Annotated in this window: 49 protein-coding genes and 4 tRNA genes; all 53 read left to right on the top strand. The window is 50.8% G+C overall.

The genetic code is table 11. From position 1 onward, the window contains the following. Positions 1-84: 84 nt before the first annotated feature. The 53 genes from tnpA (QTL79_RS15865) to tnpA (QTL79_RS16125) all read left to right on the top strand — a co-directional run bounded on the left by tnpA (QTL79_RS15865) (position 85) and on the right by tnpA (QTL79_RS16125) (position 51220). Complete coding sequence (gene tnpA, locus QTL79_RS15865) at positions 85-540, top strand: IS200/IS605 family transposase (protein WP_346353623.1); 456 nt, start codon at positions 85-87, stop codon at positions 538-540. A gap of 307 nt (positions 541-847) precedes the next feature. Continuing rightward, positions 848-1759, top strand: a complete 912-nt coding sequence (locus QTL79_RS15870) for a hypothetical protein (protein ID WP_346355941.1) — start codon at positions 848-850, stop codon at positions 1757-1759. A gap of 80 nt (positions 1760-1839) precedes the next feature. Continuing rightward, a complete protein-coding gene (locus QTL79_RS15875; RefSeq protein WP_346355942.1) occupies positions 1840-2355 on the top strand; it encodes a chemotaxis protein CheW in 516 nt (171 codons plus the stop codon). Continuing rightward, on the top strand, positions 2355-2744 hold the full coding sequence (locus tag QTL79_RS15880; protein ID WP_346355943.1) for a hypothetical protein: 390 nt from the start codon (positions 2355-2357) through the stop codon (positions 2742-2744). Before QTL79_RS15875 ends, QTL79_RS15880 begins: the two co-directional genes overlap by 1 nt. A 17-nt stretch (positions 2745-2761) precedes the next feature. Continuing rightward, complete coding sequence (locus QTL79_RS15885; RefSeq protein WP_346355944.1) at positions 2762-4294, top strand: methyl-accepting chemotaxis protein; 1533 nt, start codon at positions 2762-2764, stop codon at positions 4292-4294. 11 nt (positions 4295-4305) lie between these two features. Then, entirely contained in the window at positions 4306-5325 is a 1020-nt protein-coding gene (locus QTL79_RS15890; RefSeq protein WP_346355945.1) for a chemotaxis protein CheB, read from the top strand. Next, positions 5319-6803 (top strand): CheR family methyltransferase, encoded by a 1485-nt coding sequence (locus QTL79_RS15895; RefSeq protein ID WP_346355946.1) that lies wholly within the window; start codon positions 5319-5321, stop codon positions 6801-6803. The genes QTL79_RS15890 and QTL79_RS15895 overlap by 7 nt, the downstream gene beginning before the upstream one ends. A 41-nt stretch (positions 6804-6844) precedes the next feature. Continuing rightward, positions 6845-9004: a hybrid sensor histidine kinase/response regulator gene (locus QTL79_RS15900; protein ID WP_346355986.1), complete on the top strand. Its 2160-nt coding sequence runs from the start codon at positions 6845-6847 to the stop codon at positions 9002-9004. Between the two features lie 26 nt (positions 9005-9030). Further along, the gene (locus QTL79_RS15905) at positions 9031-9372 is read left to right on the top strand and encodes a response regulator (protein WP_346355947.1); all 342 of its coding nucleotides are present in this window, start codon (positions 9031-9033) and stop codon (positions 9370-9372) included. 36 nt (positions 9373-9408) lie between these two features. Further along, a complete protein-coding gene (locus QTL79_RS15910; RefSeq protein ID WP_346355948.1) occupies positions 9409-9609 on the top strand; it encodes a hypothetical protein in 201 nt (66 codons plus the stop codon). Positions 9610-9654: 45 nt separating this feature from the next. Then, on the top strand, positions 9655-11130 hold the full coding sequence (locus QTL79_RS15915; RefSeq protein ID WP_346355949.1) for a sigma-54-dependent transcriptional regulator: 1476 nt from the start codon (positions 9655-9657) through the stop codon (positions 11128-11130). Between the two features lie 249 nt (positions 11131-11379). After that, entirely contained in the window at positions 11380-12336 is a 957-nt protein-coding gene (locus tag QTL79_RS15920; RefSeq protein WP_346355950.1) for a GGDEF domain-containing protein, read from the top strand. 38 nt (positions 12337-12374) lie between these two features. Next, positions 12375-13580 (top strand): EAL and HDOD domain-containing protein, encoded by a 1206-nt coding sequence (locus tag QTL79_RS15925; protein ID WP_346355951.1) that lies wholly within the window; start codon positions 12375-12377, stop codon positions 13578-13580. Between the two features lie 96 nt (positions 13581-13676). After that, positions 13677-15368 (top strand): methyl-accepting chemotaxis protein, encoded by a 1692-nt coding sequence (locus QTL79_RS15930; protein WP_346355952.1) that lies wholly within the window; start codon positions 13677-13679, stop codon positions 15366-15368. 123 nt (positions 15369-15491) lie between these two features. Next, the gene (locus QTL79_RS15935) at positions 15492-16085 is read left to right on the top strand and encodes a TetR/AcrR family transcriptional regulator (protein ID WP_346355953.1); all 594 of its coding nucleotides are present in this window, start codon (positions 15492-15494) and stop codon (positions 16083-16085) included. Between the two features lie 10 nt (positions 16086-16095). After that, the gene (locus tag QTL79_RS15940; RefSeq protein WP_346355954.1) at positions 16096-17283 is read left to right on the top strand and encodes a multidrug efflux MFS transporter; all 1188 of its coding nucleotides are present in this window, start codon (positions 16096-16098) and stop codon (positions 17281-17283) included. A gap of 164 nt (positions 17284-17447) precedes the next feature. After that, positions 17448-17885, top strand: coding sequence for an acyl-CoA thioesterase (locus QTL79_RS15945; RefSeq protein ID WP_428845487.1), 438 nt, complete (start codon positions 17448-17450; stop codon positions 17883-17885). Next, complete coding sequence (gene murI / locus QTL79_RS15950; RefSeq protein ID WP_346355955.1) at positions 17872-18675, top strand: glutamate racemase; 804 nt, start codon at positions 17872-17874, stop codon at positions 18673-18675. Before QTL79_RS15945 ends, murI begins: the two co-directional genes overlap by 14 nt. A 51-nt stretch (positions 18676-18726) precedes the next feature. Next, the gene (locus tag QTL79_RS15955; protein WP_346355956.1) at positions 18727-19275 is read left to right on the top strand and encodes a hypothetical protein; all 549 of its coding nucleotides are present in this window, start codon (positions 18727-18729) and stop codon (positions 19273-19275) included. 2 nt (positions 19276-19277) lie between these two features. Continuing rightward, complete coding sequence (locus tag QTL79_RS15960; protein ID WP_346355957.1) at positions 19278-19934, top strand: coenzyme F420-0:L-glutamate ligase; 657 nt, start codon at positions 19278-19280, stop codon at positions 19932-19934. Between the two features lie 172 nt (positions 19935-20106). Then, the gene (locus tag QTL79_RS15965; RefSeq protein ID WP_346355958.1) at positions 20107-21084 is read left to right on the top strand and encodes a 2-hydroxyacyl-CoA dehydratase family protein; all 978 of its coding nucleotides are present in this window, start codon (positions 20107-20109) and stop codon (positions 21082-21084) included. 10 nt (positions 21085-21094) lie between these two features. Next, positions 21095-21859 (top strand): acyl-CoA dehydratase activase, encoded by a 765-nt coding sequence (locus QTL79_RS15970; RefSeq protein WP_346355959.1) that lies wholly within the window; start codon positions 21095-21097, stop codon positions 21857-21859. A 2-nt stretch (positions 21860-21861) separates the two neighbouring features. Further along, positions 21862-23511, top strand: coding sequence for a hydantoinase/oxoprolinase family protein (locus QTL79_RS15975; RefSeq protein WP_346355960.1), 1650 nt, complete (start codon positions 21862-21864; stop codon positions 23509-23511). A gap of 2 nt (positions 23512-23513) precedes the next feature. Next, positions 23514-24842 carry a histone deacetylase family protein gene (locus tag QTL79_RS15980; protein ID WP_346355961.1) on the top strand — a complete coding sequence of 443 codons (1329 nt, stop codon included), beginning with the start codon at positions 23514-23516 and terminating at the stop codon, positions 24840-24842. Next, positions 24839-25579, top strand: coding sequence for a ribonuclease PH (rph, locus tag QTL79_RS15985; RefSeq protein ID WP_346355962.1), 741 nt, complete (start codon positions 24839-24841; stop codon positions 25577-25579). Before QTL79_RS15980 ends, rph begins: the two co-directional genes overlap by 4 nt. Further along, positions 25576-26172, top strand: coding sequence for an XTP/dITP diphosphatase (locus QTL79_RS15990; protein ID WP_346355963.1), 597 nt, complete (start codon positions 25576-25578; stop codon positions 26170-26172). The genes rph and QTL79_RS15990 overlap by 4 nt, the downstream gene beginning before the upstream one ends. After that, positions 26169-26642 (top strand): metallophosphoesterase, encoded by a 474-nt coding sequence (locus tag QTL79_RS15995; protein WP_346355964.1) that lies wholly within the window; start codon positions 26169-26171, stop codon positions 26640-26642. The genes QTL79_RS15990 and QTL79_RS15995 overlap by 4 nt, the downstream gene beginning before the upstream one ends. Before the next feature lie 163 nt (positions 26643-26805). Then, positions 26806-27486, top strand: a complete 681-nt coding sequence (locus QTL79_RS16000; RefSeq protein ID WP_346355965.1) for an RDD family protein — start codon at positions 26806-26808, stop codon at positions 27484-27486. A gap of 259 nt (positions 27487-27745) precedes the next feature. Next, positions 27746-28690: a GntR family transcriptional regulator gene (locus tag QTL79_RS16005; RefSeq protein ID WP_346355966.1), complete on the top strand. Its 945-nt coding sequence runs from the start codon at positions 27746-27748 to the stop codon at positions 28688-28690. Between the two features lie 52 nt (positions 28691-28742). Beyond that, positions 28743-29168 carry a methylaspartate mutase subunit S gene (gene glmS, locus QTL79_RS16010; RefSeq protein ID WP_346355967.1) on the top strand — a complete coding sequence of 142 codons (426 nt, stop codon included), beginning with the start codon at positions 28743-28745 and terminating at the stop codon, positions 29166-29168. A 2-nt stretch (positions 29169-29170) separates the two neighbouring features. Then, positions 29171-30559, top strand: a complete 1389-nt coding sequence (gene glmL, locus QTL79_RS16015; RefSeq protein ID WP_346355968.1) for a methylaspartate mutase accessory protein GlmL — start codon at positions 29171-29173, stop codon at positions 30557-30559. After that, on the top strand, positions 30559-32010 hold the full coding sequence (locus QTL79_RS16020) for a methylaspartate mutase subunit E (RefSeq protein WP_346355969.1): 1452 nt from the start codon (positions 30559-30561) through the stop codon (positions 32008-32010). Before glmL ends, QTL79_RS16020 begins: the two co-directional genes overlap by 1 nt. 119 nt (positions 32011-32129) lie before the next feature. Continuing rightward, positions 32130-33380 (top strand): methylaspartate ammonia-lyase, encoded by a 1251-nt coding sequence (locus QTL79_RS16025; protein WP_346355970.1) that lies wholly within the window; start codon positions 32130-32132, stop codon positions 33378-33380. Positions 33381-33389: 9 nt separating this feature from the next. After that, positions 33390-34322 carry an alanine-tRNA synthetase second additional domain-containing protein gene (locus QTL79_RS16030; protein ID WP_346355971.1) on the top strand — a complete coding sequence of 311 codons (933 nt, stop codon included), beginning with the start codon at positions 33390-33392 and terminating at the stop codon, positions 34320-34322. Positions 34323-34364: 42 nt separating this feature from the next. Beyond that, positions 34365-34661, top strand: coding sequence for a citrate lyase acyl carrier protein (gene citD, locus QTL79_RS16035; protein WP_346355972.1), 297 nt, complete (start codon positions 34365-34367; stop codon positions 34659-34661). Then, entirely contained in the window at positions 34655-35536 is an 882-nt protein-coding gene (locus QTL79_RS16040) for an HpcH/HpaI aldolase/citrate lyase family protein (RefSeq protein WP_346355973.1), read from the top strand. The genes citD and QTL79_RS16040 overlap by 7 nt, the downstream gene beginning before the upstream one ends. Then, the gene (gene citF / locus QTL79_RS16045; RefSeq protein ID WP_346355974.1) at positions 35533-37074 is read left to right on the top strand and encodes a citrate lyase subunit alpha; all 1542 of its coding nucleotides are present in this window, start codon (positions 35533-35535) and stop codon (positions 37072-37074) included. Before QTL79_RS16040 ends, citF begins: the two co-directional genes overlap by 4 nt. 2 nt (positions 37075-37076) lie before the next feature. Further along, positions 37077-38126 (top strand): [citrate (pro-3S)-lyase] ligase, encoded by a 1050-nt coding sequence (gene citC / locus QTL79_RS16050; RefSeq protein ID WP_346355975.1) that lies wholly within the window; start codon positions 37077-37079, stop codon positions 38124-38126. A 98-nt stretch (positions 38127-38224) separates the two neighbouring features. Further along, the gene (locus tag QTL79_RS16055) at positions 38225-39646 is read left to right on the top strand and encodes an aspartate ammonia-lyase (protein ID WP_346355976.1); all 1422 of its coding nucleotides are present in this window, start codon (positions 38225-38227) and stop codon (positions 39644-39646) included. Between the two features lie 51 nt (positions 39647-39697). After that, a complete protein-coding gene (locus tag QTL79_RS16060) occupies positions 39698-40939 on the top strand; it encodes an NAD(P)-dependent malic enzyme (protein ID WP_346355977.1) in 1242 nt (413 codons plus the stop codon). 189 nt (positions 40940-41128) lie between these two features. Then, on the top strand, positions 41129-41974 hold the full coding sequence (locus QTL79_RS16065) for a fumarate hydratase (protein ID WP_346355978.1): 846 nt from the start codon (positions 41129-41131) through the stop codon (positions 41972-41974). 14 nt (positions 41975-41988) lie between these two features. After that, entirely contained in the window at positions 41989-42546 is a 558-nt protein-coding gene (locus QTL79_RS16070; RefSeq protein WP_346355979.1) for a Fe-S-containing hydro-lyase, read from the top strand. A 178-nt stretch (positions 42547-42724) separates the two neighbouring features. Beyond that, the gene (locus tag QTL79_RS16075) at positions 42725-43339 is read left to right on the top strand and encodes a succinate dehydrogenase/fumarate reductase transmembrane subunit (protein ID WP_346355980.1); all 615 of its coding nucleotides are present in this window, start codon (positions 42725-42727) and stop codon (positions 43337-43339) included. A gap of 25 nt (positions 43340-43364) precedes the next feature. Next, positions 43365-45122, top strand: a complete 1758-nt coding sequence (gene sdhA / locus QTL79_RS16080) for a succinate dehydrogenase flavoprotein subunit (protein ID WP_346355981.1) — start codon at positions 43365-43367, stop codon at positions 45120-45122. A 3-nt stretch (positions 45123-45125) separates the two neighbouring features. Then, positions 45126-45878: a succinate dehydrogenase iron-sulfur subunit gene (gene sdhB / locus QTL79_RS16085; protein ID WP_346355982.1), complete on the top strand. Its 753-nt coding sequence runs from the start codon at positions 45126-45128 to the stop codon at positions 45876-45878. A 176-nt stretch (positions 45879-46054) separates the two neighbouring features. After that, positions 46055-46131: transfer RNA gene (locus tag QTL79_RS16090), tRNA-Pro, on the top strand. A 14-nt stretch (positions 46132-46145) separates the two neighbouring features. Next, positions 46146-46219, top strand: a tRNA-Gly gene (locus QTL79_RS16095). A gap of 5 nt (positions 46220-46224) precedes the next feature. Continuing rightward, positions 46225-46301 (top strand) — tRNA-Arg (locus tag QTL79_RS16100). A gap of 153 nt (positions 46302-46454) precedes the next feature. Further along, complete coding sequence (kapD, locus tag QTL79_RS16105; protein ID WP_346355983.1) at positions 46455-47054, top strand: 3'-5' exonuclease KapD; 600 nt, start codon at positions 46455-46457, stop codon at positions 47052-47054. A 172-nt stretch (positions 47055-47226) separates the two neighbouring features. Continuing rightward, entirely contained in the window at positions 47227-48162 is a 936-nt protein-coding gene (cysK, locus tag QTL79_RS16110) for a cysteine synthase A (RefSeq protein WP_346355984.1), read from the top strand. 78 nt (positions 48163-48240) lie between these two features. After that, a tRNA-Arg gene (locus tag QTL79_RS16115) sits at positions 48241-48317 on the top strand. Positions 48318-48610: 293 nt separating this feature from the next. Beyond that, complete coding sequence (locus QTL79_RS16120; RefSeq protein WP_346355985.1) at positions 48611-50575, top strand: methyl-accepting chemotaxis protein; 1965 nt, start codon at positions 48611-48613, stop codon at positions 50573-50575. A gap of 174 nt (positions 50576-50749) precedes the next feature. Then, a complete protein-coding gene (tnpA, locus tag QTL79_RS16125; protein ID WP_346353254.1) occupies positions 50750-51220 on the top strand; it encodes an IS200/IS605 family transposase in 471 nt (156 codons plus the stop codon). Positions 51221-51261: the final 41 nt, after the last annotated feature.

Consider the following 51261-nt stretch of genomic DNA (forward strand, 5'->3'; position numbering starts at 1 on the left):
TGACAACTGTTATACAAAAACTCACCACTTTCTTATAATAGAGGGTGTTCAGGCCACTATACAAAGAAAGGACTGGTGAGTTTTATGGGACAAAGTTTAGCACATACAAAATGGCAGTGCAAGTACCACATAGTATTTACGCCGAAGTTTAGACGGAAAATAATCTATGGTCAATATCGTGAAAGCATAGGAGAAATATTACGAAGGCTATGCAGTTATAAGGACGTAAAAATCATAGAAGGTCATCTAATGATCGATCATGTGCATATGTTAGTATCGATACCGCCAAAATTCAGTGTTTCTGCATTTATGGGGTATCTAAAAGGAAAAAGTGCGCTAATGATATTTGAACAGCATGGTAATTTGAAATACAAATATGGGAATAGGCACTTTTGGGCAGAAGGATATTATGTTAGTACAGTAGGGCTAAATGAAGCGACGATCAAGAAGTACATTCAAGAACAAGAAAAACATGATCAAGCAATAGATAAACTGAATGTACGAGAGTACGATGACCCTTTTAAGGGTAACGTGAAGTAGTACAAACATCCCTTTAGGGATAGCAAAAGTGATTAGACCGTAGTGGCTTGAACAAAGTGAAAGCCAGCGTCTTGAGACGCCGGCTAGTAATAGAGGCTTATAGCCTCAGTGCAAACCACCCGTTAGACGGGTGGTTCTGATTTTAGTAAGTTTTTAAAGGTCACGCGATTTTTGTTTAAGTTTTTTAAGTGAGGAACCGGCAGGAGTGCTAAAACTTGTACAGAAGTGAAGGGAAGTCAAGGGACGAGTCTAAGCACGGGAAGGGGTCATATTGATGAGAAGATGTGAATGGAGTATAGGGGTAGTAATGATTGCTCTGCTAATGAGTGTAGCGGCAGGGAGTGCGGCGGCGCAGGTGCAGGATCAAGGAGAATACTATTGCAGTAACCCGCGCGCCGCGTCGAATGATAAATACAAAAACGTCGCGGAGAATTGGTGGCCTGCATTTGTCTTGAAAGAGTTTGACAAGGTTGCCGCAGCGCCTGGCGTCGACTGGACGCAGGAGATGAAAACGCCGGGAGTCGTCGATGAATGGATCGATAAGGCGGCGGCCAAAGGCTGGGTCGTCAAGCGGGGGCCGAAAGATGCGGCGGTCGGCGCCATCTTGATTGTGTCGGATTTTCAAAATCATATGGCAAGGTTGGCGATTATTAAAGAGGTTTATGCGTGGGGAGCCGTTGCGGAATCGGTCGAACCGGAACGCGGCGATACCGGGCATGTCTTTGAACAGGAATATAAATGGCTAGACTTGTATCGCAATCCGAAGCAGTCTTTCATCGGTTACATTTGGCCGGTGAAACAGGCGGATTACGACAAAGCGCCGCAGGAGTTTGAGGCAAAACGTTTTACGCTGAAAGGCGAACATGTCTATAAAGGCTGGCGGGAATCTTGGGGGCCGGTGTGGGTAATCAAGGAGTTTGACAAACTTGCTCCGGGCGGCGGCATGGATTGGAGCGGAAAAGTGGATGCTTGGCTGACGAATGCGGCAAAAAAAGGCTGGAAGGTATCGTATGATGCTTCAGGTGCTAAGCCGGGGGCGATATTATTGCGCATCGAAAATAAAAATGAAATGTGGCTTCAGATTGTACGCGAAGTCAAGAGCGACCGTGTCGTCTTGGAGATGCTGGGCTATCCGGTGCATCGGGTCGTTCGCGAGGAAATCAAGTTCTCTGATTTGCCGCAAAAGAATTTCACCGGGTATATCTTGCCGGAAAAATGATCGGCTCGATGAAAATCGATTTGAAAGGTATGTTATAGTAAAAAGACAAGCTTTCGTTTAAAGGAGGTTCGGCAAAAGAAGTGACGGATGATGTGTTGAAAAGTGATTTGATTCTTAAACAAATCGAACAGAGCGGCTTTGCGGAAAAGGTCGTCGAAGTGGATGAGGAAACGATGGGTCTGTTGATTGTCCAATTGGGAGAGCGATTATTTGCTCTCCCGGGCAGTGAAGCGCGGGAAATTATGCCATTTAGCGCAAGCACATGGATTCCGGGGGCAACAGCGATATTGCCCGGGGTAATGAATATTCGGGGCGATGTGGCTGCCGTGATTGACGTCAAGAAAGTCCTAACGGTGCCTGAAGCCGGAAGCGGCGCAGGCTGTTTTTTTGTATTGCTGCGTCACGGAGACGGTCGCAGCGGACTTCTCGTGGATGATATCGTGGATGTTATCGAACTGTCTGTCGCTGAAAATATGCCGCTTCTCTCCAGTTTAGATGTCGGCTGGCAGCGTTTTGCCGCCAGCCAGTTTGATTATCAGGGACGGATCGTTACGGTGTTAAAGGTAGAACAATTGATTGAAGCGGTACGGCTTTGATGGATCAGGATGCTTTGGAGGTGCTGGTTTTCTTCAGCGGCGAAAGTTGTTACGGCATTGATATTGAACAAATCGCATATCTGGCGGATCCGTCACCAACGCAGGAGGCCGTTTCTTTTGAAGAATTGATGAGGTCAAATGTTTCGCAGCAAGAGGGGCGACGAAAACGGATCAGCGTTAAGGGCCATGAAGAGATACTGGTTTTGATTCCTGAACCGGAGACGGTGAGCAATCTTTCGCTGCGCGATATCCGTCCGTTACCTGCGGTTTTTAAAGCGGCGCAGCCGCTGGGCGTCTGGGGCTTGGCGCAAAAGGAAGGTCGGTTAATCATATTGCTTGATCTGTATAAAAATCTGCAGTTTAAAGAGCTTGTGCGGCAAGCGCAATGAAAAAAAGCAAGGAGGATATGATGAATAGCAGTTTAAAAGTTAAAATCATCGGGATCATGGCATTATTTATGTGTTGTCTGGTCGCGCTATTATCGTATATTTCGATTTCCGCGACGCTGCAGCGAGGCGAAACCCGTCTGCATGAATATCAGGAAACGCTGTACAAACAAAAGACGGATAATATGAAGAATTTGGTGGAGGCCGTTTCTAGCACGACAAACTCGATGTCGGAGGCGGAGGCGAAGAATTTTGTGCGTAACGCTCGTTACGGCAGTGACGGTTATTTTTTGGTGATTAATAGCAGCGGCAATGTCGTGGTTCATATCGACCCTCTGTTGGAAGGCAAAGAGCTGTCGGCTGTGCGTGATGCCAATAATAACGCGTTTTTGTTGAAATTGCTTGAGCAGTGCAGAGATAAAGGCGAAGGCAATGTCGAATACATGTGGATGAAGCCTGGCGCGGCAAAAGCCGAAGCGAAATCGTCCTACGGCAAGTCCATCGGCAAGTGGAATTGGATTGTTATCACAGGAATTTACCTGGATGATGTGGAGGCGGCTGTTCAGAAAGAAGAGAATTTGATTCACCAGGAAATTTGGAGTACGGTACAGCGATATTTGTTGATTTCGGCGTTGGCGCTATTGCTGATTGTGGCGCTGGCCACTTTCTTTATCAACCGCTACATCACTCAGCCGCTGGCGGGTGCGATTACCAAGGTGAACAATTATGCGGCGAAGATGGAAGATACGGTGACAACCCAAGCCAGTTTCTCGTTGGAACTCTCTTCTTCGGTCAGTGAAATATCCGCGACGATGGAAGAATTCTCTTCTTCGGCCGTTCTAATCGCCAATCACAGTCAGGGTGTAGCCGACAGTGCAGCACAGACGCTGCAGAGGACGCGGGAAGGCGTCGCAGAGGTAGAAGGCCTGATGGGAAAAATGAAAGAAATATACAATGATAACCAGGTGAACATTCAGGAAATTGTTGCTTTGGGGCATAAGTCGAACGAAGTTAGCAAGATCATGGAGTTCATCAATAATATTGCGAGCCAGACACGCTTGATCGCGTTCAATGCAGCCTTGGAAGCGGCCAGCGCGGGAGAAGCGGGGAAACGTTTTGGCGTGGTTGCTCTTGAAATCCGCCGTCTGGCCGATAGCGTGATGGAATCGACTAAGGAAATTGAGGGGAAGATTACGGAAATTGTCGCAGCCGTGAGTCGCCAAGTTGTTGCTTCGGAAAAAAACACGAAGGGAATTGAAGAGGGCATGGCGTATTCGGAGCGAACTGTGTCGATTATTTATGACATTGAGAATGCTGCCGATCAGACGACGGATGCCGTCAGCCAGATCGTCCTGTCGATCCAACAACAACAGACTGCAGGAGAACAAGTGCTGACCGCGCTGCGTCAAATCAAACAAGGGACAAATGAAAATACGACAATGATCCAACAAACCAAGACGATCAGCAAGGAATTGAGCGATTTGGCGGAAGAGCTGGAACAAGTTGTCAAGCGTGGCAGTGAAACTGCGGCAAGAAAAGGAACCGACGCCTAGGAGGAGCTGTCATGAATGAGGAAAAACCATTTGTCAGGGTTTTAATCGTCGGCGAACTTGTGATTGCAGAAAGTGAAATGGCGGCAGCCGGCATTCGGGTGATTGGCGTGACCGGCAGTGGGAAAGAGGGCGTGAATCTGACGCGTCGTTTGTGCCCGGATGTAATCATGATTGTGGTTGAAACGCCGCAAAGTGATGATTTGGAAGCGATTGAAGTCATCATGAAAAATCAGCCTACGCCGATCCTGCTGCTTGTCGGCTGCCTCGACGAACGTCTCGCGCGTGAAGCAGTAAGCCGGGGCGCGCTCGAAGTGTTTCAAAAAGAAGAATTCGATTCGCGCTGCCGCCGGCAATTGCTGCATAAGCTGCGCGTATTGGCGGGGGTGAAGGTAATCCGCCACATCAGCGGCAGGGAAGAAGGACGCGCCAATAGCGATGCGATGTCTGCCAAAATGAAAAAAGAGCATTTGAAGGCGGTGATTATCGCCTCTTCGCTGGGCGGCGCGGCAATCCTGGAAATAATATTATCGCAATTGGCGGCCGATTTTCCGGCACCGATTGTGGTGGCACAACACATTTCGGAAGGGTTTTCCGAAGAACTGGCGGATTGGCTGGATCATAAGACGTCGCTGACGGTACGCGTCGCGACGCACGGTGCGCGGCTTTTGCCTGGACTCGTTTTGATCGCACCGCCGGAATATGACGTCAGGATTGCAGCGCAGGGAACGGTAGCGTTGTCGCCTTGCCTACCCGGCGTAATTTATCATCCCTGTTGCGACAGTCTGCTCTCTTCGGCGGCGGACGTATATCAAGAAGCTGTGGTTGGCGTCATCCTCACTGGAATGGGGGCGGACGGCGTGGAAGGAATCGCGGCGATTAAACGGGCAGGCGGGTTTACGATGGCTCAAGATGAAGAGTCCTCTTTGATTTATAATATGCCGCGTCTGGCAATTGAACGCGGTTTGATCGATCTTGTCGTCTCCGCAGATGCGATTGCTGCGGAGATTAAGAAGGCGGTTTTCGTATGCTGAATCAAGAAACGATGTTGCAACGTCTGGATTTGGAGCGGATAGGACAATGCATCAATCAGCGTTATGGTTTGGAGTTTTGTCACCGACAGCTGGACTTGTTGGGAGAAGCGGTAGAGAAACGCTGCAAAGCGAACGGCTCTTGTACTCTGGCACAGTATCAAGATTTACTGCAGCGGGAAGAGGAGTCGCTGCAGTTAATCCAATTGTTGGCAGTGCACGAGACTTACTTTTTTCGTGAGGCGGCTCAATTCGACGTCATGCGCCAACACGTGATGCAGCGAATAGCGCAAGAGAAGGAGCGCCCGTTGCTTCGCTTTTTAAGTGCGGGTTGCTCGACCGGCGAAGAAGCGTACTCGATCGCGATGGCGCTTCTTGACATAGCGGGGGTGGGAGCTGAATGGGACTTTGAAGTGATTGGCGTCGATGTGGATCCGGCAGCGATACGAAAAGCGCAGCTTGGAAATTACGGCCCCTATTCCTTCCGCGGCTGTTCGATGGCGCTACGCAGTCGTTATTTCAAACCGCTCGGTTCGGATCGTTTTGTAATCAATGAAACGATAAAAGAAAAAGTGCGTTTTGAAGTGTTGAACTTATTTGAACCTGACTATCCGGAGTGGCTAAAAAAAATTGACGTTGTCTTTTATCGCAATGTATCCATTTATTTTTCAAAACTCCAACGTGCGCAACTCTTCAACCGTTTATCGGGATTGCTTGCTTCTGCCGGATGCCTGTTTGTCAGTTGTACGGAAACGCTGTATCATGATACGCAACAGATGGAACTGGTAAACAGCGGTGACGTTTTTTATTATCGAAAGAAGGATGCAACGAAACTTTCCCCGGCAAAGGAAAAAGAGGCTCTCAGGGCGAGGCCCTGTCGGACGCGGCCAAAAAGGCCGGAAGAAAGTGTAAAATGGATCAGCAAGCCGTTATTGCCGGAGCGGCATGAAGCGGTGAAAAGGATAGAACGATTGCACGCCGATCCACTGGCGACGGTGCTTGAAATGCTGAAGGACAAGCAATATGACGAGGCCATTGCTTCTTTAGATCGGTGGATTTCCTGTGAACCGTTATGCACAAAGGCGTATACGCTAAAAGCCAATGTGCTGTTGAATCGGCAGTGTATAGAAGAAGCCGAGGAACTCTGTCATACGGTGCTTGTGATGGATGTTTTTTGTCTGGAAGCCTATTTGCTATTGGGCATGGCGGCGAAAATCGCCGGAAAGTGCGAAGAGGCCATACAACGATTTAAAAAAGCGGTTTATGTATCGCCGGAGTGCTGGCTGGCGCATTTTTTTCTCGCGCAGCTGTATCAACTACGCAAGGAGGATGCGTATGCGAGACGTGAATATCAAGTGGTGATGCGTATTTTGGAGCAGGGCGGTTTTGCAGAACATGGTTTGAGTTTTTTTCTGCTGGCGGTTCAATTGGACGATCTGATTCGCTTGTGTCGGCATCAGATTGATGGTCTAAGAGAGTAGGTTGCTGCTCTTCGAATAAGGAAGGGGATACGCTTTTGGATGTGAAGGTTTTTTTAACGCGCTTTGCTGTTGAGTCGGCTAAACATTGCGATCAGATGGAAAAAGAATTGCTTTCATTAGAGAAAGACGGCGTTTCCCGACAGAAATTCGATTCGATTTTTCGCATTGCCCACACGATAAAAGGCGCATCCAGGATGCTGAAATTGACGCCGATTTCTGAAGTGGCGCATAGGATAGAAGATGTGTTGGAAGAATTGCGCAGCGAGCAACGCTCCTTGTCACAGACGGTGATGGACCAGTTGCTGTTGGCCGTCGATGGAATCCGGGAAATGATCGCCAATGTTGCAGAGGGAAAGGAACTGCCGGAAACCTTGCCTCCGGCCTGTGAGGCGCTGAAAACCTGGTTGGCTGCAGAGCGCGAGTCGGATCGGATGCCTCCTCTTACTGCAGCTGTTTTCCAAGGAGAACGCATGACAGAGCAAGAGGAAGCAAGTACGGAGAGCGTGCAGACAACGGATTTCGTTCAAATCCGTTCGGACCAATTAGATGAATTAATCCAATTAATGGGCGAGCTGGTTTCTTTTCAGTATCGGAAAAAAACGCAACTGGATAAAATGCGGGAACTCTTGCAACTTTCGACGGCTTCTTTATCGTTACTGGAAGGCAAGGGGAGAGCGCTTGCGCAAGAAGGAAAAGATGCTGTAACCGCTATCCAGCGTCAGGTTCGGCAGGTACATGATTTGCTGCGGGATGACATGGTCGTCGAAAATCTTTTGACCTGCGATTTACAGGAACGTACGTTAAAGATTCGCATGCTGCCTATTTCTACGCTGTTTGGCAGGATTAACCGTGGCGTCCGTGATTTTGCACGGGCAAATGGAAAAGAAGTCGAATTTTACGGTGAAGGCGGCGACACGGAACTGGATCGCAAAATCATTGAACAGTTGGGGGACTGCTTGATCCATATGATTCGCAATGCCATTGACCATGGAATCGAAACTTCTGAGGAACGGATCAGGCAGGGGAAAAATCCCCGTGGTCAGATCCGTTTAACGGCTTTTTATGATGGCGGCGGCGTTACCTTGGTCATTCATGATGATGGTGCCGGGATCAATTTGCCGGAGGTCAAAGCGACGGCGCTGAAGAAGGATTTAATCAGCGAAGCGGCGGCGGATACGATGACGGAAATGGAATTGCTGGATTTGCTTTTTCTGCCCGGATTCAGTACGAGTCCGATTATTACGGATATATCGGGGCGCGGCGTCGGCATGAACGTTGTCAAAGAGACGATTGTCGAAACTTTGAAAGGCTCTGTCCGGATTCAAAGCGTCCAGGGCAAAGGAACCTCTTTTTTTCTTAAGGTGCCGATTACGCTGGCGTTGTCGAGGATGCTGATCGTGGCGACGGGGAAACATCGTTTTGCACTTCCGTCATATTCGGTGCAAGAAGTGCTGACTGTGGCGAAGGATCAGATCATTGAGGTCATTAATAAGCGTGCTGTGCGTGTTCGCGAACAAATTCTTCCGTTGGAGGAACTGCAGACGCTGCTCGATTATCCGCAACCTGTGCCGCGTGAAGGAGCGGAAATGGTGGTGGTCTTGCTGTCTTCAGGCCCGGATCGCTTAGGGCTGATCGTTGATTCTGTGGTCAGCGAAGCCGATATGGTGATAAAATCGCTGCCGGAATCGATGGAGAAATGGCCATTGCTTGCCGGATTTACTGTAGGCGGACAGGATGAGGTGATCAGCGTGTTAAGCGTCGCGGCTTTGCTGCAGCAAAGCAGAAAAAGTAAAAATGCACAGGTAGGGACGGTTGGCGGCGACGTTGCCTTACAAGGCAAAAAAATCCTGGTCGTTGATGATTCTGGCAATACGCGCGAGATTGTAAAAAGCATTCTGGAATCTTATGGATATCAGGTTGACTTGGCGGAGGATGGGCTGGAGGCGCTGGAAAAAACCGGCCGAAAATTGTATGATGCGGTGATTACTGACGTTGAAATGCCGCAACTGGATGGCTTTAGTCTGACCGCTCATTTGCGGCAGGATGAGCGATATCGCCAAACTCCGGTGATCATCGTGACGTCGCGGGAAAAGCCGGAAGACAAACGGCGCGGGATTCAAGTCGGCGCCAATGCCTATATCGTCAAGGGCGCCTTCGATCAGAACAATCTGATTGAAACGCTGCAAAACTTGATTGGCTAAATGAAACGCAAAGGAGAAGGCGGCAGATGAAGATATTATTGATTGAAGATGATGAGTTGATGCGCGATATGATCACGATGGTTCTTGCCATGGAAGGGCACGAAGTGAGCGGCGCGGCGACGGGCGAAGTTGCACGCGCGCTATTCAACGCAGGCGGCTATGCTGCGGTGATTTCCGATATGTATTTGCCGGATACCGATGGCTTTGAACTGTTTGCCGAACTGAAGGCGGTGCAACCGGAGTTGCTTTTTTTGCTGCTGAGCGGCGAAACAGATGAAGCGGTGCTGCGCAAAGCGGCCGCGCTCGGAATTCCTTATATTGAAAAAGATGAGAACTTTGCGGAACGGATAGCGGCGGCGTTGAAATAAAGCGCGGCAGCTAAGTGGATAAAGGGAGCTGGAACGATGGAAGAAGAGAAGATGTCGGCAAAAATGTTTCACGATTTGAATCAGCCGCTTAATTCGATCAAGATGATTTCGGGAGGAATCTTATATATGCTGAACCAAGGCAAAAAGTTGCCGGAAGAAGAATTGGCCCAGTGCATGAAGGAAATAGCGGCGCAGACGGATCGCATCGCCGCGATGCTGGTTCGTCTGAAAGAATAAGCGGCTGCGCCTGCCTGTGGAGGGCTGACAAGGAGAGGCTAGCAAATGAAGATATTGCTTGTAGATGATGAGCAGCATAGTTGTCAGGCTATGCTATGGTTCTTAAAACATCAAAATCATGAGGTGACCGAATGCGCCAGCGGCGAAGAAGCGTTGACGAAGTTTGCCGAAGGGCAGTATCCGTTGGTGTTGTCGGATATCCAAATGCCCGGCATGTCGGGTGTTGATCTGGCGGCTGCCATCAAAAAGCGACCGGAGAGCTGGCAAACCGATGTGGTTTTGTTTACCGGGCATGCTGACATCAACGCGGTGATTGCCGCGCTGCGGGTCGGCGTCTATGATTATTTGAAAAAGCCGGTCAATCCTGAAGAATTGGCTTCGGTTATTGAGCGCGTCGCCGAACATCAAGCGTTGTTGCGGGAAAACAAGCGTTTGACCGAACGCTTTCAGGATGAGGTGCACGCTGCGACTGCAGAGACGCGCCAGGAACTGGTTCAGATGAAGCAGTTGGTTGCCGAATCGACGATTGGCGCCATCGGCTTATTTTCCGATTGCATGCGCAAAATTGCAAAGCAGGCCGAGCAATTGCACGCGGATCGCTCGATTCCGGTTTTGATTGAAGGCGAAACCGGAACCGGCAAAGAAGTGGTTGCAAAGCTAATCCATTACGGCAGCCGTTTTGACCAACTGAGCGCGGCCTCGTTTGTTGACATCAATTGTGCGGCGCTGGCGCCGACTTTGTTTGAGAGCGAACTGTTCGGCTATGAGGCGGGTTCGTTTACCGGCAGCATGGCAAGAGGCGCGAAAGGAAAATTCGATCTGGCTTACGGAGGAACGCTACTGCTCGATGAAATCGGCGAGATTCCGCTGGAACTGCAGGGGAAATTGCTGCGCGTCCTGCAGGAAAAAGAGTTTTACCGGGTTGGCGGATTGAAAAAGATCAAAACCGATATCCGTTCGATCTGCGCTACGAATATTCCGCTGGCCAAACGTGTCGAAGAAGGCACATTTCGCAAAGATTTGTATTTTCGCCTCAAAGTGGCTCATATTGTTATACCGCCGCTGCGCGAACGAAAAGAGGAAATTTTGCCGATGGCCAAATTGTTCATGCAAAAATTTGCACAGCAGAAGAAGAAAAAGTTTACACAGTTTGATAGTGAAGCAGTACGGATGCTGGAAACATATGACTGGCCGGGGAATATCAGAGAACTGCAAAATGTGATCGAATATGCAGTGTTTGCCTATGATGCAGAAACTTTGCAAGCGGAGCACATCAGCGGTTTGCTGCGCCAGAGAGTAACGTCATTGCCGGAAGCGGCGTCACAGGACAACCTCTTGGCGATACCGATTCCGGCGAATGGCTATTCATTGAAACAGTATACGGCAGATGTTATTCTAAAAGTGTTAGCGGCGCATGAGGGAAATCAGTCGGCGGCGGCGAATTATTTAGGCATTTCGCGCCGGGCGTTATCGTACCGCTTAGAAGAAATGCGCAAGAAAAAAGAAGACGGCAAAATGTGACAAAAACTTCTCACAAAAACTTCCCAACCGGGAAGTTTTTGTGAGAAGTTTTCTTTTTTTACTTACCCCAGTAATTAATAAACAAGCGTTGACTTAAAATCAGGCCGCGAAGGATAAGGGGTGTGCAGAAGAAAAAAAGAAACAGAAGAAAACATTTTTTTGGCATGAATCTTGCAATGACAGTGGTACTGTCTGAAGAAAAGACGAAATTAAAAAAAAGTGCAGGGGTAAACAGTAAGGAGTGAACGGGTGTTGACAGGAAATATGCTGGCTGCGGATTTAGATACATTGAAAAAGTATTATGACGTTGCAAGAATCGTCGAACCGGCGCTGGGGTGTGCGGACGGTTCACGTATATATGCGAATGAGCCGATAAAACAGCAAGGAGAAGAAGTTTGCCGTCATTTCGGCCATAAAGGGCGACAGTGCAATTCATGTCTTTGTTTGCAAGCGATAGAAAACAATGAGACATTCGTGAAAACCGAAGTATTGGACGGCAACATTTATATGGTTACAGCGATGCCGTTGAAGAAAGAAGGCCGCATGGTGGCGCTGGAATTGATCAAATTGATCAGTGAACGGACGATCGGGCTTTTGACCGAGTTGCCGCAGGAGAATACGCGTTTGTATCACTCCATTGCCAAATTGCATGACTGGGCGACCAAGGATGCGCTGACCGATATTTACAATCGCCGCTTTATTGACGAAAGATTGCCTAAGGCGATGAAAAAAGCCAAACAACAGTGCGAGCCGTTTTCCATTGTGATGGCTGACATCGACTGGTTCAAATTGATCAATGACCGATATGGACACGGGGTCGGGGATGAAATATTAAAGAGCTTTGCCGCAACGATTGAAAATAATATCCGAAGCGACAACGGCGACTGGGTCGCGCGTTACGGCGGGGAAGAATTTTTGATTTTTTTGGATAACTGTTCAGATAAGGGCGCCTATAAGGTTACGGAAAAGCTGCGGCGCATCATCGAGCAGACGCAATTATTTACCAAAGCAGGCGTGCTGCACATTACCGCCAGCTTTGGCATCCATACTTTCGGCAAGCGGGATGAAACGTTGCAGCAGTTAATGGAACGGGCGGATCGAAACCTTTATCAGGCCAAGCAATCGGGACGCAATTGCACGATAGCCGAATATGTTCCGACACGAAGTGAAGTTTCCTGCCGTGAAAACTGCAAATATGCAAAATGATGCTTTGCTAAATGGAGTGAAAAAAGGAGATCGCGTTTGTGAAAGTTTTTGTTGCCCGTCAACCAATTTTTGAACAAGGCTTCCGCGTTTTTGCCTATGAGATGCTGTTTCGTCAAAGCGAGGTCAATGCATATAATGCGGCGGACGGTGAACAGGCAACCGCCAGCGTTATCACCAACAGCCTTTGGGTCATGGGACTCGATTATCTTACCAACGGAAAAAGAATATTTATTAATGTGACGGAAAGAATGCTGAAAGAGAATGCATTGAGTCTGCTGCCGCCGGATCAGGTTGTGCTCGAAATACTGGAAACGGTCGAACCGGATGCGGAAGTAATTGAAAGCTGTCGTAAATTAAAGCGCCAGGGATTTATGTTGGTGCTGGACGATTTTGTCTTTCAGCCTCGTTTTCAGCCTTTAGTTGAAATTGCCGATATTATTAAGGTCGATTTTTTAACGACGGGGCTGCTCGAACAAGAGCGGCTGATCCGGCGCTGTGAACATTTACCGGTGCGATTTTTAGCGGAAAAAGTGGAAACGAATGAACAATATGAGCAGGCGCTTCGCTTGGGCTATGACTATTTTCAAGGTTATTTTTTCAGCAAACCGGTGATTTTGTCGGCGAAAGACATCCCGGCGAATAAGCTCAGCATAGTTAAAGTGTTACAGGAAATTCGGCGGCCGGAATTGCAACTGGATAAGCTGCGCAACGCGATTCAAAAAGATGTGTCGTTGGCGTATAAGCTGCTTGCTTTTATCAACTCGGCCCATTTCGGTTTTAAAAGCCAGATCGGTTCGATCCAGCAGGCGTTAGCCTTGCTCGGTAAAAAAGAAATTGTCAAGTGGATGTCGTTGGTCGCGCTGAAAGAAATTGCCGAGGGTAAAAGCGATGAATTGTTGATGAACTCGCTGGTGCGCGGGCGGCTGTGCGAACTTGTGGCGGTCGAAATCGGCCTGGTGCGGCATCGGGATGAAGCCTTCACGATGGGCTTATTTTCCTTGGTGGATGCGCTCTTGAATAAACCGTTGGCGGACATTTTAAAACTGCTGCCGCTGCCGGAAGCCGTCCAAGAGGCGCTCTTGGGACGGGAAAATGCATTCTTTCGTTTGTTGGAGCTGGCTCGGGCTTGCGAACGCGGCGATTGGCCGATAATTCAATCTTACGCGAAGCGAATGGATATCGAATTGGCTAAGTTGTGGGAATTGGTGCTGCTGTCGATCAAATGGAGCAAAGAAAATGAATAAGTTTCTGCCGCGTCACAGTGACGCGAGATGAAAAGATATTTATGCAACATAAATATAAAAATGCGCAATTACAAAAAGAAGTAGGAGGAATTTTCAATGAAGCAACGTATGCCGATTGGCGCTCAATTAGGTATTCTGATGGGAATCGCTCTGACCTTGATGGTCGTATTGCTGAGCGTGATCCTCTATGAATTCAAAGAAACCAGCGCGGCTTATCAAAACATGCTCTCCGGCGCGGTGCAGCGTACGATGGCCCTGCAGGAGGCGCAGGATGATTTCCATGAAGGGATCAGCGAACTGCGTGGCTATATCGCGTACAGCGATGCCAAATATGCGGCGGATACAATGACCTTGTTCAAGCAAAGCGACAACGCGGTAAAAGAATTCAGCGCCGCAGTGCCGACAGCCGCAACGAGAGCGTTGGGCGAAAAACTGCATGAAGCAATGACTTCATACATGGCGGATATTCAAGAAGTGCTGCGTCTGAAACAGGCCAATGACCCGGCTTATCTGACGGTCTTGGCTGGCGCGCGCGGCAAGACGGAGCTTGTCAACAAAGCGTTCGAAGAAGTGATGGCTTCGCAGGATGCGACATTAAAGCAACGGGTCAAAGAACTCAATGATCGACAGGCGATGCTGTTTACTACCGTTATTGTCACAAGTTTGGCGGGCATTGCGCTGATTATCGGCTTGCTGATCTGGTACAGCCGTCAACTGGCGCGCCGAATCGGCAATTTGCGCGGCGATATCGTCGCGCTGAGCGAACTCGATTTATCGCGGCCAGATGTATACCCCAGCCGCAACGATGAGATTGGCGATATGGCGGAAGCAATGATTAAAATGAAACAGGCACTGCAGGAAATTGTCCGTCTGCTCCGTCGCAACGCTGAAACGTTGGCGGCTTCCAGCGAAGAACTGTCCTCTGCGGTGGAAGAACAGTTGCAGGTGTCGGAAAATATCGCCAGAACGATAACCGATGTGGCTGGCGGAGCCGATCGGAACACGAATCACATCGGCGAAATTAGCGGCGTAATTCAGGAAGTCGGCGCACGGGCCGAAGAGATAAGCGCCAGCGCGGTTCAAGTCAATCATGTCACGCAGGATGCGGTCGGCGATGCGGATCAGGGGATGAAACTGATTCATCGCCTGGTGGCGCAAAATGAAACAATCGGGACGTCGATGGTCGATATTACCAGAGTGTCTGAAGCGCTGGTCAAGGGTTCCGATGACATTCAAGACATTGTAATCACAATCCGAAACATTGCGGGGCAGACCAATCTCTTGGCGCTTAATGCGGCGATTGAAGCAGCCAGAGCTGGAGAAGCCGGACGCGGTTTTGCCGTAGTGGCGGAAGAAGTTCGCAAACTGGCCGAGCAAAGCGCCGGAGCTACCAACCATATTGAAGAGATCATCAGTAAAATGACGACCGATATTCAGTTTTCCGTCGATGCAGTCGCGAAAGCCAACGGCGAAGTCGTTGCGGGAAAAACGGCAACCGATGAAACGCAGCAGGGATTCCAGGCGATTCTTGGCAAACTGGGAAAAGTAAAAGAAGGCATTGAACAGATCGGCCGTGCAGTCGAGGAGACGGCACACGGCATGCAATCGGTGGTCAGCAATGTGCAAAATATCGGTTCAGTGGCGGAAGAAACAAGCGTCAGTGCGCAGACGGTAGCAGCCGCGGCCGAAGAACAAAGCGCGAGTTTCCATGAAGTAAGTTCGAATTCTGATTCGTTGGCGCAAATGGCAACCGAACTGAACGGAATTACGGCGCGCTTTAAAATGTAACGCAGACAGCCCGGTCGAAAAAAATCGACCGGGCTGTTTTTAGATTGACAAACTAATGCGATTAGCCTTATTATTAATGTAATTAGTTAAGCGAAAATAGAATTGAGCAAAAGAGGGAAAGAAATGGCGACACGCGTAGGTTTGGATCGCAAGGAAATCATAATGGCGGCGGCTGAAATTGCCGATCAGGAGGGCCTGAGTAAATTGACGCTCAAGCTCGTTGCACAGCGACTCGGCGTAAAGACGCCGTCGCTTTACAATCATATGGAAGGCTTGCCGGAATTAAAACGGGCGATGGCGGTATGGGGCACGCAGCTTTTAAAGGAAACGATCAGTGAAGCCGCAATCGGCAAGGCAAAAGCGGAAGCCGTATTGGCGATTGCGGTCGCTTACCGTTCCTTTGCGCATCAACGGCCGGGATTATACCGGGCGATCATTGCCGCGCCGGATCGTGAATGCGTCGAGCAGAAGGAAGCGATTGCCAGTTTGATGGCGGTCATTAAGAGGGTACTGAAAGCATACGCTCTGCCAGAAGATAAACATATTCATGCGGTGCGCGGTCTGCGCAGCATGATGCATGGCTTTGTGACGCTGGAGATGGCGGGCTGGTTTGTCGGCGCAGTTGAAAAAGAGGAAAGTTATCTTCAATTGATTGCAACGTTCGTCAACGGCATTACGCTACAGTCTAGCGCGCAAACGATTGATGCAGGCAAGTGAGGTGGTTTAGATGGAAATTTGGCGAAGAAACTTATTGGTATGCTGGTTTGGCGTGTTTGTTACATCGGCTGGATTGAGTCAGGTTATCCCGATCATGCCGTTATATATCGCGCATTTGGGCGTGGAGAATACGGCGGAGATCGAACGCTGGTCAGGCATTGCGTTTGGCATCACGACGCTAGTCATGGCGCTCGTCTCGCCGATCTGGGGCAAGGCGGCTGACAAGTACGGCCGCAAGCCGATGCTGCTCAGAGCCAGTTTGGGCATGGCTGTCGTGGTCACGGCAATGGGGTTCGTGCATAATGTTTACCAATTGATTGGTTTACGTTTATTGCAGGGCACGATTTCCGGCTTCTATGCCGGATCGATCACGCTGATCGCGACGCAGACGCCGAAAAATCATACGGGTTGGGCGCTGGGGACGTTAGCTACCGGTTCGATGGCCGGTATGTTGATCGGACCGCTGGTCGGAGGTTTTTTGTCAGAGCATGTAGGTATGCAAAGTGTGTTTTTGTCGACCGGAGTGTTGCTGCTGGTCGCATTCTTCTTATCGCTGTTTTTTGTTAAAGAGCAGTTTACCCGTTCCGAAGAAGAGGCATTGGGCTTTCAAGAGGTCTGGCGGCAACTGCCGAATCAGGGCTTGGTCATCACGCTGATCATCACGACGTTTGTCTTGCAGGCTGCGTTGTATTCGATTGAACCGATCATTACCGTATATATAGCGGAGCTGTCGCACGACACGACGCATGTGGCGCTGCTTTCGGGCCTGGTTTTCGCTTCATCCGGATTGGCCAGCTTTATCGCTGCCCCAAGGCTTGGGAAGCTGTCGGATAAAATTGGATCGGAAAAAGTCATGCTGACCGCGCTGATCGTCGCCGGAATCGTTTTTATTCCGCAGGCGTTGGTGGAAAATCCCTGGCAACTGATGGCGTTGCGTTTTATCCTTGGCCTTGCTACCGCGGGATTACTGCCTTCAATTAACACGTTGGTGCGGCGCAGCGTACCGGATGCGGTAGCCGGACGTGCGTTCGGCTATAACCAGTCGGCGCAGTTTCTCGGTACGTTCAGCGGTGCGGTGGCCGGAGGGCAGATCGCGGCGCTGTTCGGCATCCATTATGTGTTTTTTATTACCAGTTTTTTGTTGCTGGCGAATGCAGCGTGGTTTTATCAGGGCATTTATCGCAAAGCTGCGCTGTGAGGCATGCGGCAAAGCCTGCGTCCTGTCATCTTTCTGACAAACCAGACACGAATGCGCAGAGGGTTTTGACAAGGTATTTTGATTAGAGTACAATAAATAACGGCAATAACGATGACGGCATGCCCTGGGCGTGCCGTCTTTCATTCAATAGAAGTGAGGCTGTAATGATGGTAAGCGTAACAGATAAGGTTCGATTTGTAGAAACCGATATGATGGGTGTCGTCCATCATTCCAATTATTTTCGCTGGTTTGAGATGGCGCGCGTGGCGTTTCTTGCCAAAGCCGGCCTTACACTGGGCGATTTTTTAACCGCTGGCTTTCTTTTTCCGATTGGCGAAGTCAGCTGCTCCTATAAAGCGCCGGCGCGTTTTGATGACGCCATACGCATCGAGGCGACGCTGGAAGAGTTCAGTCGGGTTAAGATGGCGTTCAGTTACCGGGTGGTGCGCAGCGCGGATGAAGTGCTGTTGGCTGAAGGCCGCACACGCAATGTCTTCACCGACCAATCCGGCAAGATTTGTCGTTTGCCGGACGAGTACTACCTGCCATTGGCGGCGCTAAAAGAAAAGGAAAGACAGGAGGCCGGTCATGACGGACGATAAAAAGAATTTGCCGATCGGCGTTTTTGATTCCGGTATCGGCGGCTTGACCGTGGTAAAGGAGCTGCGTGCATTGCTGCCGGGCGAAGACATCATTTATTTCGGCGACACAGCCAGGGTTCCTTATGGACCACGGCCGCCGCAGCAGATTCTAACATTTATGCAGCAGATTCTACGCTTTTTTGCCGCTCAACCGGTTAAGCTGGCTGTTGTGGCTTGCAACACGATGACGGCGCTCGGCGTGGAGGCAAATCAGGGACGTTTTGCATTTCCGCTGGTCGGCGTGGATACCGGCATGGCGGCTGCGCTCAATTACGGGACAAAGGTCGGCCTGTTGGCGACCCAGGCGACGGTTACCAGCGGCAAGCATGCCGAGAAGGCGCGGCTTTTTAACGCACGCGCCGAAGTGACGGGTGTTCCCTGTCATGATTTTGTACCGTTGATTGAAGGCGGCCAGCTAAGCGGTCCAGCGGTGGAGGCGGCTGTTGCCAGTTATCTTGCGCCGCTTTGTCAGGCCGGTGTTTCTTCGCTGGTGCTGGGCTGCACGCATTATCCGCTCTTGACGCCGCTGATTCGCGAAAAGGTCGGCGATGCGATGGCAATTATCAATCCGGCGCTGGAGACGGCAACTGCGGCGCAGGAAGTATTGCGACAGCAGGCACTGTTGGCCGGACCCGCGCGAAAGGGCGCGACTCGCTTGTGCTTTTCCGCACTAACGGAGCAGGTGCGAATGATGGCAACGCAAATTTTAGATGGAGAGTGCAGTCTGGAAGAGGTGGAATTGCCGGACTGAATTTGCTATACTAAATGAATGTGATTAAAACAATGGGATGGGGGCCTGAGCGTGAACGTAGTATTTCTAATCATTGGCTTACTAGTCTTGGTGGCGGCAGCCGTGCGGCTGTATATTGCCGGCCAGGGCGATGCGGAATTCGAATTCCTGGTGAAAGAGCGGACGCAATTTGCCGTAAGTGAAGAAACGGAAAGCTATATGGAATTGACCTGCCGTGTGCCGTTTGTCAACAAAGGCAGTCAGGATGGAACGATCATGGATGCGTATCCGCGTACGCTGCTGCCGTATGAACAGTTTGACAAACTGGAAGCTGTGGGACGTTTGGAACTGGAAGATGCGCCGCGCGTCGATAATTATTTTGAAGCGGTGATCATTCCTAAAGGCACGGGGCAGGCGGTGAATGTAACGCTGCGTCTGACGGATCGCAAGAGCATGGGTTTGCGCAGTGCGCTTGATGCCATGGTGGGGAATCGCGTGGATCTGCCGGTTGATATTGTTTATCAGGTGGTGGCGCGCAGCGACTGGTACATCAACAAGAAACGCTTGGTGCTGACCTCGGAAGAACTTGCGGCGGCCTTGGCTGCAAAAGGAGGAGAATGAGCATGGCGGAATTGGAACTGGTGCCGGTAAAGACGCGAATTCTTACCGATAAAGATGATATTGTCGATATGATTGAAAAATACGCAAAGGATCTGATTGGGCCGGATGACGTCATTTCAGTGGCGGAAAGCGTGGTTGCAATCACGCAGGGCGAATTTACGCGCCCGGAGGATTTGAATCCCGGCTGGCTGGCGCGCATCATGTGCCGCTTTGTGCCGCAAAAAGGCAGCCTGTCCAGTGTCTACGGCATGCAGGCCGCGATGAATTATGAGGGAGAATGGCGTATGGCTTTCGCGATGCTGGTTGGCATGGCGGCCAAATGCATCGGCAAGAGCGGCGTCTTTTATCAGATGGCGGGACGTCAGGCGGCGCTGATCGATGATGTCACAGGCACGATGCCTCCGTTTGATAAGTGCCTGGTGTTCGGACCGAAAAAGCCGGTTGAAGTCGCAGAAGCGATTCGCGAACGCCTTGGCTGCTACGGCGCGGCCGTTGCCGACGTTAATGATCTGAAACGGGCCTTGATTGTCGGCGTATCGCCCGGTGTTGATCCGAAAGAGCTGTCACGGATCCTGATCGATAATCCGTTTGGTAACGCGTCGCAGAGAACGCCGGTCGTTATTATAAAAAATTATGCCAAGGTATTGGCGGGGAAATAAGAAGCGGTTGAAAAAACAATGATTTCGTATTACACTTACAACTAACTATAAGGCTGGAGCGTTATAGGACGTTTCTTGCCGGCGGATGCTTGCAGGGAGGATAGGGAAGTGCACTATCCTCTTTGTTGCGTCCGCCAGTCGGTTGCTATCAGAAAGGCAAGGGGGCGGGCATATGGCGCGCATCGGTGTTACGACCACCGTTCCGGTGGAAATTATTCTGGCGGCGGGACATGTTCCCGTGGATTTGAACAATATATTTATTACGCATCCCGAGGCGAACCGGATGATTGATATGGCGGAAGATGCCGGTTATCCTCGCAATCTATGCGGTTGGATCAAAGGACTGTACGGCGTTGTGGTGGGGCAAAAGGACATCGATACCGTCATTGCCGTTACGCAGGGAGATTGCAGCAACACACATGCATTGATGGAGACTTTTACGCTGGCGGGGATTGATACGATACCGTTTGCCTATCCGTACGACCGGGACTATGATTTGCTGAAACTGCAAATGGAAAAGCTGATGAGTTCGCTGGGCACCGACTGGGAACAGGTGATGACGGTGAAACGTCGGCTGGACGGATTGCGCGGTAAAATTGCCGAACTCGACCGCATGACCTGGCAGGACAATGTCGTCAGCGGTGCGGAGAATCATTTGTATCAGGTGTGCTGCAGTGATTTTAACGGCGACGCGACCTTGTTCGAAACGCAGTTGGATGCATTTATGGCGGAGGCGGCCAAGCGCAACGAATTTACCGAGGATTTGCGCATCGGCTATATTGGCGTGCCGCCGATTTTCACCGATTTGTATGACTATATGGAAAGTATGGGCGCGCGCGTCGTCTTTAATGAAGTGCAGCGACAATTTGCGATGCCGTTTGGTATCGAGGACCTGGTTGAGCAATATCGTCATTACACGTATCCATATGGCGTGTTTGATCGAATTGAAGACATTCAGGCGGAAATTGAGCGGCGCAATCTGGATGGCATCATCCATTATGTGCAAAGTTTTTGTTTTCGTCAGATTGAAGATATGATTTTTCGCCAAAAATTGGATGTTCCGGTTTTGACGGTCGAAGGAGACCGGCCCGGAAAACTGGATGCCCGGACACGACTACGGCTTGATAGTTTTTTAGAAATGCTGCGATGAGGTGTAAGATATGTTTTGCGGATTGGATTTAGGCAGCCGCAGTGTGAAACTGGTGTTGCTTGATGAAACGGGAGTTAAAGAAAGCCGGGTGTTTGCTACGGTCGATTTTTATCGTCAGTATGGGCGACGTACCGAGGAAGGTCTGGTAGTGGATTTTGCCGCAATCGGAGCCGGTGGTGTGGAAAAAGTCGTGGCGACCGGTTACGGCAGAAATACGCTGGATCTGGCTGGCGTTGAAGTGATTGCCGAATTGAAGGCGCATACCAAAGGCGCGGTTTGGCAAACCGGGCTAAGCGACTTTACGTTGCTGGATCTGGGCGGGCAGGACAGCAAGGTCATCAAAGTTAAAAAAGGCCGCATGGTCGATTTTGCCACGAATGATAAATGCGCTGCCAGTACCGGACGTTATCTGGAGAATATGGCGGCGGTTCTTGGCGTAAGTCTTGAAGAACTAAGCAGTCATAGCGAGAATCCGGTAGAGTTGTCGGCAACCTGTGCAATTTTCGGCGAATCGGAATTGATCGGCCGGATTATTGAAGGACACAGCGTTCCGACTTTGTCGGCGGGCGTCAATTATACGATTTTTAAACGAATCAAACCGATGCTGAATTCTTTGCACAGCGAAGTACTGGTCTTTACCGGGGGCGTGGCCTTGGGACAAGGCGTGCGAAAACTCTTGGCCGCAGAACTTAACAGCGAAGTTGTCGTGCCGCCGCAGCCGCAATTGAACGGTGCGATCGGCTGCGCCGCATATGCCATGGAAAAGAGGGGATAGAGATGCTGCTGGGAATTGATGTAGGGGGAACGTTCACCGATGCGGTGGCGGTCGCGGATGGCCGTGTGCTTGAAACGGTCAAGGTACCGACGACGCATGATGATTTGCTGGTCGGCATCTTAGCCGCGCTGGATCACATCGTATCGCGCTGCCCACGTCAGATCAGCCGGGTTGCCTTGTCGACCACCTGGGTTACGAATGCGGTGGTGGAAGGCAAGCTCGATCCGGTTGAACTGCTTGTCATGGCGGGGCCGGGTTTGAACCTTAGCGGTTTATTGCCGGTGACGCCGCGCTTTTTGACAGGCTATGTGGATCACCGCGGTATTCAGGTCCAAGCGCCTGATGACGGTGAATTGCAGCAGCGCATTCCGAAGACGGCGGATTCCGTGTACGCGGTGTCCGGCAAGTTTTCCGTGCGCAATCCCGACGCAGAACAGCAGCTGAATGCTTGGCTGAAAGAGCATCGCCAAGCCGAACATGTGACGCTGGGCGGAAAATTATCCGGCTCGCTTAATTTTTTGCGCCGTACGAACGGCGCTTATTTCAATGCCGCCGTTTGGCGGCGCTTTAAAGATTTTGAAGCCGCGATCAATCAGGCGCTTGCTGCGCGTGACATCATAGCGCCGCTCGTGATCTTGAAAGCGGATGGCGGAACGATGCCGCTGACGGCGGCCGGAGAAATGCCGGTGGAAGCGATTTTTACCGGGCCGGCGGCCAGCGTTATGGGAATACAGGCATTGACCGACTGTCGCGGAACGATGGTTTCGCTCGATGTGGGCGGCACGACGACCGATCTGGCGTTATGGCAGGATGGACAACCTCTTTTGGCGGCGGGCGGTGCGTTTGTCGAGCGCTATCCGACTGCGGTACGCGCATTTCAGTTGTTGTCTGTCGGCGTTGGCGGCGATAGTGAAGTCCGTTTGGCAGGCGAAGAGGTAGTCGTTGGTCCGCTGCGCCGCGGCCCGGCGATGGCGAATGGCGGAACTGTGCCGACGCTGTCGGATGCGATGATCGTGCTTGAGGAAGCTTCGTTCGGCTCGCGAAAATTAGCGGAAGCGGCGATGGATCAATTGGCTCTTCCTGGCTTGACGGTACGGGAAAAGGCGGAAACCGTGCTGCAGGCGGCGGCACGGCAAGTCGTCGTCGCGATTCGACAGATGCTGCTGCGCGAAGAAACGAAACCGGTTTATCGGGTGGCGGAGATTACGCAGCCTGTGATTCTTGATTTGCAAGGAGTCATTGGCGTCGGCGGTGCGGCCGCTCCGATTGCGAAACGGGCGGCGGCTTTGCTTGGTGCGGCTTGCGTTTTGCCGGAACATGGCGAGGTTGCCAATGCGATTGGTGCGGCGGTTAGCCGCCCGACGCTTGAAATTAATCTGCGCGCCGACACCGTGGCCGGCCGTTATTCAGTTGGCGAACTCGGCCTTGAGGCGGCGCTGCCGGTTGGTGTGCGGACGGTTGCCGCAGTGACGGATTTTGCGAAGCAGCTTCTTTGTCAGCGTGCGACTGAATTGAAAATGGAGCAAGGTGAGAGCGAAGTGGTTTCCTTGGAATCATTTCCTGTTGTCAAAGGTTTCAATCGCAGCGGTTGGATTTATCAGTGTCGTATGCAATTGACGCCGGGCGTTTTAATGCGGCTTGAGGAGGCGTGAATATGGAACGCAAAGAATTGGGCTTGGTTTTTTTTCCGGCATTTGACTGGGCGATATCGCAGACGCATCCGGAACGGCAGGAACGATTGCTTTATACACGTGATCAACTTCTTGAAGAAGGGGTGCTGGATCTGCCGCAGATCAGAGAATATCGTCCCGGCATGGCCGAGTGGGCCGACTTGGAACGCGTGCATATCGGCGTGCCGGGGCTTGAAAGTTTGGTTAAGGATGCACATCGCGTCGCAGCCGGCGGTGCTATCGAAGCGGGGAAAGCGGTGTGCAGCGGTGAAACGGCGCGTGCTTTTGCTTTGGTGCGTCCCCCGGGGCATCATGCGATGCGGGTGGTGCATGGCACGCGAGGATTTTGCACGGTTAATATGGAAGCGATCATGATTGAACATCTCAGACGGCATCATGGCATTGGACGGGTGGCGATCGTCGATACTGACGTGCATCATGGCGACGGTACACAAGACATTTATTATCATGATCCGGACACGCTTTTTATTTCCTTTCATCAAGATGGCCGCACCCTCTATCCGGGCAGCGGTTTTGTCGAAGAGCAGGGCGGTCCGGCAGCGTTCGGCACGACGTTTAATATTCCGCTGCCGGTCGGAACCGGCGATGCGGGTTTGCACCGCGTGCTTGACGAATTAGTTCTGCCGGTTTTAGCTGACTTTAAGCCGGATTTGATCATTAATTCAGCCGGACAGGACAACCATTACAGTGATCCGCTGGCTAACATGTCGGTCACGGCGCAAGGCTACGGACGATTGGCAGAAAAACTTCGCGCCGATGTTGCAGTGCTGGAAGGCGGCTATTCGATTGAAGGCGCGCTGCCTTACGTCAATCTGGGAATCCTGCTGGCAATGGCGGGACTTGATTACAGTCGCGTAATCGAACCGGATAGAGAACGTTGTCCGGCGCAATCGGCGGATGTTACCGCATATATTGAAAAATTGATACAGGAACGACGCCAGACTTGGCGGGAGCGCGAAAATTTGAAGCGACGCGAAATAGCACGTTGGGGCGATGAGTGGCAACGGCGGCGCAGCGTTTATTATGATGACAGCGGTATCGAGGAGGAACAGCGGGAAACGGCGCGGCTTTGTCATCATTGTTATGGCTGGCAGGGTATCGATACCAGTTCACGCGGCAGTTTTGGCCGCAAAAGCGCCTATGCGGCGATCATTCCGCGAAATGCCTGCAAACGTTGCCTTCAGGAGGCGCAGGATGCCGTATGGTCGGCTAAACAGGCTGGGCGGCATCAATATTATTATATACAGAACCGTCAGACGGATTGTCTGGAACGGATAGGAGGAAAAAAATGAAGCGAATAGACGGCCGAGAGGCTGATGAAATACGACGGGTAAAGATCATTCGTAACTATTTGAAATATGCTGAGGGCTCGGTGTTAATCGAACTCGGCAACACCAAGGTCATTTGCGCGGCGACGGTGGAAGAGCGAGTGCCGCACTTTTTAAAGGGGACTGGCAGTGGTTGGGTAACGGCGGAGTATTCGCTCCTGCCGCGCTCGACGCATACTCGCAACCAGCGGGAAGCTGCCAAAGGCAAAGTGACGGGACGTACGCAGGAAATTCAGCGTCTGATTGGTCGTGCTCTGCGTAGTGTCGTCGATCTCAAGGCGCTTGGTGAACGGAGCATCACGGTGGATTGCGACGTTATTCAGGCCGACGGCGGTACGCGGACCGCGGCGATTACCGGCGCTTTCGTCGCACTGGTTGACGCGATGGACAGCTTTTATGACGCGAACCGGACTTTTCCGGTCAAGGATTTTTTGGCGGCGACTAGCGTCGGCATCATAAATGGCGCAGCGGTGGTCGATCTTTGCTATGAGGAAGATTCCAACGCGATTGTCGATATGAACGTCGTTATGACCGGTAGCGGCGAATTTGTTGAAGTGCAGGGTACTGGCGAACAACGTCCGTTTTCGCGTCAGGAAATGAATGACATGCTTGCGCTGGGCGAAACAGCTATTGAGGGGCTGATCGACTATCAAAAGGATATCTTGGGCGCGCTGACCTGGAAAGTGGGGCGTGAAGCATGAAAGAAATCGTAGTGGCGACCAAGAATGCGAAGAAGATCGTCGAATTGAAGGCGGCATTGGCTGGATTGCCGGTGCGTTTATTGTCATTGGCTGAAGTTGCGGATGTCGAAGAAGCGGTGGAAGACGGCGTTACTTTTGAAGAAAATGCGCTGAAAAAGGCGCAACATTATCTGGCCGCGACCGGGCGGGCTTGTCTGGCGGACGATTCGGGGCTCGAGGTAGATGCTCTGGGCGGTGCGCCGGGCGTTTATTCCGCCCGGTATGGCGGAGAAGCGGCCAATGATGCCGCGAATAACGCGAAATTACTTAGCGAATTGGCTACTGTGCCGCAGGAAAAACGGACGGCTCGTTTTCGTTGTGTACTGGTTTTTCTTGATCTTGACGGTCGCAAGATCATCAGTGAAGGCGCTTGTGAAGGAAGTATCGGCTATGAGGCAAAAGGGGAGCATGGGTTCGGTTATGATCCGCTCTTTCGTTTGGCCGACGGCAATCGCGCGATGGCGGAACTGACGATGGCGGAAAAGAATGCGATCAGCCATCGCGGTAATGCGGTGCGGGTGATGGCTGAAAAACTCAAGGGGGTTCTGGGGTGAAAATTGGCGTCGTTAGCGATTCGCATGGTCAGCGCGCGGCACTGAAGGTGGCGGCGCAGGCGTTGGGTGAAGTCGATCTTTGGCTTCATGCGGGCGATTGCAGTCAGGATGCGAGTGCGCTGGCTGAAGTCTCGATCGCGCCGATCATTGCGGTAAAGGGAAATTGCGACGGTTCGGTACAAACGAAAGCAGATGAATTTATTACGCTGTCTGGCTGCCGCCTTTGGCTTACGCATGGACACCGACATGGCGTGAAATGGAATTGCGACGAACTTGTGTGGTGGGCGAAGGAATACCAGGTTCAAGGCGTGATCTACGGACACAGTCATTTGCCGGATTGTCATTGGGAAGACGGAGTGCTGCTGCTTAATCCCGGCAGCGTCGCATTACCGCGCCAGGGAAGAGCGAGCTGCGCTCTGCTTGAAGTGACGGATGAAGGTGTTTTGACTGCGCGAATAATTGAACTATAAAGGAAGAGGCTGAATGCGAAGCAAGGATGCATGCAAACAGCCTCTTCTTTTTCTATATAAAAGGTAAAAAAAGGAAAAAAAGGCGGCTGTGTAGAATATAATCTTCACGAGTAACAAGCCATCGGGGGTTACTGATAAAAGGATAAAGAAAGGGATGGTTGTTATGAAATGTCCTTCTTGCCAGATTGAAGTGCCGATGGAAAGCAAATTTTGCCAAGCGTGCGGCGCCAGGATGGAAGCTACGTTAAATACGACGAGTTGCCCACTGTGCGGTGAACGGATGACGCAGGAGGCGAAATTCTGTAGCGCGTGCGGTGCGCTAAAAGATGCACCACAGCCGGGCCCGCCGCCGCTCAAGGTTTTTGCCGGACGTCCCGACTTTCATGGCAAAGGCGTTGGCGTCGGAATGCGTGCAGTCGCGACTGTACTCGACTTGATGATTTTATTTGCGCTATCCTTCGTTTTGGCGATCTTTTCCGGCGGCAGTAGCGCTACGGGTTTTTCTTTAGAAGGGGGACCGTTTTTTCTAATGAGTTTTACCGGTTTTGCTTATTATACTTTTTTCGAATGGAAGCTGGCGGGCACGCCCGGGAAATTAGCGCTGGGACTGCAAGTGGTAAAGGTTGACGGAACGGCTTGCGATTTGCAGGCTGCCTTGATCAGAACCGTATCGCGCATTGCGGATGGATTGTTCTTCTATCTGGTTGCCGCGGTGGCCGTCTGGAGCAGTGAATCGAACCAGCGTCTCGGCGATCGCATTGCCGGGACACTCGTGGTGCGACGCGAAGTCCGACAAACTTGGAAACAAATGAAAGATGAGGCTTTTAATAGCGATGACGAATGATCGGACGGCATAACAGTGTTGTGCGCAGCGAAAGAAATAAAACAAGCCTGTCGACGTTGTCGATAGGTTTGTTTTTGAATGGTGAGAAAAAGCATCAAGTGCGGCAAGGGTGATGCGAGGGAGGGAAGAGGTGACGGAAAAAATAAGAATGTTTAATCAGAAAATTGTTGCCAGAGCCAGAACTCTGTGGCATAATAATAATAGATTCGCAGATTGGACTGATCCATTAGTCCAATGGCCCAATCTTGGAGGGTAGCATATGGTTTTGCAACGAATGGGCGTTCCGATTTATCTTCAAGTAAAAAATCATATCCTGGAAAAAATTCGTAGCGGTTTTTATCAACCTGGCTCTAAACTTCCGACGGAAAGGGATTTGGCAACGGAACTCGGCATTAGTCGTAATACCGTCAGCGCTGCGTACAAGGAATTGCTTCTGGAAGGTGCGCTGGAGGCTAGACAAGGCAGAGGAACGTTTGTTAAAGGTGCGAATACTGGCGAGGAGACGGGAGGACGACGGGAACGGCTGCTGAGAATCATCGATGATGCGATGGGAAAAGTCGTTGAACTCGGTTTCTCGGTGGAACAGTTTGCCGCGTTTGTGACTATCCGGGCCAAAGAGAAAGCGGAAGCGGTACGTGAACTTCGGGTCGCAGTAGTGGATGTGACGCACGAATACATTCAGCGTTATATTTCGCAAATCGGCCAAATGGCGCATCTACGCTTTGAACCGTTGCTCTTGTCGGAGCTCGGGGCAGAACAGTCGGCGGAACTGTTGAAGGTATGCCAGTTGGTTGTCACGCCGCTTGAGCATCAGGCTGCGGTGGCGGCGATCACGGATAATCCTGCAAAAGTAGTGCCGGTTGCTACGATGGCTTGTTTGGAAGCGGTGGTGAAAATCGCTCGCCTGCCGGCAGAAACGCGTGTGGCCGTTGTTGCCGATCATCGCGAATTTATGGACAGTCTGACCGCTTTTTTGACGAAAATGGGTTTGCAGCAAATCAAGATGGAGTTTGTCCCAAGTGAAGGTCGGGCTGCGCTGCGTGATTCGCTGGCGCCGTACCAAGTCATTGTGGCCAGTGAGGCTGGGGAACGCTTGGTTGGCCCGTTAGTCACAGCGAATCAGAATATCATCGTCTTTTACTATGAAATCGACCGTGGATCATTGAATCAGTTGCTGACGCGACTGCTCAACTTTACGGTTTGAATAAAAATTCCCGGTACCATAGCAAAAATGCAGAGAAAAGGAGACATTAGGGATGGAAAAGGAAAAAGTAAAGGTTATCTTGGGCGTAATCGGCGCCGATTGTCATGCAGTGGGGAACAAAATTTTGAACCATGCGCTGACTGCTGCTGGGTATGAGGTTGTTAATCTTGGGGTTCTCGTACCTCAAAATGAATTTGTAAGCGCAGCAATCGAAACCAATGCGAAGGCAATCCTGGTCGCTTCCCTTTATGGTCATGGAGAAATTGACTGCCGCGGCCTGCGGGACCGTTGCAAAGAAGCCGGTATCGGCGACACGCTGCTTTATGTCGGCGGCAATCTGGTTGTCGGAAAAACCGACTTTACCGAAGTTAAAAACAAGTTTCTGGCGATGGGGTATGACCGGGTATATGAACCGGGAATTCTTCCAGACCAGGTCATTGAAGACCTGAATAAGGATATGGCCTCCCGGGGGGCATAAGCATGCATAACGTTCTGCTGATTGATTTCGGCAGTACCTATACTAAAATCACCGCAGTGGACTTGTTGAAAGAAGAGATTCTGGGTACTGCAAGAGGAATCACGACAGTGACCACCGATATCATGGATGGTCTTAACCAAGCCTTGGAGGATTTATTTTCGCGCACGGGCAAGCTTGAATTTTCTAAAGTGCTGGCTTGTTCCAGTGCTGCCGGTGGGCTCAAAATGGTCGCCATTGGCTTGGTGCCCGAATTGACAGCCGAAGCTGCCAAACGGGCGGCGCTTGGCGCAGGAGCCAAGGTGCTGGGGGTGTTTTGCCACGAACTCAGCGAGTATGAAATCGAAGAAATTGCCGCGTTGGAACCGGATATTTTACTTTTGGCAGGCGGAACTGATGGCGGGAATAAAGATGTTATTTTGCATAATGCGCAAATGCTTACGCAGCTAGGTAAAGACGTGCCAACCGTTGTGGCCGGCAACAAGTCGGTTGCGCCGCGTGTCGTCAAACTCTTGTCGACGGTGATGAGTGAAGTCGAGCATACGGAGAATGTCATGCCGCGCTTGAATGAACTCAATATTGAACCGGCAAGAAATACGATTCGCAATGTATTTTTGAAAAAGATTGTCGAGGCCAAAGGGTTGAACAAGGCGAACAGCTTTGTCGACCGTATGGTGATGCCGACGCCGGCTGCGGTATTGAAAGCGGCGGAACTCCTCAGCGCCGGCACCGCGCATGAAAAAGGTTGGGGCGATTTGATGGTGGTAGATATCGGCGGTGCGACCACGGATATTTATTCCATTGCCAAAGGGAATCCCAGTAAATCCAACGTAGCCTTGCATGGTTTGCCCGAACCGTTCGCGAAACGTACGGTCGAAGGCGACCTAGGCATGCGTTACAGTGCGACGGCTCTTTTAAAGGCTGCAGGGGCGCCTTTGATCGCCGGGTATGCCGATGAAAGCGAAGAGGCGGCGATTGACTACATTCATAAGGTGGAGAACCAGGTCGATCATCTGCCGGAAACAACGGCGGAAAAAAGACTGGAGATTGCGATGGGCAAGGCGTGCACCCGCTTAGGGGCCGATCGCCATGTCGGACAGCTGGAAACGATGTTCACGGTACATGGCCCGGTTTTTGTCCAGGTTGGCAAAGACTTGACCAATGTGACACGCGTCATCGGTACTGGCGGCGTCATTGTGACGCATCCGACGCCGGAAGCGATTTTGGCGGGCATTCAGTTTGGTGATGACGCCGCACATATTCTGAAACCGGAAGATCCGGATTATTATGTGGATAAAGAGTACATTTTGGCGGCCATGGGGCTGCTGGCTGAAGAATCGCCGGATGCGGCGGTGCGGATGATGAAAAAATATATCATACGGAGGGAAAAATAGTGGAACTTAAGAATAAAAAGTGGTCCTTGGACCAGTTTCATGCAGTGAGAAAAGACGTACTGACGCAATGGCCGACTGGCGCCGAAGTTGACTTCGAAGAAGCGGTTAAATTCCATCAGACGATTCCGGCAAAAAAACATTTTGCCAAGCGTTTGGTAAAAGCGAAAAAGAACGGTGAGACGTTGACGCAGCCGCGTGCCGGCGTTGCTCTGCTCGATGAGCATATCAACCTGTTGAACTTCCTGCGTACGGAAGGCGAAGCGGATTTGTTGCCGACTACGATCGACAGCTATACACGTCAAAATCAATACAAAGAAGCACAAAACGGCATTGAAGAAAGCCAACGTGCCGGACGTTCGCTCTTGAACGGCTTTCCGGGCGTAAATCATGGCGTAAAAGGCGTGCGCAAACTGATCGAAAGTGTTGACGGACCGCTGCAAGTGCGTCACGGCACGCCGGATGCCCGCCTCTTGACTGAAATTACTCTGGCTGGCGGTTTCACTTCGTATGAAGGCGGCGGCATCTCATACAATATCCCTTACGCGAAAAGCGTATCGCTCGAACAAACGATCCGCGACTGGCAATATGCCGACCGTCTTGTCGGTTTGTATGCTGAGCATGGCGTCGAAATCAACCGTGAACCATTCGGCCCGTTGACCGGTACGCTGGTTCCGCCGAGCATTTCACACTCCGTTGCCGTGATCGAAGGTTTGCTGGCGGCTGAGCAAGGCGTTAAGAATATCACGCTCGGCTACGGCCAATGCGGCAACCTTGTGCAAGATATTGCGGCCATCAAGGCGCTGGAACAATTGGCGGAAGAGTATTTTGCCAAACATGGTTACAATGACTGCGTATTAACGACAGTCTTCCATCAATGGATGGGCGGTTTCCCGCAGGATGAAGCGAAAGCATTCGCCGTTATTTCCTGGGGCGCTGCCGCAGCTGCGATGGCAAAAGCGACGAAAGTCATCGTTAAGACGCCGCATGAAGCGTTGGGCATCCCGACGAAAGAGGCGAATGCACAAGGCTTGCGGACTACGAAACAGCTTATTAACATGTTGGCGGATCAGCCGTTCCCGATCACTACCGATGTTCAAGCGGAGATCGATATGATTAAAGCGGAAGCCCGCTGCATTTTGGACAAAGTCTTTGAATTGGGCAATGGCGACTATGCTGTCGGTAGCGTCCGTGCTTTTGAAGCCGGCGTACTCGACGTACCGTTTGCACCTAGCCAATATTCCTTGAACAAAATTTTACCGGCACGCGACAATCGTGGTGCGGTTCGCCTCTTTGACGTCGGCAATCTGCCGTTCAGCAAAGACATCATCGACTTCCACAAAGGTAAGATTGACGAGCGCGCTAAAGCCGAAGGCCGTAGCGCCAGCTTCCAAATGGTTATCGATGACATCTATGCGATTTCGAAAGGTCGCCTGGTTGGTCGTCCCCGTTAAATAAAAGTTACTGCCGTCCCTGGTTTTTACTGGATAGAGTCCGGCGAAAACCGGGGATGGCAATATACTGACTTAGAGATAAGAAGAGCAACAAATTTTAGAGAGCGGAGTGAAGAGAAATGAAAATTGTTGATGTAGTATGTTCTAAAGGTCGTACGGGATTTTATTTTGATGACCAACGTGCCATTAAAGCAGGCGCTAAGCATGATGGTTTCAATTATGTAGGCGAAACGGTGACGCCTGGATTCCGTTCCATTCGTCAAGCGGGCGAAGCGGTATCGGTCATGATCGTGCTCGAAGACGGACAAGTCGCATACGGCGATTGCGCAGCCGTTCAATATAGCGGTGCAGGCGGACGCGATCCGTTGTTCTTGGCTGATGATTTTATCCCGGTAATCGAAAAAGAAATCAAACCGATGCTGGTCGGCCGCGAACTCGATTCGTTCCGCAAACTGGCTGGCGAAGTGGATAGCATGAAAGATGCCAAAACCGGCAAACTGATCCACACCGCACTTCGTTATGGTATGAGCCAAGTACTGCTTGACGCGGTCGCTAAAAGCAAAAAGAAACTGATGTGCGAAGTGGTTGCTGAAGAATACGGCACGACGGTAAGTGAAGTGGCGATCCCTATTTTCACGCAATCCGGCGATGACCGTTATGACAATGCAGATAAGATGATCATCAAAGGCGCGCAGGTTCTGCCGCATGCCTTGATCAATCATGTTGCCGACAAGCTGGGCAACAACGGCGAAAAACTGCTGGAATACGTTACCTGGTTGCGCAACCGTATTCTGAGCCTGCGTCAGTCGAAAGAATACAACCCGGTGCTGCATATTGACGTATACGGCACAATCGGCGCTGCGTTCAACATGGACATGGATCGTATGGTTGCTTATTTCCGCGAACTGGAAAAAGCGGCGGATCCGCTTCATCTGCGTATTGAAGGACCGATGGACGTGGAAGAGCGTGAAAAGCAAATGCTGGCGCTGAAAGAATTGACCGCCCGTTTGCATGCAGAAAAAATCAATGTCGAAGTGGTTGCCGACGAATGGTGCAACACGCTTGACGATATCAAGTATTTTGCGGATAACAAGGCAGGCGACATGCTGCAAATCAAAACGCCGGATCTCGGCGGCATCAACAATACGATTGAAGCGGTTATCTATTGCAAAGAAAAAGGCGTCGGCGCTTACCAAGGCGGCACCTGCAATGAAACCGACCGTTCCGCGCAGGTTTGCGTACATGCAGCGATGGGCACGCAGCCGGTACAAATTTTGGCTAAACCGGGTATGGGCGTAGATGAAGGCTTCATGATCGTGTATAATGAAATGGAGAGAATTTTGGCTTTGCGCCAAGCACGGAAAGGATAAGATGCCGCGATGAAATCGGTTATGCTTGAACAGTTGATGTACGCCAGTTATTTTGCTCCACGGGGGCGTGCCCGCATGTATATTTTGGGCCAGCAGATCAGTGAACGCTATCTGTCGCCGCTCGACCGTCTGATCGGCGTCATCGGCGATTCGGGCGCCGGGAAATCTTCGATCATAAAAGGGATGTTTCCTGGTCTCGAATTGACAAACGATGATGACGGAGTTAATGTTCGACCGCTTCCGCTTTTGAAAAATATTGACAAAGGGTTCTTTTCCAGTCATACCTATCATGTGGATATCCGGTTCGAAATGGCGTTTACCCAGCTGCATGCATTGGCCGATGCGGTTCGTCAGGCTTTAGCACACGGAAAGCGGGTCATCGTAGAGCACTTTGACCTGCTCTTCCCGGTGCTTGGTATGAATGCCGATGTTATTCTTGGCGTGGGGGGCGAAGTCATCGTCGTGCGTCCGAATATTTTCGGTCCAATGCCCAAAGAGGTCGTCGATGTTGTCGTCAAGACGCTGCGCTTTCGAAAAATGGCCCATACGGCCGAGGATATCGTACAGCGCATGCTGCTTAAGGATTATGGCGCGATCCTTCCTTTTGGACATCGCGACGTTCATAACGGCTTTGTCCTTGAGTATCCGATCGAACTTGGCGTCGATCTGGTCGATTTGGAGCGAAAAGTCAAAGAGGTCATCGAAGAAGGGGTCTCGGTCAGCTATTCTGATGAAGGCCACATTCGATTGGGTGAAGATACCTGGGAATGCACCGGGCCGCGTATTCATGTGAAGAACACAGAAGACATCGAGAACTTCCGTCTGGTTCATGAATATAAATTTGACAGCAAGACAAAAACATATCTCATCATTGGTTTAGTCGGTCCATCATCTGAAGATTTGGACGGATTAGCCGTGTTGACCCAAGCGGCTGCCTTTTAAAAGGCAGCCGGTTTATCTAAGACAGAAATGGAGGAGACAGGGATGGGCAAAGTAACGAAAATCGCCCAAGCCGGCACTCTCGAATCCAGTGACGTAATGGTCACCGTAGCTCCGGGAGAGGTTGGCAGCGGCGTTAAGGTAGAAGTGGAAAGCATTGTGATGGCGCAATACGGTGCGGAAATCAAGCGTGTGCTGGAAGCGACCGTAGCAAGCCAAAATGTAACGGATGTATATGTGAAGGCGGCCGATCGCGGTGCGCTTGACTGTACGTTAAAGGCTCGGTTATTGACCGCGTTATCGAGGGCTGGCGTTGAAGTAAAGGAGGGTGTGCTATGCTAAACGATTTGCGTCGTAGCCTGCTCTTCATACCTGGAAATAGTCCGAGTATGCTGCAAAATGGCGGCGTATTTGAAGCGGATTCCGTGATTCTCGACTTGGAAGATGCCGTGGCGCCCGGCGAAAAAGATGCGGCGCGTTTTTTGATCGCACATTCGCTGCGCACCGTGGATTACGGACAGAGCGAAAAGATGGTACGCATCAATCCGCTCGACACGTTTGCCGCCGCCGATATTGCGGCGATTGTGCCTTGCGCGCCTGATGCGCTGTTGGTGCCTAAAGTGGAAAGCGCAGAAGACATTCTGAAAGTCGTGGCGATGGTGGAAGCGGCCGAACAGCCGGGGCAAAAACCGGTGAAACTGGTGGCTCTTCTCGAAACGCCGCGCGGCATTGTCGAAGCCTATCCAATAGCCAAATCGCATGAGCGCGTTGTCGCGTTGGCGCTTGGCGCAGAAGATTACACCGCGGGTCTTGGTGCGACGCGTACGCGCGAAGGGCAGGAAATTTTCACCGCGCGCACGCTGGTGATCAATGCAGCAGCCGCCGCAGGGATTCAATCGATCGATACTCCGTTTACCGATGCCAATGATGATGAAGGTCTCAAAGCCGACACCGAACTATGCCGTCATCTTGGCTTTAACGGCAAACTGTCGATCAATCCGCGCCAAATCGATGTGATTCATGGCGTCTTCAATCCGAGCAGTGATGACGTCGACTGGGCAGAACAAGTGCTGCAAGCGATTCGTCAGGCGGAAGCGGAAGGATCTGGAGTGGCGTCGTTGAACGGTAAAATGGTCGACCTGCCTATTGTCAACAGGGCCAAGCGAACGTTAGAGTTAGCCCGCCTGGTAGGTCTCACGGGGAGGGACGAATCATGAAAAATGCAATTGGGCGAGAAATACCGCAAGCATTAGCTGGTTTTGCCAGTGTGAAACCATTTGCCGGTGCGTTTGCTACGCCGCCGGATATGGCGCGTCGTGCGCCGCTGGTAAAGACAGTAAAGCCTCAGACGGGAAAACTTTTAAATAACTTGGAAGAAGTGTTTGACAGGATCGAGATTAAAAACGGCATGACGCTCTCTTTTCATCATCATTTGCGCAACGGCGACGGCGTCGTCAACATGGTGCTCGAACTGGCTGCTAAACGCGGTCTGAAAGATCTCACAGTAGCACTTAGCTCGATTTTTCCGGTGCATGCACCGTTGATTGAACATATTAAAAATGGCGTGGTAAGCGGTCTAGACACCAACTATATGTCAGGCCCGGTTGCGCAGGCCGTATCGCGAGGCTTATTGGATAAACCGGTCGTTATGCGTACGCATGGCGGGCGGGCCAGAGCGATCGAATGCGGTCAGATGGTTGTCGATGTCGCCTTTATTGCGGCGCCGGCGGCTGATCCGTACGGCAATTTGAATGGTGCGCAGGGTTCGGCGGCTTGCGGCTCGATGGGCTATGCGTTCCCGGATGCGCAATACGCGCAAAATGTTGTGGCAGTTACCGATCATCTTGTCGAATATCCGCTTGCGCCGATTTCGATTCCTCAAACAAGGGTCGATTACGTGGTTAAGGTTGACAAAGTCGGCGATCCGAAAGGCATCGTATCCGGCACGACTAAGATTACAAAAGATCCGGTTGGTCTGAAGATTGCTTCTTTGGCGGCCAAAGTGATTGAAGCGGCAGGCTTGATCAAAGACGGTTTTTCCTTTCAGACCGGAGCTGGCGGAGCATCGTTGGCAACCGCCCATTTTGTTCGGCAAATGATGGAGAAAAAATCAGTCGTCGGCAGCTTTGCGCTTGGCGGCATCACCGGATATATGGTGGAAATGCTAGAAAAAGGTCTCTTCCGCCGTTTACTCGATGTGCAAAGTTTTGATTTGGATGCGGTTCGTTCGATGGGAGAAAATGCCGACCATTTGGAAATCGGCGCGGATTTTTACGCGAGTCCTTTTAATAACGGGTGTGCGGTCAATCAATTGGATGCGGTCATTTTGGGCGCGACAGAAATTGATACGGCTTTCAACGTCAATGTCGTCACCGGTTCCGACGGGGTGATTATGGGCGGTAGCGGCGGTCATTCGGATGCGGCTGCCGGTGCGAAAGTCACGATTATCGTAGCCAATTTGCTGCGCGGTCGTTTGCCGATCATCGTAGACAAAGTGCTGACGGCTACGACGCCGGGCGAAACGATTGACGTGCTGGTTACCGAGCGCGGCATTGCGGTTAATCCGCAGCGGGCCGAACTCAAGGCGCAGCTCTTGGCTGCGGGCTTGCCGGTGAAAGATATCGATGAACTGAAAGCGTTGGCTGAAAAATTGGCCGGAGCGCCGCAGGCAATCAAAACCGGCGAAAAAATTGTCGCCGTGGTGGAATATCGCGATGGCACTGTCATCGACGTGGTCCGCCAAGTGGAGGGATAATCATGTTGTGGGGACAGGTTGAAGAACGAAGCATCGACCTTGCCAATCAACGCCAAGTGGGTCAGGTACGCGAGTTCCTGGCCCCTTTTTCCCTGTCTTTCGATGGTTTGGTCGATTATACGGTTGGCTTTTATCGGGACGGGAAATTGGTTGCGACTGGATCGAGAAAAGGCGAAGTCTTGCGCAACATTGCCGTGGACGAGTCTTTACAGGGCGAAGGACTTACGGCGAGCGTCGTCAGCCATTTGATGAAGCAGGCAAGCCGCCAGGGGTTACACCATTACTTCTTGTTTACCAAGCCGTCAACCGCGGCTCAATTTACAGCACTGGGCTTTAAAGAGATTGCCCGCAGTGAACCCCATGCCGTTTTATTGGAAACGGGCATGGGTTCTGTTGCTTCTTATTGCAAAGACCTCGCGAATAAAGCGGCGATCTTGCCTAAAGGAAATCGGGCGGCTCTTGTCGTGAACTGCAATCCGTTTACGCTAGGGCATAAGGCGGTAATCGCTAAGGCTGCGGCAGAGAATGATGCGGTCATTGTTTTTGTCGTCAGCGAGGAAGGCTCGCTGTTTCCGTTCTCGGTACGTTATCGCTTGGTGCAGGAAGGTGTACGCGAATATAAGAACGTATTGGTCTTACCGGGTGGCCCATACATCATATCGGCCGCCACCTTTCCGGCGTACTTCACACGCGGCGACGCAGCCGTTGCAGCGCAAACGCGCCTCGATGTGACTGTCTTTGCCCACCATATCGCGCCGGCACTTGGCGTTACGCGGCGTTACGTAGGGACAGAACCATACTGCGCGGTTACTGACGCATACAATCTGGCGATGATGGATATTTTGCCGGAATACGGAGTTGAATTGCGAGAAATGCCGCGTGTAATGACAGGGGACAAAGTGATCAGTGCGTCTACGGTCAGAGAACTGATAAAAAAAGATGACTGGGAAAATCTGCGAGAACTGGTTCCTGAAACGACCTATCAATACCTGATTTCAGAAGAGGCGGCAGAGGTGATCCGTAGGGTGAAGGGCAGCGCGTCGAGACATTGATGGATTGTAAATTAACTAAATATTTTAAAATGGAATTTTGTATACAAAATACAAATGGCGTGATATAATAGGGGTGAAAAACCATGGAGGTGTGCTTTATGCGTATAGAAAAAGATTTTCTTGGAGAAATTGAAATTCCGGACAATTTGTACTACGGAGTGCAAACGACACGAGCTTTGCATAATTTTGCCATTACGGGTCACACGCTCAATGAAGATTTTATCGTGGCGCTGGCAATTGTTAAAGTGGCGGCTGCGCGTGCAAATATGCGTACTGGCCGCATGCCGGCTAAAGTCGGCAAAGCTCTTGTTGCGGCAGGCGAAGAAATCATTGCCGGAAAATGGCATGATCAATTTGTCGTTGACTGCATCCAAGGCGGTGCAGGTACTTCGATGAACATGAATACCAATGAAGTCATGGCCAATCGCGCACTGGAAATCATGGGCGAGCAAAAGGGCAATTATGCGCTTGTTTCGCCGAACAACCATGTGAACATGGCACAATCGACCAATGACGTCATTCCGACGGCGATTCGCATCTGCACGATTCGCAAAGCGAAAAAACTGATTGATGCGATGAACGGTTTGGCGCATGCATTTGTTGCCAAAGGCGACGAATTCAGCGGTGTACTGAAAATGGGCCGCACGCATTTGCAAGATGCCGTGCCAATCACAATGGGACAAGAGTTTTATGCGTATGCGGAAGCGGTTAAGCGTTCGATGCGTCGGATCCAGGCGATTGTCAAGAATCTGCATATCGTCAACATGGGCGCGACTGCTGTCGGTACCGGCCTGAATGCGGAACCGGAATACATCCAATTCGTTGCGCAAGAATTGTCGGACCTGACGGGTGAAGCGATCATTTCCGCTAACAATCTGGTTGATGCAACGCAAAACACCGACGAGTTGGCGGAAATTTCCGGTACTTTGAAAGTAGCGGCGCTGGCTCTTTCTAAGATTGCCAATGACCTGCGCTTGATGGCTTCCGGTCCTCGCTGCGGCTTGAACGAACTGGCGCTGCCTGCAATGCAACCCGGTTCGTCGATTATGCCTGGCAAAGTTAATCCGGTTATTCCGGAAACCGTGAACCAAGTGGCGTTCCAAGTAATCGGCAATGATCTGGCAATCAGTTTGGCTGTTGAAGCCGGTCAATTCGAGCTGAATGTCATGGAACCGGTTATGGCATATAATCTTTTCAATTCAATGACAATCCTGACCAATGTGGTCAATACGCTCAATCATAAGTGCATCCAAGGCGTAAAAGCCAATGTGGAACGCTGCAATGAACTGGTCGGCGCAAGCGTCGGCGTAATGACGGCTTTGCTGCCGCATATCGGCTATGAGCAATCATCTTTGATTGCAAAAGAAGCGTTAAGCACCGGCCGGCCGGTAAAAGAAATTATTTTGAGCAAAGGCTTGCTCAGTGCGGAAAAATTGGAAGTGATTCTTTCGCCGAGCGAAATGACGAAACCCGGTATTGCCGGCAAACAATTCCTCGCAGCTGCGGAAGTCTGCAAGTAATCGCAAAAAACGCTTGGCAGCGTAAGAAAAATTGAAGTGGGTGAAATATACATGGGCTTGCACGAAGATGCACTGAAATTCCATCGCGACAACCATGGTAAATTAGGGATTTGCAACAAAGTCCCGCTCAAGAATGGACATGATTTGAGCCTGGCTTATACGCCGGGGGTAGCCGAGCCCTGCAAGGAGATTCATGCCGACAAGGATTTGTCGTTCGAATACACCTGTCGCGGCAACATGGTGGCCGTGGTCAGTGACGGCACCCGCGTTTTAGGACTTGGCGATATCGGACCGGAGGCGGCGATGCCCGTCATGGAAGGGAAAGCGATTTTATATAAGGCTTTCGGCGATGTGGATGCTGTGCCGATCTGTCTCGACACAAAGGATGCAGCGGAATTTATCCGCGCAGTTCGCCTGTTGCAACCGTCTTTTGCCGGGATTAACTTAGAAGATATTGCTTCGCCCAAATGTTACGATATCGAAGACGAACTCAAAAAAATCATGGACATCCCTGTTTTTCACGATGACCAGCATGGCACCGCGATTGCTGCGGTAGCTGGCGTTATCGGCGCGCTTCGCTTTGTCGGCAAAGCGATCAATGATTCCACCGTCGTCGTCAATGGCGCCGGCGCTGCCGGAACTGCGATCGTAAGCCTGCTTTTGAATGCCGGCGCCGGTGACGTCATCATGATGAACTCTAAGGGTGCGATGTATGAGGGTATGGATATGGGACGCGTCAACCGCGTACAGGCGGCTCTTTTGCCTAAGACGAACAAGGCGGCGCGCCGCGGTTCGCTGGCCGAAGTCGCTAAGGGCGTTGATGTGTTGATCGGCGTTTCAACGGCTGGCGCGTTTACGCCGGAGATTGTCGCTGCGATGGCGGAAAAGTCGATCGTCTTCAGTCTGTGCAACCCAGATCCTGAAATTAGTTACGCGGCTGCCAAGGCTGCCGGTGCGGCTGTAGCGGGAACGGGGCGTTCTGACGCGCCGAACCAGATCAACAATGTTATCGTCTTCCCGGGGATTTTCCGCGGCGCCATTGATGTGCGTGCGCGTCAGATCAATGAAGCGATGAAACTGGCGGCGGTATATGCCATCGCAGGGTTGGTCGCCGATTCGGAACTGAGCGATGATTTTGTCATACCGGATATCTTTGACAAACGGGTGGCTCCGGCGGTAGCGGCTGCAGTGGCTAAGGCGGCGATGGAAACGGGCGTGGCGCGAATTAAGGTCGAGCCCGAAGAAGTCCGCCGTTTGACGGCAGAGCGGATTGGTTTGCAGTCGTCTTGCTGAAATAAAGGCATATAGAACAATAAATAGGACTCGAAGAACATTCTTCGAGTCCTATGTTTTTAGAAAATTGCATCTTTTCTCCTTTGCGACAAAAGGGGCTAATAAAGTAGTCTAGCTCAGAAGATTGTGATATAATACACGATATGGTGTGTCTTAAATAGACCATTTTTTCTGAATAGGAGGATTCGAATGCGTACGATCGAAGTGGAAAAAGTCACTGAAGCCATTGCCAAGATGTGCGTGGACGCCTGTTACTACCTGACTCCGGACGTCTATGATGCGCTAGTGGCCGCGAAAAGCACCGAAGAATCTCCCCTGGGGAAAGAACTCCTCACCCGTCTGGTGGAAAATGCCGACATCGCTCGCGAAGAGCAAATGCCGATCTGTCAGGACTGCGGCATGGCGGTAGTTTTCCTGGAAATCGGACAAGACGTACATTTTACCGGCGGCAATCTGGAAGATGCCGTCAATGCAGGCGTAGCAAAGGGTTACACTGAAGGCTACCTGCGCAAATCCGTGGTCAGCGAGCCGCTCTTTAACCGCAAGAACACCGGCAACAATACGCCGGCCGTCGTGCATTTGAGCATCGTACCTGGCGACAAAGTAAAAATCAAGATGACGCCGAAGGGGTTCGGCAGTGAAAACAAGAGCGCACTGAAAATGCTTGTTCCGGCCGATGGTCTGGAAGGCGTCAAAAAAGTCGTGCTCGACACGGTTAAGACCGCCGGATCAAATCCCTGCCCTCCGATGGTTATCGGCGTCGGCATCGGCGGCACGATGGAAAAAGCTTCGCTCCTGGCGAAAAAAGCTCTGATGCGTCCGGTCAACAAGCACAATGCCAATCCGGATTATGCTAAGCTGGAAGAAGAGCTGCTGACGATGGTTAACAAAAGCGGCCTTGGTCCGCAAGGACTCGGCGGAACGACTACCGCCATCGGCTTAAATGTCGAATATTATGCAACCCATATCGCCGGCTTGCCGGTCGCAGTCAATATCAGCTGTCATGCCACGCGGCATGCCGAAGTTGAGCTGTAAGGAGGAACAGAATAATGCCAGAAGTGAAACGTATTATTACTCCCTTGACGGAAGACGTCTCCCGTTCCCTGAAAGCTGGCGACACTGTACTGATTTCCGGCACGATCTATAGTGCCCGTGACGCGGCTCATAAGGTGATGACTGAAGCATTGGACCGTGGCGAAACCTTGCCGGTCGACTTCACGAATCAGATTGTTTATTATCTTGGACCGTCCCCGGCTAAACCGGGTCGTCCGATCGGTTCGGCCGGTCCGACTACCGCCGGACGTATGGATGCGTATACGCCGAAAATGATCGAACAAGGCCTGAAAGGCATGATCGGCAAAGGCTATCGCTCCGATGCGGTCGTAGACTCGATGAAGAAGCATGGTACGGTGTATTTTGCAGCGATCGGCGGCGCAGCCGCTTTAATTGCAAAAACCATTAAAACGTATGAAGTGCTCGCGTATCCTGAGCTTGGCGCGGAAGCGCTGGCTAAATTGACGGTAGAAGATTTCCCTGCGATTGTAGTTATCGATTGCGAAGGCAATAATTACTACGAAGAAGGGCAAAAACCTTACCGTAAAATTTAACGAAGCAACGGCCGGCTCTCTGCGACAATGCTTGTTGCGGCAAAAGCGCAGGGGGCTGGCATCACTTTTCTTGCTTCGCTTAAGAGGAAAAAACAAATTTATGTCGAATAAACCTTATCTGTCGGTCGGCGTTGATACGCCGTAATATGGACTGACAAATTTTATAGGAGGTAAAAGCATGCGCAACATGGATTTCTGGATTCGCCGTATTCACTCTCTATTAGGGTTGGTCGCCGTCGGGGGGTTCTTATTGGAGCATATCTATACGGTCTCGACAGTGATGGCTGGTCCTGCTGTATTTGACAAAAATGTAGCAGCACTCGCGGCTATGCCGTTCCTTGTTCCAATTGAAATCATCTTTATCGGAGCGCCGCTCGCATTCCATGCGATCTTTGGCGTTATCTATGCACTGAAAGCTCGCAACAATCCTACTAGCTATGGTTATTGGAACAACTGGATGTTTTGGCTGCAACGCATGACTGCGTACATTGCATTCGCATTCATTCTGTACCATGTATGGACCCTGCGTATTGTGGGCAAAGCAATGGGACATCAGCTGATCGGCTACAATTTCATGCATAATATATTGGCAGACCCAATTGTTTATGCAGTCTACTGTCTCGGTTTGTTGGCTTCCATTTTCCATTTCACCAATGGTCTGTGGGCGGTTGCCATCACCTGGGGTATTACGGTTGGACCTCGTGCACAACGTCTCGTAAGCGTCGGCACCATGGCTCTTTTCGTACTCATTTCCAGCGTCGGTCTCACTGCGTTGAGCCATTTCGTGAAATAATTAAGCAATAAGGGAGAGAACCTACGTGAAAAAGAAGATTATTGTAGTTGGCGGCGGCTTGTCCGGCCTGATGGCTACCATGAAAATCTGCGAAGCTGGCGGCGAAGTAGAATTGTTTTCACTCTGTCCGGTGAAGCGTTCTCACTCCGTATGTGCCCAAGGCGGCATTAATGCGGCTATGAATACCAAAGGCCAAAATGACTCTACAGCGGAACATTTCGACGACAGCGTCTATGGTGGTGACTTCCTCGCCGACCAAACCGCTGTTAAAGGCATGGTCGAATCGGCGCCGAAACTGATTGAAATGTTTGATCGCATGGGCGTTACGTTTACCCGTACGGCAGAAGGTCTGTTGGATCTGCGTAACTTCGGCGGTCAAAAAAATAAGCGTACCTGTTTCTCTGGTGCAACGACTGGTCAACAGCTGCTGTACGCGCTCGACGAGCAAGTTCGTCGTTATGAAACAAAAGGCTCGGTCAAAAAATTCGAAGGCTGGGAATTTTTGAAGATCATCAAGAATTCCGCCGGCGAATGCCGCGGCATGTTGGCGCAGAATATGGCGACGATGGAAATCGAAGCGTTTGCTGCTGATGCGGTTATCCTCGCAACGGGCGGCCTGGGTCTGGTCTTCGGTAAAAGCACGAACTCGACAATTTGCACCGGTGCTGCTGCAGCTGCCGTTTACCAACAGGGCTGCGCACTCGGCAACAGCGAATTCATCCAAATTCATCCGACCGCTATTCCTGGCGACGACAAACATCGCCTGATGTCTGAGTCGGCACGCGGTGAAGGCGGCCGGGTTTGGACGTATAAAGACGGTCAACCGTGGTACTTCCTGGAAGAAAAATATCCGGCATACGGCAACTTGGTGCCGCGCGATATCGCGACCCGTGAAATCTTCCATGTCTGCGTAGACTTGAAATTGGGCGTCAATGGCGAAAACCAAGTGTATCTTGACCTGTCGCACATTGACAGCGACTATCTGAACCGTAAATTGGGCGGCATTCTGGAAATTTACGAAGAGTTCGTCGGCGACGATCCTCGCAAAGTTCCGATGCGCATCTTCCCGGGCGTTCATTATTCGATGGGCGGCATTTACGTAGATCGTCATCATCGCACCAACATTCCGGGCCTGTTCGCGTCCGGCGAGTGCGATCACCAGTACCATGGCGCAAACCGTTTGGGTGCGAACTCGTTGCTGTCGGCAGCTTACTCCGGTACGGTTTCCGGTCCGAGCGCGATGAAATGGGTATCTTCCGAACAAGAAGGTCCTGCATTGACGGAAGCGGAACTGAAAGCGGCGAAGGAAGCGGAAGTTGCTGCCTTTGACAAGCTGATGAGCATGAACGGCAGTGAAAATGCATACCAACTGCACAAAGAGCTGGGCGACGTGATGTTGGAAAACGTAACGATCGTTCGCGTAAACGAAAAATTGCAAAAAACCGACGAAAAGCTGCAAGAACTGCTGAAACGTTGGGATAATATCGGTCTTTGCGATACGGGCCGCTGGGCTAATCAGGAAGCTATGTTTGTGCGTCAACTGCGCGGCATGATCCTCTTAGCGCGTGCGATCACGCTGGCCGCCTTGAATCGTAATGAAAGCCGCGGCGCGCATTACAAGCCGGAGTTCCCGGATCGTAATGACGCAGACTGGCTGAAGACTACCGTCGCGAAGTTCAATCCTGCAACTATGGCGCCTGATCTAACATATGACGAAGTGGACATTTCTCATATCAAACCGCGTCCGCGTCGCTATGACGTTGTCAAGGAGGTTAAGAAATAAATTATGAGCAATCAAAAAACAGTTCATTTTATTATTGAACGCCAAGATTCTCCGACGAGCGCTCCTTACACGGAAGAATTTGTTCTGCCTTACCGTCCTGCGATGAATGTTGTTTCTTCGCTGATGGAAATTCAAAAGAATCCGGTAACCAAAGACGGCAAGAAAACCACTTCCGTCGTTTGGGAATGCAACTGCCTCGAAAAAGTCTGCGGCGCTTGCATGATGGTCATCAACGGTAAGGCGCAACAAGCTTGCGCGGCGCTGATTGATCATTTGCAACAGCCGATCAAACTGCAGCCGGCCAGAACGTTCCCGGTCGTGCGCGATTTGATGATCGATCGCGGCGTGATGTTTGAAAGCTTAAAAAAGGTTAATGCCTGGGTGGAAGTGGACGGCACTTATCCGGTAGGTCCGGGGCCGCGTCAAAACCCGAAGACGGCTACCGAGGCTTATGAGATTTCGCGCTGCATGACTTGCGGTTGCTGCATGGAAGCCTGCCCTAACGTGAACCGTGGTTCCGAATTTATCGGACCTGCGCCGATGGGCCAGGCACACCTCTTCAATCTGCATCCGATTGGCGAATATCAAAAAGAAGAACGCATGGAAGCTTTGATGGAAAAAGGCGGTCTCGCCAGTTGCGGCAACAGCCAAAACTGCGCCGAAGCCTGCCCGAAAGACATCAAACTGACCACTTATATTGCCAAGCTGAATCGTGCGGTGAACAAACACGCGATCATGAGTCTGCTGGACAAATAAGAATACGATGTTTGACCCCCACAATGGCTTTGCCTGCTGTCGGGGGTCTTTCTTCTTTTAAACGGAGTTTGGCTGTAAAATCGACTGGAGAAGTGGAGTTGCAGCGGAAATAAGAAAAAAGTTTATAAAAGTAGTTGACGATAAAATGTTATGGTGATATAATAAATCTTGTCGTTCGGGGCGTGGCTCAGCTTGGTAGAGCACCTGGCTTGGGACCAGGGGGTCGCAGGTTCGAATCCTGCCGCTCCGACCATCCTTATAAAATGTGCGGGTGTAGCTCAATGGTAGAGCCCTAGCCTTCCAAGCTAGCCACGTGGGTTCGATTCCCATCACCCGCTCCATTTTTGCGCCTGTAGCTCAGTTGGATAGAGCAACGGCCTTCTAAGCCGTGTGTCGAGCGTTCGAATCGCCCCAGGCGCACCAAATTTAAAATCTCCGGTTCTAGCGTTGCTAGAGCTTTTTTTGTTTGTAAAGATCTTCTTGCGCCTTGCATTTTGGGAAGACATGACACTGGGAGAAGGGGCGCATGAGGAATGATAGAAGATAAGAAGCTTTGTTTATAAAGGAGAGAAAGTTATGGCGCAGGAGATAAACAAAGAGCGGGACTTTTTAGTGATGGATTTTGAATTTACTACGCACAAAAGCATGATCGGTAAGCCCAGGGCTTTTTTCCCGGAGATCATTGAGGTTGGCGCGGTACGCACCGCGGCGCCGGAATTTTTACTGACAGAGACGTACCAAAGCTTTGTCAAACCGCGCTTTTTTCCGCGTTTGACGCAGGAGTGCAAAGACATTGCCATGATAAGCCAGGCGGATGTGGATGGCGGTCAGACGCTCGAGGAAATGATCACCGCCTTGCATAAACTCTACGAACCGGGCAAGACGCTCTTTGTCGCCTGGGGCGAGGCGGATCGTCAAGTCTTATTGGAACAATGCCGTCGGTATAAGATTGACTATCCGTTTGTTGAAGAGGACTATCTTGATTTAGCGGTCGCTTATAAAGAGTTTTACGACTTGCCCAGACGGCATTCGTTGAAACACGCGATCGAGGAACGGGAACTTGAAAGCCATGGCTTTTGGCATATGGCGATCAACGATGCGGTGAATACGGCCAAGGTATTGCAGCATTTGATTGCTGCAGGCTGGCGCTGGCAAGAACCGGAAGTTGCTTTGTAAGCATCTTCCGGCTCTTTTTATGTGAGCGAAGATATTTCTGGGGAGATGCGTAAGCGAAGTTTTTGTGTTTACAGGATTTTTCCAGCTGAAAGGGAATATAGGATAAGAGATAGACTGCCTGGCGAAAAACGATGGGGATGAAGCGGAGACTTAAAAACGAAAGGAGCAGACTATGAAAGTATATGAAAATATCACGCAACTGGTTGGCAACACGCCGCTGCTGGAATTGAAAAATTTCGCCGCGCGCAATGCCTTGAAAGCAAAGGTATTTGCAAAATTGGAATATTTTAATCCGCTGGGCAGCGTTAAGGACCGCGTAGGGTATGCGATGGTAAAAGCAGCGGAAGAAGAGGGGGTTTTGCAACCGGGTGGTGTATTGGTGGAACCGACCAGTGGCAACACTGGGATTGGTTTGGCGTTCATGGCGGCGGTGCGCGGTTATCGTCTGATTCTGACGATGCCGGAAACGATGAGCGTGGAACGGCGCAATCTGTTGAAGGCGCTTGGCGCTGAAATTGTTTTGACGCCCGGAGATAAGGGGATGAAAGGAGCCATTGCCAAGGCGCAGGAATTAGTTGACGCGCATCCGGGCGCGGTGATGCCGCAGCAGTTTAAAAATCCGGCGAATCCTGAAATCCACCGCAAGACGACTGCGGAAGAGATCTGGCGTGATACCGACGGGCAGGTAGATGTGTTTGTCGCTGGCGTCGGAACAGGCGGAACGGTCACTGGCGTTGGCGAAGTCTTAAAAGAGCGCAAGCCGGCAGTGAGGATTGTCGCGGTGGAGCCGGCCGATTCTCCGGTCCTGTCGGGCGGAAATCCGGGAGCGCACAAGTTGCAGGGAATAGGAGCAGGGTTTGTTCCGGAAATATTGAATGTCAAAATCATTGATGAGATCATTCAAGTTCAGGCGATGGATGCGTTTAAGAGGGCGCAGGAACTGGCGAAATGCGAAGGCGTTCTGGTGGGTATTTCGAGCGGCGCCGCTCTTCATGCAGCTGCTCAATTGGCGGCTAAAGAGGAGTATGAAGGGAAACGCATTGTCGTATTGTTTCCGGACGGTGGTGAACGTTATTTGTCAACGGCGCTATTTCAGGAAGATGACTAAGAAAAAGAAGATAAAATGAAATAAAGTTATTGACAATATAAGCTAAAAAGAATATAATCAGCAAGTAAGTTATTCAATGGCTCCGTAGCTCAGCTGGATAGAGCGTTTGACTACGAATCAAGAGGTCGCAGGTTCGACTCCTGCCGGGGTCACCATTGAGATGTAAAGGTCTGCAATTGCAGACCTTTTTTGCTTTTTACAAAAGGTAATTAAGGAAAATATTTACAAAAACAACAGCCTGCGATATTATTGAATTAATTATTATAGAAAGTGAAGAATATTTTTGCTACACTTATGCGGCTTTTTTGCTATACTATAAGGAGGAAAAATGCCTTTAATGTATAATAATCTATAAGTCTGAAAAAAACGATAAAGAACGAGGTTGAATTTTAGGCTTAGGCTGTGAGAAAAATTGCCTTGAAAGATGAAGCAGAGGGGGAGTTCGTTTATGGGAAGCAACAGCTTAAAGAGTCGGTTAGTGTTATTATTTATCTTGTTTGCATTGATTCCGGCGGCGATTGGAGGCGCTATCAGCGCTTATCTGAATTTATCATCGACAAAAGAAGCTTCTGTGCGCAGCAATGGAAATGTGGCGGAACAGGTGGCGGCGCATGTCGAGTTGATGGTAGACGATTCGCGAGGTTTAGTGGAAGGGTTGGCGGCATCTTCAACGGCGAAAGCGATGGATGCGGCAGCTTTGAAGGAAACGGTTTTGGCCATACAAAAAGCGAACCCGCAGTTTGAGCTGATCTATGTAATGGATGTGACGGGCATGCAGATCGCCAAAACATCTGGAGCACTGGGGCCGCGTGGCGATCGACCTTATTTTAAAGAAGCGGCCAAGGGAAGCACGTTTATCACGGATGCCTATATTTCTACCGCGACTAATGCACCGACAGTAACGGTTGCGTCGCCGATTAAAAACGCCAGCGGCGCCGTCATTGGCGTATTCGCTGCGGATATCAGCCTCAAATCCTTTGCCGAACTGACGGGTTCGATAAAGATCGGGCAAAAGGGATATGTTGAAATCGTTGACAACAAGTCAATTTTATTGGCTTACCCCGACTCCGAAAGAGTCATGAAACGCGACAGCATTGATAAATTGGATTATGCGCGCAAACTGACGGAAGGAAAGAGCGGTTGGTCCGAAGGTGATTCGAGTCGCGGGGATAAGACATTAGCCAGCTATGCCGCTATTAAATCCCTGGGCTGGGGCGTTATTGCGCATGAACCAAGTTCAGAAATAACGGCTGCAGCGCTTGCCTCAGTCAAGGCCCTGGCGATTGTTTTGTTGTTATGCTCAATTTTGGCGATCATCACCGCGCTTTATATTGCTAAGGGAATTGCCGAGCCGATGCAAAAAGTTGTCGGCGTTGTTGAAAAAATCGCTGCCGGAGATCTGGCTGTCGACTTGAAAGCGAGAGGCGTGCAGGAAGTCAATCAGTTGGTCGACGGGATCAATCACATGACGCAATCACTGCGCGATATTATCCGCCACACGACGGGCGTCTCTGAATCGGTGGCTGCGGCGTCTGAGGAACTGGCCGCGTCGGCGGCTGAAGTCGGCAAAGCTTCGGAAGAAGTGGCGCAAACGATCCAGCACGTCGCGACCGGTGCAAACGACCAGGTGAATTTGTCAGAACGTTCCAGCCGTGTGATGCAAGAAATGCTTACTTCGATTTCCGATACGGTCAGTGCGGCAGGACGTGTGGCCGCTGTTTCCAAACAGAGCGAACAAGCAGCGGAGAGCGGCATTTCACGCATTGAGCAGGCGGTCAATCTGATGCAGGCTATTCATTCGGATGTGGACTCCACCGCGAAAATGATTCATGCACTTGGTGAAAAATCGCGGCAAATCGGCCAAATCGTCGAAGTAATCACGAATATTGCCGGACAGACGAACTTATTGGCGTTGAATGCCGCTATCGAAGCGGCGCGCGCCGGCGAACAGGGGCGCGGTTTTGCGGTCGTGGCCGATGAAGTGCGTAAGCTAGCTGAACAGTCGGAAGAGGCTGCGAAAGAAATTGCACAGATCATCGGTGCGATTCAAAGTGAAACGGTTCAGAGCGTGAATGCGATGGATCGGGGGAATAAGCAGGTCGCCCAAGGCGTCGAAGTGGTTGCTTCTTCGGGGGAAGCGTTTAATGAAATTTACCAGGCGATTAAGCAAATGGGCTCAGAAGTACAGGCGATTGTCGGTTTGATGGAACGTCAGCAGCATAGTAGTGCGGAAGTCGAGCGTTCTTTTGGCGGTATTGCCGATTCGGCGCGTTTGAACGCCGCAAGTTCGCAGGAAGTGGCTGCAGCCAGCGAAGAGCAAAGCGCTGCCGTTCATGATATTGTCCAAGCGGTCGATAATGTGGCGCAGATGGCTGAATCGATGCAGGTTTCGGTCAACCGCTTCAAATTATAGTTGCATGGAAAGCCCGGCAAAATGTCGGGCTTTCTTTTTTTGTATAAAGAAAACCACGCGCTAGGCGTGTGGTTCCGGAAAGCTTATAGCTATAAGTAGAAAAGAAAAGCCTCCTTTGCTAGAATAAATGCAGGTTTGCCGACCGCATAAACTAACAAAGGAGGAGTATCCAAAATGGATAACAGCAGTTTAGCACACACAAAATGGAAATGCAAATACCATATAGTTTTCGCACCGAAATACAGAAGACAAATCATATATGGGAAAATAAAAAGTGATATCGGAGTTATACTGAGAAAGCTATGCGAACATAAAGGTGTTGAAATTATAGAAGCAAGTGCTTGCCCGGATCACGTTCACATGTTGGTAAGCATACCGCCGAAAATAAGCGTGTCAAGTTTTGTGGGGTATCTAAAAGGAAAGAGTTCATTAATGATATTTGATAGGCATGCGAACTTGAAATATCGATATGGCAATCGACAGTTTTGGTGTAAAGGATACTATGTAGATACAGTAGGTCGAAATAAAAAAGCAATTGAAGAGTATATCAAAAATCAGTTAAAAGACGATGTGATCGCCGAGCAACTTACTTTGAAAGAGCTAGTTGACCCGTTCACGGGTGAGCCAGCAAAAAAGTCGAAATAAGACCCCTTTAGGGGTAGACTGAAAAGGCTATGCGGTTGGCG

It is taken from the genome of Azotosporobacter soli, assembly GCF_030542965.1.
GTDB lineage: Bacteria > Bacillota > Negativicutes > SG130 > SG130 > Azotosporobacter > Azotosporobacter soli.

Excerpts from the sequence above, each read along its gene's own strand:
- citC (WP_346355975.1), top strand. The coding sequence starts at position 37,077 with ATGTTGTGGGGACAGGTTGAAGAACGAAGCATCGACCTTGCCAATCAA.
- murI (WP_346355955.1), top strand. The coding sequence starts at position 17,872 with ATGACGGACGATAAAAAGAATTTGCCGATCGGCGTTTTTGATTCCGGT.
- QTL79_RS16025 (WP_346355970.1), top strand. The coding sequence starts at position 32,130 with ATGAAAATTGTTGATGTAGTATGTTCTAAAGGTCGTACGGGATTTTAT.
- QTL79_RS16040 (WP_346355973.1), top strand. The coding sequence starts at position 34,655 with ATGCTAAACGATTTGCGTCGTAGCCTGCTCTTCATACCTGGAAATAGT.
- citF (WP_346355974.1), top strand. The coding sequence starts at position 35,533 with ATGAAAAATGCAATTGGGCGAGAAATACCGCAAGCATTAGCTGGTTTT.
- QTL79_RS15970 (WP_346355959.1), top strand. The coding sequence starts at position 21,095 with ATGTTTTGCGGATTGGATTTAGGCAGCCGCAGTGTGAAACTGGTGTTG.
- QTL79_RS16065 (WP_346355978.1), top strand. The coding sequence starts at position 41,129 with ATGCGTACGATCGAAGTGGAAAAAGTCACTGAAGCCATTGCCAAGATG.
- QTL79_RS15930 (WP_346355952.1), top strand. The coding sequence starts at position 13,677 with ATGAAGCAACGTATGCCGATTGGCGCTCAATTAGGTATTCTGATGGGA.
- QTL79_RS16060 (WP_346355977.1), top strand. The coding sequence starts at position 39,698 with ATGGGCTTGCACGAAGATGCACTGAAATTCCATCGCGACAACCATGGT.
- QTL79_RS15910 (WP_346355948.1), top strand. The coding sequence starts at position 9,409 with ATGGAAGAAGAGAAGATGTCGGCAAAAATGTTTCACGATTTGAATCAG.
- QTL79_RS15890 (WP_346355945.1), top strand. The coding sequence starts at position 4,306 with ATGAATGAGGAAAAACCATTTGTCAGGGTTTTAATCGTCGGCGAACTT.
- kapD (WP_346355983.1), top strand. The coding sequence starts at position 46,455 with ATGGCGCAGGAGATAAACAAAGAGCGGGACTTTTTAGTGATGGATTTT.
- QTL79_RS15880 (WP_346355943.1), top strand. The coding sequence starts at position 2,355 with ATGGATCAGGATGCTTTGGAGGTGCTGGTTTTCTTCAGCGGCGAAAGT.
- QTL79_RS16070 (WP_346355979.1), top strand. The coding sequence starts at position 41,989 with ATGCCAGAAGTGAAACGTATTATTACTCCCTTGACGGAAGACGTCTCC.
- QTL79_RS16000 (WP_346355965.1), top strand. The coding sequence starts at position 26,806 with ATGAAATGTCCTTCTTGCCAGATTGAAGTGCCGATGGAAAGCAAATTT.
- rph (WP_346355962.1), top strand. The coding sequence starts at position 24,839 with ATGAAGCGAATAGACGGCCGAGAGGCTGATGAAATACGACGGGTAAAG.
- tnpA (WP_346353623.1), top strand. The coding sequence starts at position 85 with ATGGGACAAAGTTTAGCACATACAAAATGGCAGTGCAAGTACCACATA.
- QTL79_RS16075 (WP_346355980.1), top strand. The coding sequence starts at position 42,725 with ATGCGCAACATGGATTTCTGGATTCGCCGTATTCACTCTCTATTAGGG.
- QTL79_RS15940 (WP_346355954.1), top strand. The coding sequence starts at position 16,096 with ATGGAAATTTGGCGAAGAAACTTATTGGTATGCTGGTTTGGCGTGTTT.
- QTL79_RS16055 (WP_346355976.1), top strand. The coding sequence starts at position 38,225 with ATGCGTATAGAAAAAGATTTTCTTGGAGAAATTGAAATTCCGGACAAT.
- QTL79_RS16120 (WP_346355985.1), top strand. The coding sequence starts at position 48,611 with ATGGGAAGCAACAGCTTAAAGAGTCGGTTAGTGTTATTATTTATCTTG.
- QTL79_RS15975 (WP_346355960.1), top strand. The coding sequence starts at position 21,862 with ATGCTGCTGGGAATTGATGTAGGGGGAACGTTCACCGATGCGGTGGCG.
- glmS (WP_346355967.1), top strand. The coding sequence starts at position 28,743 with ATGGAAAAGGAAAAAGTAAAGGTTATCTTGGGCGTAATCGGCGCCGAT.
- glmL (WP_346355968.1), top strand. The coding sequence starts at position 29,171 with ATGCATAACGTTCTGCTGATTGATTTCGGCAGTACCTATACTAAAATC.
- QTL79_RS15870 (WP_346355941.1), top strand. The coding sequence starts at position 848 with ATGATTGCTCTGCTAATGAGTGTAGCGGCAGGGAGTGCGGCGGCGCAG.
- QTL79_RS15990 (WP_346355963.1), top strand. The coding sequence starts at position 25,576 with ATGAAAGAAATCGTAGTGGCGACCAAGAATGCGAAGAAGATCGTCGAA.
- tnpA (WP_346353254.1), top strand. The coding sequence starts at position 50,750 with ATGGATAACAGCAGTTTAGCACACACAAAATGGAAATGCAAATACCAT.
- QTL79_RS15965 (WP_346355958.1), top strand. The coding sequence starts at position 20,107 with ATGGCGCGCATCGGTGTTACGACCACCGTTCCGGTGGAAATTATTCTG.
- sdhB (WP_346355982.1), top strand. The coding sequence starts at position 45,126 with ATGAGCAATCAAAAAACAGTTCATTTTATTATTGAACGCCAAGATTCT.
- QTL79_RS16030 (WP_346355971.1), top strand. The coding sequence starts at position 33,390 with ATGAAATCGGTTATGCTTGAACAGTTGATGTACGCCAGTTATTTTGCT.
- cysK (WP_346355984.1), top strand. The coding sequence starts at position 47,227 with ATGAAAGTATATGAAAATATCACGCAACTGGTTGGCAACACGCCGCTG.
- QTL79_RS15935 (WP_346355953.1), top strand. The coding sequence starts at position 15,492 with ATGGCGACACGCGTAGGTTTGGATCGCAAGGAAATCATAATGGCGGCG.
- QTL79_RS15895 (WP_346355946.1), top strand. The coding sequence starts at position 5,319 with ATGCTGAATCAAGAAACGATGTTGCAACGTCTGGATTTGGAGCGGATA.
- QTL79_RS15980 (WP_346355961.1), top strand. The coding sequence starts at position 23,514 with ATGGAACGCAAAGAATTGGGCTTGGTTTTTTTTCCGGCATTTGACTGG.
- citD (WP_346355972.1), top strand. The coding sequence starts at position 34,365 with ATGGGCAAAGTAACGAAAATCGCCCAAGCCGGCACTCTCGAATCCAGT.
- QTL79_RS15905 (WP_346355947.1), top strand. The coding sequence starts at position 9,031 with ATGAAGATATTATTGATTGAAGATGATGAGTTGATGCGCGATATGATC.
- QTL79_RS15945 (WP_428845487.1), top strand. The coding sequence starts at position 17,448 with ATGATGGTAAGCGTAACAGATAAGGTTCGATTTGTAGAAACCGATATG.
- QTL79_RS15915 (WP_346355949.1), top strand. The coding sequence starts at position 9,655 with ATGAAGATATTGCTTGTAGATGATGAGCAGCATAGTTGTCAGGCTATG.
- QTL79_RS15885 (WP_346355944.1), top strand. The coding sequence starts at position 2,762 with ATGATGAATAGCAGTTTAAAAGTTAAAATCATCGGGATCATGGCATTA.
- QTL79_RS16005 (WP_346355966.1), top strand. The coding sequence starts at position 27,746 with ATGGTTTTGCAACGAATGGGCGTTCCGATTTATCTTCAAGTAAAAAAT.
- QTL79_RS15960 (WP_346355957.1), top strand. The coding sequence starts at position 19,278 with ATGGCGGAATTGGAACTGGTGCCGGTAAAGACGCGAATTCTTACCGAT.